This window comes from Psychrosphaera haliotis, from assembly GCF_009728465.1.
Lineage (GTDB): Bacteria > Pseudomonadota > Gammaproteobacteria > Enterobacterales > Alteromonadaceae > Psychrosphaera > Psychrosphaera haliotis.
The window spans coordinates 980,416-1,038,086 of the sequence record NZ_WOCD01000003.1; the positions used below are offsets into that span (position 1 = coordinate 980,416).

General features: G+C 39.6%; 50 protein-coding genes and 3 pseudogenes (2 of these 53 only partly in view). 22 read left to right on the top strand and 31 right to left on the bottom strand.

Annotated elements, in window-relative coordinates; translation table 11 throughout:
- The 3 genes and pseudogenes from dusB to purH all read left to right on the top strand — a co-directional run.
- Positions 1–334: pseudogene (gene dusB, locus GNP35_RS09305) on the top strand (tRNA dihydrouridine synthase DusB) (it extends 628 nt beyond the left edge of the window).
- Positions 335–403: 69 nt separating this feature from the next.
- Positions 404–694 (top strand): DNA-binding transcriptional regulator Fis, encoded by a 291-nt coding sequence (gene fis, locus GNP35_RS09310; RefSeq protein WP_155695828.1) that lies wholly within the window; start codon positions 404–406, stop codon positions 692–694.
- A gap of 126 nt (positions 695–820) precedes the next feature.
- A pseudogene (gene purH, locus GNP35_RS09315) lies at positions 821–2,433 on the top strand (bifunctional phosphoribosylaminoimidazolecarboxamide formyltransferase/IMP cyclohydrolase).
- A 179-nt stretch (positions 2,434–2,612) separates the two neighbouring features.
- Here the strand turns inward: purH and GNP35_RS09320 are convergent.
- From GNP35_RS09320 to GNP35_RS09330, 3 genes are read right to left on the bottom strand one after another with little or no spacing between them, the layout of a single operon-like run.
- On the bottom strand, positions 2,613–3,479 hold the full coding sequence (locus GNP35_RS09320) for a hypothetical protein (RefSeq protein WP_155695829.1): 867 nt from the start codon (positions 3,477–3,479) through the stop codon (positions 2,613–2,615).
- A gap of 14 nt (positions 3,480–3,493) precedes the next feature.
- Complete coding sequence (locus tag GNP35_RS09325; protein ID WP_155695830.1) at positions 3,494–3,724, bottom strand: hypothetical protein; 231 nt, start codon at positions 3,722–3,724, stop codon at positions 3,494–3,496.
- A gap of 10 nt (positions 3,725–3,734) precedes the next feature.
- Positions 3,735–4,574, bottom strand: a complete 840-nt coding sequence (locus GNP35_RS09330) for a lipase family protein (RefSeq protein ID WP_414153693.1) — start codon at positions 4,572–4,574, stop codon at positions 3,735–3,737.
- A 320-nt stretch (positions 4,575–4,894) separates the two neighbouring features.
- Here GNP35_RS09330 and rraA point away from each other — a divergent pair, with 320 nt between their 5' ends.
- Together rraA and GNP35_RS09340 are read left to right on the top strand one after the other, a co-directional pair.
- Entirely contained in the window at positions 4,895–5,380 is a 486-nt protein-coding gene (gene rraA, locus GNP35_RS09335) for a ribonuclease E activity regulator RraA (RefSeq protein ID WP_155695832.1), read from the top strand.
- A complete protein-coding gene (locus GNP35_RS09340; protein WP_155695833.1) occupies positions 5,380–6,429 on the top strand; it encodes a formimidoylglutamase in 1,050 nt (349 codons plus the stop codon). Before rraA ends, GNP35_RS09340 begins: the two co-directional genes overlap by 1 nt.
- 72 nt (positions 6,430–6,501) lie before the next feature.
- Here the strand turns inward: GNP35_RS09340 and GNP35_RS09345 are convergent, their stop codons facing one another.
- The 3 genes from GNP35_RS09345 to trmL form a co-directional block, all read right to left on the bottom strand.
- Positions 6,502–8,292: a GGDEF domain-containing phosphodiesterase gene (locus tag GNP35_RS09345; protein WP_155695834.1), complete on the bottom strand. Its 1,791-nt coding sequence runs from the start codon at positions 8,290–8,292 to the stop codon at positions 6,502–6,504.
- A gap of 5 nt (positions 8,293–8,297) precedes the next feature.
- Entirely contained in the window at positions 8,298–10,268 is a 1,971-nt protein-coding gene (locus tag GNP35_RS09350; RefSeq protein WP_155695835.1) for a putative bifunctional diguanylate cyclase/phosphodiesterase, read from the bottom strand.
- 110 nt (positions 10,269–10,378) lie between these two features.
- Complete coding sequence (gene trmL / locus GNP35_RS09355; RefSeq protein ID WP_155695836.1) at positions 10,379–10,843, bottom strand: tRNA (uridine(34)/cytosine(34)/5-carboxymethylaminomethyluridine(34)-2'-O)-methyltransferase TrmL; 465 nt, start codon at positions 10,841–10,843, stop codon at positions 10,379–10,381.
- A 120-nt stretch (positions 10,844–10,963) separates the two neighbouring features.
- On the opposite strand from trmL, the gene GNP35_RS09360 reads away from it, so the two are divergent.
- Positions 10,964–11,524 (top strand): 2OG-Fe(II) oxygenase, encoded by a 561-nt coding sequence (locus GNP35_RS09360; RefSeq protein ID WP_196492474.1) that lies wholly within the window; start codon positions 10,964–10,966, stop codon positions 11,522–11,524.
- A 189-nt stretch (positions 11,525–11,713) separates the two neighbouring features.
- Here GNP35_RS09360 and GNP35_RS09365 read toward each other — a convergent pair whose 3' ends face one another.
- Positions 11,714–12,805: an alpha/beta fold hydrolase gene (locus tag GNP35_RS09365; RefSeq protein ID WP_155695837.1), complete on the bottom strand. Its 1,092-nt coding sequence runs from the start codon at positions 12,803–12,805 to the stop codon at positions 11,714–11,716.
- 105 nt (positions 12,806–12,910) lie between these two features.
- Here GNP35_RS09365 and GNP35_RS09370 point away from each other — a divergent pair, with 105 nt between their 5' ends.
- On the top strand, positions 12,911–13,357 hold the full coding sequence (locus GNP35_RS09370; protein WP_155695838.1) for a YaiI/YqxD family protein: 447 nt from the start codon (positions 12,911–12,913) through the stop codon (positions 13,355–13,357).
- Here GNP35_RS09370 and GNP35_RS09375 read toward each other — a convergent pair.
- Both GNP35_RS09375 and GNP35_RS09380 read right to left on the bottom strand, forming a co-directional pair.
- Positions 13,344–14,189 (bottom strand): NAD(P)H-binding protein, encoded by an 846-nt coding sequence (locus tag GNP35_RS09375; RefSeq protein WP_155695839.1) that lies wholly within the window; start codon positions 14,187–14,189, stop codon positions 13,344–13,346. The genes GNP35_RS09370 and GNP35_RS09375 overlap by 14 nt on opposite strands.
- A gap of 1 nt (position 14,190) precedes the next feature.
- Positions 14,191–15,099 carry a bifunctional GNAT family N-acetyltransferase/hotdog fold thioesterase gene (locus tag GNP35_RS09380; RefSeq protein ID WP_155695840.1) on the bottom strand — a complete coding sequence of 303 codons (909 nt, stop codon included), beginning with the start codon at positions 15,097–15,099 and terminating at the stop codon, positions 14,191–14,193.
- Between the two features lie 100 nt (positions 15,100–15,199).
- On the opposite strand from GNP35_RS09380, the gene GNP35_RS09385 reads away from it, so the two are divergent.
- Positions 15,200–15,961 (top strand): spermidine synthase, encoded by a 762-nt coding sequence (locus GNP35_RS09385; RefSeq protein ID WP_155695841.1) that lies wholly within the window; start codon positions 15,200–15,202, stop codon positions 15,959–15,961.
- A 45-nt stretch (positions 15,962–16,006) separates the two neighbouring features.
- Here the strand turns inward: GNP35_RS09385 and GNP35_RS09390 are convergent, their stop codons facing one another.
- The 8 genes and pseudogenes from GNP35_RS09390 to GNP35_RS09420 form a co-directional block, all read right to left on the bottom strand.
- Positions 16,007–16,372 carry a hypothetical protein gene (locus tag GNP35_RS09390; protein ID WP_155695842.1) on the bottom strand — a complete coding sequence of 122 codons (366 nt, stop codon included), beginning with the start codon at positions 16,370–16,372 and terminating at the stop codon, positions 16,007–16,009.
- Positions 16,373–16,482: 110 nt separating this feature from the next.
- Positions 16,483–16,920 carry a D-aminoacyl-tRNA deacylase gene (gene dtd / locus GNP35_RS09395; RefSeq protein WP_155695843.1) on the bottom strand — a complete coding sequence of 146 codons (438 nt, stop codon included), beginning with the start codon at positions 16,918–16,920 and terminating at the stop codon, positions 16,483–16,485.
- Between the two features lie 8 nt (positions 16,921–16,928).
- Positions 16,929–17,771, bottom strand: a complete 843-nt coding sequence (locus GNP35_RS09400; RefSeq protein WP_330997756.1) for an alpha/beta fold hydrolase — start codon at positions 17,769–17,771, stop codon at positions 16,929–16,931.
- Positions 17,737–17,907 carry a hypothetical protein gene (locus tag GNP35_RS15690; RefSeq protein WP_230961354.1) on the bottom strand — a complete coding sequence of 57 codons (171 nt, stop codon included), beginning with the start codon at positions 17,905–17,907 and terminating at the stop codon, positions 17,737–17,739. Before GNP35_RS15690 ends, GNP35_RS09400 begins: the two co-directional genes overlap by 35 nt.
- 55 nt (positions 17,908–17,962) lie before the next feature.
- Positions 17,963–18,603 (bottom strand): annotated as a pseudogene (gene pyrE / locus GNP35_RS09405) (orotate phosphoribosyltransferase).
- A 138-nt stretch (positions 18,604–18,741) separates the two neighbouring features.
- Entirely contained in the window at positions 18,742–19,455 is a 714-nt protein-coding gene (gene rph / locus GNP35_RS09410; RefSeq protein ID WP_155695844.1) for a ribonuclease PH, read from the bottom strand.
- A gap of 142 nt (positions 19,456–19,597) precedes the next feature.
- On the bottom strand, positions 19,598–21,496 hold the full coding sequence (locus GNP35_RS09415; protein ID WP_155696093.1) for a DEAD/DEAH box helicase: 1,899 nt from the start codon (positions 21,494–21,496) through the stop codon (positions 19,598–19,600).
- A 196-nt stretch (positions 21,497–21,692) separates the two neighbouring features.
- Positions 21,693–22,433, bottom strand: a complete 741-nt coding sequence (locus GNP35_RS09420; RefSeq protein WP_155695845.1) for a hypothetical protein — start codon at positions 22,431–22,433, stop codon at positions 21,693–21,695.
- Between the two features lie 160 nt (positions 22,434–22,593).
- Here GNP35_RS09420 and GNP35_RS09425 point away from each other — a divergent pair, with 160 nt between their 5' ends.
- Complete coding sequence (locus GNP35_RS09425) at positions 22,594–23,457, top strand: YicC/YloC family endoribonuclease (RefSeq protein ID WP_330997758.1); 864 nt, start codon at positions 22,594–22,596, stop codon at positions 23,455–23,457.
- A 103-nt stretch (positions 23,458–23,560) separates the two neighbouring features.
- On the opposite strand, the gene GNP35_RS09430 is transcribed toward GNP35_RS09425, so the two are convergent.
- Positions 23,561–25,798, bottom strand: a complete 2,238-nt coding sequence (locus tag GNP35_RS09430) for a hypothetical protein (protein WP_155695846.1) — start codon at positions 25,796–25,798, stop codon at positions 23,561–23,563.
- 275 nt (positions 25,799–26,073) lie between these two features.
- Positions 26,074–28,053 carry a CocE/NonD family hydrolase gene (locus tag GNP35_RS09435; RefSeq protein ID WP_155695847.1) on the bottom strand — a complete coding sequence of 660 codons (1,980 nt, stop codon included), beginning with the start codon at positions 28,051–28,053 and terminating at the stop codon, positions 26,074–26,076.
- Positions 28,054–28,383: 330 nt separating this feature from the next.
- Between GNP35_RS09435 and GNP35_RS09440 the strand changes: the two genes are divergently transcribed.
- Complete coding sequence (locus GNP35_RS09440) at positions 28,384–29,325, top strand: 2OG-Fe(II) oxygenase family protein (protein ID WP_155695848.1); 942 nt, start codon at positions 28,384–28,386, stop codon at positions 29,323–29,325.
- Positions 29,326–29,671: 346 nt separating this feature from the next.
- On the top strand, positions 29,672–32,938 hold the full coding sequence (locus GNP35_RS09445; protein ID WP_155695849.1) for a TonB-dependent receptor domain-containing protein: 3,267 nt from the start codon (positions 29,672–29,674) through the stop codon (positions 32,936–32,938).
- A gap of 82 nt (positions 32,939–33,020) precedes the next feature.
- Here GNP35_RS09445 and htpX read toward each other — a convergent pair whose 3' ends face one another.
- Complete coding sequence (gene htpX / locus GNP35_RS09450; RefSeq protein WP_155695850.1) at positions 33,021–33,917, bottom strand: protease HtpX; 897 nt, start codon at positions 33,915–33,917, stop codon at positions 33,021–33,023.
- Positions 33,918–34,067: 150 nt separating this feature from the next.
- Between htpX and GNP35_RS09455 the strand changes: the two genes are divergently transcribed.
- Together GNP35_RS09455 and GNP35_RS09460 are read left to right on the top strand one after the other, a co-directional pair.
- Positions 34,068–34,463, top strand: coding sequence for a universal stress protein (locus GNP35_RS09455; RefSeq protein WP_155695851.1), 396 nt, complete (start codon positions 34,068–34,070; stop codon positions 34,461–34,463).
- A gap of 234 nt (positions 34,464–34,697) precedes the next feature.
- Positions 34,698–35,873, top strand: coding sequence for an iron-containing alcohol dehydrogenase (locus GNP35_RS09460; protein WP_155695852.1), 1,176 nt, complete (start codon positions 34,698–34,700; stop codon positions 35,871–35,873).
- A 141-nt stretch (positions 35,874–36,014) separates the two neighbouring features.
- Here the strand turns inward: GNP35_RS09460 and GNP35_RS09465 are convergent, their stop codons facing one another.
- The gene (locus GNP35_RS09465; RefSeq protein WP_196492475.1) at positions 36,015–36,683 is read right to left on the bottom strand and encodes a PEP-CTERM sorting domain-containing protein; all 669 of its coding nucleotides are present in this window, start codon (positions 36,681–36,683) and stop codon (positions 36,015–36,017) included.
- Positions 36,684–37,058: 375 nt separating this feature from the next.
- Here GNP35_RS09465 and GNP35_RS09470 point away from each other — a divergent pair, with 375 nt between their 5' ends.
- Genes GNP35_RS09470 through GNP35_RS09485 form a run of 4 tightly spaced genes read left to right on the top strand, consistent with a single transcriptional unit; the run spans position 37,059 to position 39,341 of the window.
- Complete coding sequence (locus GNP35_RS09470) at positions 37,059–38,012, top strand: CsgG/HfaB family protein (protein WP_155695854.1); 954 nt, start codon at positions 37,059–37,061, stop codon at positions 38,010–38,012.
- Complete coding sequence (locus GNP35_RS09475) at positions 38,009–38,317, top strand: hypothetical protein (RefSeq protein ID WP_155695855.1); 309 nt, start codon at positions 38,009–38,011, stop codon at positions 38,315–38,317. Before GNP35_RS09470 ends, GNP35_RS09475 begins: the two co-directional genes overlap by 4 nt.
- Positions 38,314–38,661, top strand: coding sequence for a DUF4810 domain-containing protein (locus GNP35_RS09480; RefSeq protein WP_155695856.1), 348 nt, complete (start codon positions 38,314–38,316; stop codon positions 38,659–38,661). Before GNP35_RS09475 ends, GNP35_RS09480 begins: the two co-directional genes overlap by 4 nt.
- Positions 38,658–39,341: a GNA1162 family protein gene (locus tag GNP35_RS09485; RefSeq protein ID WP_196492476.1), complete on the top strand. Its 684-nt coding sequence runs from the start codon at positions 38,658–38,660 to the stop codon at positions 39,339–39,341. Before GNP35_RS09480 ends, GNP35_RS09485 begins: the two co-directional genes overlap by 4 nt.
- Before the next feature lie 77 nt (positions 39,342–39,418).
- Here the strand turns inward: GNP35_RS09485 and GNP35_RS09490 are convergent, their stop codons facing one another.
- From GNP35_RS09490 to GNP35_RS09505, 4 genes are all read right to left on the bottom strand, one after another.
- Complete coding sequence (locus tag GNP35_RS09490; protein WP_155695857.1) at positions 39,419–40,987, bottom strand: FMN-binding glutamate synthase family protein; 1,569 nt, start codon at positions 40,985–40,987, stop codon at positions 39,419–39,421.
- A 5-nt stretch (positions 40,988–40,992) separates the two neighbouring features.
- Positions 40,993–41,535, bottom strand: coding sequence for a C40 family peptidase (locus GNP35_RS09495; RefSeq protein ID WP_155695858.1), 543 nt, complete (start codon positions 41,533–41,535; stop codon positions 40,993–40,995).
- Between the two features lie 156 nt (positions 41,536–41,691).
- Positions 41,692–42,225, bottom strand: coding sequence for a DUF7010 family protein (locus GNP35_RS09500; protein WP_155695859.1), 534 nt, complete (start codon positions 42,223–42,225; stop codon positions 41,692–41,694).
- 63 nt (positions 42,226–42,288) lie between these two features.
- Positions 42,289–43,653 (bottom strand): PQQ-binding-like beta-propeller repeat protein, encoded by a 1,365-nt coding sequence (locus tag GNP35_RS09505; protein ID WP_155695860.1) that lies wholly within the window; start codon positions 43,651–43,653, stop codon positions 42,289–42,291.
- A 168-nt stretch (positions 43,654–43,821) separates the two neighbouring features.
- On the opposite strand from GNP35_RS09505, the gene GNP35_RS09510 reads away from it, so the two are divergent.
- The 5 genes from GNP35_RS09510 to dndE all read left to right on the top strand — a co-directional run bounded on the left by GNP35_RS09510 (position 43,822) and on the right by dndE (position 49,931).
- The gene (locus GNP35_RS09510; protein ID WP_155695861.1) at positions 43,822–44,625 is read left to right on the top strand and encodes a hypothetical protein; all 804 of its coding nucleotides are present in this window, start codon (positions 43,822–43,824) and stop codon (positions 44,623–44,625) included.
- A 248-nt stretch (positions 44,626–44,873) separates the two neighbouring features.
- Positions 44,874–45,959 (top strand): DNA sulfur modification protein DndB, encoded by a 1,086-nt coding sequence (dndB, locus tag GNP35_RS09515; RefSeq protein ID WP_155695862.1) that lies wholly within the window; start codon positions 44,874–44,876, stop codon positions 45,957–45,959.
- Positions 45,956–47,581: a DNA phosphorothioation system sulfurtransferase DndC gene (gene dndC, locus GNP35_RS09520; protein WP_155695863.1), complete on the top strand. Its 1,626-nt coding sequence runs from the start codon at positions 45,956–45,958 to the stop codon at positions 47,579–47,581. The genes dndB and dndC overlap by 4 nt, the downstream gene beginning before the upstream one ends.
- Positions 47,581–49,581, top strand: a complete 2,001-nt coding sequence (dndD, locus tag GNP35_RS09525; RefSeq protein ID WP_155695864.1) for a DNA sulfur modification protein DndD — start codon at positions 47,581–47,583, stop codon at positions 49,579–49,581. The genes dndC and dndD overlap by 1 nt, the downstream gene beginning before the upstream one ends.
- Positions 49,581–49,931, top strand: a complete 351-nt coding sequence (dndE, locus tag GNP35_RS09530; RefSeq protein WP_330997759.1) for a DNA sulfur modification protein DndE — start codon at positions 49,581–49,583, stop codon at positions 49,929–49,931. The genes dndD and dndE overlap by 1 nt, the downstream gene beginning before the upstream one ends.
- Positions 49,932–50,005: 74 nt before the next feature.
- On the opposite strand, the gene GNP35_RS09535 is transcribed toward dndE, so the two are convergent.
- The 6 genes from GNP35_RS09535 to dptG all read right to left on the bottom strand — a co-directional run.
- Positions 50,006–50,971: a hypothetical protein gene (locus tag GNP35_RS09535; protein WP_155695865.1), complete on the bottom strand. Its 966-nt coding sequence runs from the start codon at positions 50,969–50,971 to the stop codon at positions 50,006–50,008.
- A 4-nt stretch (positions 50,972–50,975) separates the two neighbouring features.
- Positions 50,976–51,941, bottom strand: coding sequence for a DGQHR domain-containing protein (locus GNP35_RS09540; RefSeq protein WP_196492477.1), 966 nt, complete (start codon positions 51,939–51,941; stop codon positions 50,976–50,978).
- 24 nt (positions 51,942–51,965) lie between these two features.
- The gene (locus tag GNP35_RS09545) at positions 51,966–52,310 is read right to left on the bottom strand and encodes a hypothetical protein (RefSeq protein ID WP_155695866.1); all 345 of its coding nucleotides are present in this window, start codon (positions 52,308–52,310) and stop codon (positions 51,966–51,968) included.
- Positions 52,303–52,752: an ATP-binding protein gene (locus GNP35_RS15695; RefSeq protein WP_230961355.1), complete on the bottom strand. Its 450-nt coding sequence runs from the start codon at positions 52,750–52,752 to the stop codon at positions 52,303–52,305. Before GNP35_RS15695 ends, GNP35_RS09545 begins: the two co-directional genes overlap by 8 nt.
- Before the next feature lie 97 nt (positions 52,753–52,849).
- On the bottom strand, positions 52,850–57,406 hold the full coding sequence (gene dptH, locus GNP35_RS09550; protein WP_230961356.1) for a DNA phosphorothioation-dependent restriction protein DptH: 4,557 nt from the start codon (positions 57,404–57,406) through the stop codon (positions 52,850–52,852).
- Positions 57,387–57,671, bottom strand: partial view of a DNA phosphorothioation-dependent restriction protein DptG gene (dptG, locus tag GNP35_RS16050; RefSeq protein ID WP_269139938.1) — the 3' portion only. Its footprint extends 150 nt past the window's final position; 285 of the gene's 435 nt are visible here — the last part of the coding sequence; the start codon falls outside the window, past its right edge — the gene reads right to left on this strand; its stop codon occupies positions 57,387–57,389. Before dptG ends, dptH begins: the two co-directional genes overlap by 20 nt.

Sequence of the window (57,671 nt, forward strand, 5' to 3'; positions counted from 1 at the left end):
AGAAGTTTTAGAGTTTACAAACGCGGACGGTCTTATGATTGGACGTGGAGCGCAAGGTCGACCTTGGATATTTAGAGAGGTAGACCACTTTTTACGAACCGGTCATATTCTGGCGCCACCAGAGAAGGAAGAGGTTCGTAGCATATTGTTGGAGCATGTCGCGAATTTGCACCAACTATATGGCGATGTGATGGGGCCCCGAATTGCACGTAAGCATGTTGGGTGGTACCTAGAAGATCAAGACACGGATAGGTCATTTCGAAAACTGTTTAATGGAATTGAATCTGGTGAGGTTCAAATCGAAACATTAAATGGGTATTTCGACCAAATTTAAACAAAAGAAGATTACTGCCCACAACACAGTAATTTTAGTCTTAACAATTTTAGAGAGAAGAAGTAAACAATGTTTGATCAAAACGTACAGACTCCGTTCATTACAAATGCACACATCCAAACAGCTGACAAGCCTCAGCCGTTACGTAACGAAGTTAAAAAAGCAGTTCGTAACTACTTACAAACGTTAAATGGTCAAGATTCTACTGAAGTATACGACTTGGTTTTATCTGAGTTAGAAAAGCCACTTCTAGAAGAGATTATGACTTATACTCGCGGCAACCAAACAAGAGCTGCGAATATGCTAGGCATTAACCGTGGCACACTTCGCAAGAAGTTAAAAAAATACGGCATGAACTAATTCAGCCGCGGAAAGCCCGCAAAAAAGCACCCCACCGGGTGCTTTTTTGTTTCTGCACTAAAATAAATTAAGAATAGAAATACACACTCACTAAACATTAACTTAACAATTAAGGTTAACAACTCAATGGATACATTACGACCTGTTCGCCGCGCTTTAATCAGCGTGTCAGACAAGACTGGTATAGTAGAATTCGCGCGCACATTGGCTTCTCACGGTGTTGAGATTCTTTCAACTGGCGGCACATTCAAACTACTTACAGAAAACGGCGTAAACGCAATTGAAGTTTCAGATCATACTGGTCACCCAGAAATCATGGACGGTCGCGTTAAAACTCTTCACCCAAAAATTCATGGCGGTATTTTAGCTCGTCGTGGCCAAGATGAAGCGGTAATGACAGAAAACAACATATCGGCAATAGATATGGTTGTTGTTAATCTATACCCGTTTGCCAATACAGTAGCAAATCCAGATTGCACATTAGAAGATGCCGTTGAAAACATCGATATTGGTGGTCCAACAATGGTTCGTGCAGCTGCTAAAAATCATAAAGACGTGGTTATTGTTGTGAATGCCAATGATTATGGTCGAATCACTGATGAATTAAATGCGAATAGCGGTGCAACTGAACTAGCTACTCGTTTTGATCTTGCTATTGCAGCCTTTGAACACACTGCGCAATACGACGGCATGATCGCAAACTACTTTGGTACTATGGTTCCTGATTATTCAGAAAACAAAGACGAAGTAGAGAGCTCTAAGTTTTCACGTACTGTTAATATGCAATTCACTAAAAAGTTAGAAATGCGTTACGGTGAAAACAGCCACCAGCAAGCTGCTTTCTACACAGAAAATGGCACTCAAGGCAATGTTGAAGCCTCTATCTCTTCAGCAAAGCAACTACAAGGTAAGGCTTTGTCATACAACAACATTGCCGATACTGATGCCGCACTAGAATGTGTAAAAGAATTTGATCGCCCAGCCTGCGTTATTGTTAAACACGCAAACCCATGTGGTGTTGCAGTTGATGACTCTATCTTAGCCGCCTACGACCGCGCCTTTAAGACGGATCCAACATCAGCATTTGGAGGCATCATTGCTTTCAACCGCGAATTGGACGCTGACACAGCAGAAGCTATTGTTTCTCGTCAGTTTGTTGAAGTCATCATCGCACCAAAAATTAGCGCCGAAGCCGTGCAAATTGTTTCAGCTAAAAAGAACGTTCGTTTATTAGAATGTGGTGAGTGGGACTTAAGCGGCAAAGGCAAAACAACAGCTCCTGACATTAAACGTGTTAATGGTGGCTTGTTAGTTCAAGACCGTGACCAAGGCATGATCACGCTAGACGACTTAAAAATGTTTCTAAAGTGCAACCTACAGAAGCTCAGTTAAAAGACATGCTGTTCTGCTGGAAAGTGGCTAAGTTTGTTAAGTCGAACGCCATTGTTTATGCAAAAAATGAGATGACTGTTGGTGTTGGTGCAGGCCAAATGAGTCGCGTTTATTCAGCAAAAATTGCTGGTATAAAAGCCGCTGACGAAGGGCTAGAAGTTCCAGGGTCAGTAATGGCATCGGATGCATTCTTCCCATTCCGTGACGGTATTGATGCGGCTGCTGAAGCTGGCATCAAAGCAATTATCCAACCGGGTGGCTCAATGCGTGACGAGGAAGTAATTGCAGCTGCTGACGAACACGGCATTGCAATGGTATTTACTGGCATGCGTCACTTTAGACACTAAGTTTTAGCTCTGTTTCCAGACTAATTCTTAGACAAAACGTCTTAGTAAAAAAAAGGCTCACATCAAATCTTGATTGAGCCTTTTTTAATAGCTATTCCATTTAAAATACAATTGCCCAAGCTAGTCCAAAGTATTCCAGACAAGCCTTTTGGCTATGTGACTTCCTTGTTATCGCTTTGTTATAGCTTGGGATAGGTTTTGATCATCCTTGTTTGGTCGGTCACTTCCACATCCGTTAAAAACACTTTTTTAGCGCCCACTAAATTCACATTAAACGGCAGAGACAAGTCAGCATAACTATCAATATGCGCCGCTACTTCAATTGTCGCTAACTTTGTAACGGTATCACCATCTTTAGTAGCCAATGTTGCCTTAACGGCATAACGTCCCGGCATGTCCGCCTCAATAGGCATATCAACTAACACTCTGCCTGCAGCCTGCTTAAACCTTGGCTGACCTAACGATGCAGTTTCTTTCACATTAGTAAAAGGCACCTTAACCGAGCGCATCACCTTTTTACCGTTAATATCTGCCAATACCAGCGCGTCTAACTCATAAAAGCCATTGATAGCACCAAGTTGTTCAAGTGGCTGAGAAAACTCAACACCGCCATTAGAGAGACTTACATCCACTTGTTCTGACACCGGACTTATTAACGAAAGTGATACATCTTGGGATGCAATGGTTCCGCTCGGCATATCCAAATTAAACGACAAACGGTTATCATTGTTTAACTTTTTAAAACCACTCTTTATATTCAAAACATGCGGCGTATTTTTTTCTTTTACATGAATTAAATAAAGCTCATGGTCTGCTAGTGGCTGGCGAGTTTTTAAAATTGCATTCTGACCATTTGTTAAACCTTTTATAGCAACGCTGCCATCATCAAAACCAGCAAGTTTCATCTGGCTTTGCGTTGCGGTGGGCGACAAGTCGTATTTGATTTTTGAAGTAGAATCTAGCAACTCTAAGTCCTGAATTTCAACACCCGCCGCTTTATACACCTGACCATTGTCGTAAGTCGCCTTAGGCGCTACTCGTATCAAATTATCATTGGTTGTTAGATAAACCGATACACCTTTTTTAACTCCTTACCACTTACCGTTTGCCAATATTCGTCACTGGTTTTTTCAACAAATTGTTGAGCTTGTGAACTCGCTTGGACAGAACTCCATTGGTATACAGTTTGTTCTACCGGCTTTGTGCTTACTTCCTCTGATGAAGTTTGAAGATTGTTATCACCACAACCAACAAGCAGCGCAGGAACAAATATAAATAGATATTTTTTCATTATTTAGCTCCTATATTCGACTACTAATGATTGATGGAAGATTAAAGCAGTCACGGCGACTTTGCTGATGACTGAGAGGCTCGCGCCCTTTTGTTTTGCTTTTATCTGTAAACCAAACAGAGCCAGCCAAAGACTGCGAACTGCAATTTAAGAAACCGTCTGAACACGAGTCTAACCAGTTTTGCGTCACTTCAAGTCCCACTTGGTTTTGATATCCACCGCAATAGCTATCGCCATCCCAAATGGCCGACTCAACATCGCTTCCAACCACCGACTCAAACGGCGCACTTAACGATGGACGCCCCGGCGTACCGTTTAGCCAATTAGCATTATATGACGCCATCCACGACACCTGCTGTTGCTTAACCGCGTTGCTGCCATAACCCAACAACCATCCGAGACTTTGCTCAAAAGAGTTACCGGCAACTACTGCATCGGCCAACGGCGTACCACCACTTGAAGGAGCTAACGCTATTACCTTTACGGTTTTATTGATGATATTTGGATAACGAGAGTCCCACGTTGGGTTTGATAATATCCATCGCACTACATTGCCACCATTTGAATGGGTAATGAGCGTTAGCTGAGAGATATTTTTTGAGTTGATAAATGAAGTTAGCTGCGATGCTAAACAACCTGACGCTCTAGAGTCCCACATGTATTGGTCAAAGTCGCAGTTGATTACCGTGTAGTTATTCGAGTTTGGTAATCCACTCGCCACTTTATTCACAAATGATCCTGTCCAGTAATCATTGTATGCATCGGTTTGGCTTCCTGTTCCATGTATTAATGCGATTCCTTCATTCGCATATGCGTTGCAGCAAACTAAGCTTGCCACGAGCACACTCATTTTGAGTTTATTCATGTTTTTATCCTGTTGATATTTTTATTATATTTTTTATTAGAGGTAAGACCTCCACAACTAAGATAGATAAAAACCAAGTTATTGCAATATTTTTCTAACAATTGAAAAATAACACCACACCAAGCAACAAGAGAGCAAAAACTCTAGAAAAATATTCTAACAATTCCGGTTTAAGCAATCAAAACCACGACTTTCAGGTTTTTCACATGTTTTTTTATAAACAATTGGTAATGCTGAGGATGAATTATATACTTGGTGTACAAACTAGGAACAAACAGATTTCTAATTAAATCATCGGGGTAACTATGCAATACAATACATCTGAATTATGCGACACGTTTGCTGAGCAAGTTGATGTGCTAGACCCACTTTTTGAACATTACGGCGGGATCACTTCATTTGGTGGTCAGGTACAAACCGTAAAGTGTTTTGAAGACAATGCTCTAATAGTGACATTGTTAGGCCAAGAGGGTCGAGGTAAGGTCTTAGTTATAGATGGTGGCGGCTCTACTCGTCGTGGTTTAATTGATGCTGAGATTGCTGAACTAGCAGCTGAAAATAATTGGGAAGGTATTGTTTGTAACGGCAGTGTTCGTGAAGTTGATGCACTTGAAGATATCAACATAGGTATTTTGGCTTTAAACTCTATCCCGGTTGGTGCAGAAGATGTAGGCACAGGTGAAGAAGAAGTCGCAATTAATTTTGCTGGCGTTACATTTTTGCCTGATGACCATTTATATGCCGACAGTACCGGCACCATATTATCTGCTGATCCACTTGATATAGAATAATGTCTAATTACCTACGTTATACCAATCTTAACGACTTAGCCTCTTTTCAAAATAGAAGACTAAGTGAAACCCATGTGGCCGATGTCATAATGGTGCCAGATCAAGAAAAGTCTTATTTGGACAACTTAGAGTCTGCGCAGCAGCGTGGTGTTGAGTTTGTTATTCTAGGTATCCCTGAAGATATTGGCCCAAGGGCAAACTGTGGAAAAGGCGGTGCCAAAAATGCTTGGCATCAGTACTTACCGGTAATGCTAAGCCAACAAGCAAATCAGTTTTTTAACTGGGGCTCAGTATTATTACTTGGCGAACTAGACGTATCTGACCTGCAAAAGCAAAGTAATGTTGCAACTATTTCAGATCACAAGTTAAGTTCGTTAAGAGATTTATGTGCCCAATTAGACAGTCGAGTCGAAGAACTGCTTCTGCCAATTTTTAAATTAGGTTTAAAGCCGATTGTGATTGGTGGCGGTCACAACAACGCATTTCCTATCATTCAGGCTTTAAATAAAGCAACAGATTTAGCGGTTGGTTGCGTTAATTTAGATCCTCACGCGGACTTTAGAAAAGCAGAAGGAAGGCATTCTGGAAATCCGTTTAGATACGCTTATGAAGCTGGTTCGTTAAGTCATTATTGTGTTGTTGGTTTACATGAGCAGAAGAATAACGCGGAAACAATTCAAGGTTTATTAGACGCAGACTTTCCGTTTATTACCTATCAACAAATATTTATTGAACACAGTGTTGTGTTTAATGATGCCGTTGAAAACGCTAAGTCGTATGTAAATAATAACAAACATGCTGTAGGTATAGAGCTTGACCTAGACAGTATTAAACACATGCCGGCAAGTGCATATAGCTCTACAGGCTTTACCTCAGAACAAGCTATGTTTTACGTTAATCAATTGGCTCAATTATCTCAAAATAAATACCTGCATTTATGTGAAGGTGCGCCAGATGCTAATGAACCTCCAAGTCATAAAACGCTAGAAGTAGCTCAGGTGCTAACACAGCTTACATACAGCTATCTGATAGGGAATAACAAACCGTAGTGGTAGTGGCAGTTACGTCGCCGAAGTTGTTTGTTGTTTAAGTGTCTGTTTTTTAAATGTCTATGAGTTAAATTACATGTGGCGTTGATGTACTCTTCGCCATTGTTCAACCCAAACAGAAAATCCACTCAATTCAAAAGGCTTGCTATAGAAAAAGCCTTGCCCTGTTTCACAATTCAAATCTATTAATTGAAGCTCTGTTTCTTCTGTTTCTATCCCTTGTGCTACAACAGGAATATTTAAAGATTTCGCCATACCAATAATAGCATTGATATAAGTATTTAACTGATGGCCCTTTGTGGCTCTAGAAATATGCTTGCAATCCACTTTTACGTAATAGGGCGTAAAATGGCTAAATGTTTCTAACGCTGATAAGTCCTTGCCAAAGTCATCAATCGCAACTTTAATACCTGATTGCGCTAATAATCGAGTGACTTTAAGTGCTTTTGTTTTGTTTTCTGCAAATGCAGACTCTTTAATCTCCACAATAAGCTTACTTGGCTCCACCATATACTCGTCAAGAAAGTTTAAAATTGATTCCACTAAATGAGATTGTAATAACTCCCTGTTAGAAATATTCACCGACAGCGTTTGTGGTGAGTCATTAGATTTCAAAATCGCTAATGCTTGAATCGCCTTTTCTATGGTCCACATATTCAATTGGTAAATAATGCCCGATTGCTCTGCAAGCTCTATAAACTCTCTTGCGCTAACAATACCTTCGCCTTCACGGTTCCAACGAACCAACAATTCGCCGCCTAATACCTTTTTAGACTTAAGGTCTATTTGAGGGTGAACATAAACCACAAACCTATCTGTATTTAAATCGTTTTTGAGCTGACTAATAATTGATTTTTTTGCCAGCAACTTTGCGGTTTGACTGTTATCAAAGTAAATAGAGTGACTTTGTTTATCAGGCTGTTCCAATGCTAAAAACGCATTTTCAATCAAACTTTCAATGGCATGACCTTGCTCTGGATAGGAAGAAACACCAAAATCAACGCCAATATCCACGGCGGTAGCGTCCACTACAATTGGCTCGCTAATGCTGTTCGATAACAAATCAATAATATGCTCAGTGGCATAAACATTCGTGTCTTTTTTTATCGCCATTAAAAAGTCGACGCCACCAGCACTAGCAAAAACTGTACTAAGCGGTTCATTTGTTAACGTGACAATTTCCGCAACTTTTTCTAATTTTTTCTTCAAGCGACTAATAAGTTGTAGTTTTACAATATCGGCATGATTGTGACCTATCAATCGGTTTAACTCAGCAAACCGAGTGAACTTAAAAGCAATAATGTCTAATGATTCACTAGAATTTTGATATAACCATTTTTCTACTTGTTGAGAAAACCCCGTTTTATTAGGTAGGCCCGTAGACACATCAAAGCCATTTTTCACATTTGCGGAATCAAGTTTGCCTGCCATATCATCAAGCTTTGCCACTAATGCGCCATGTTGGTATATGCTTCTAAATAATATTAATGTTGAAACAAAAACCGGCATTAACAAATAGATTAAGAGTTGATTTAGTAGCAAGTGATTTAGTAATAACAAACTGACAATGACAATCAAAAAGCCCCATTGGTAGCTATGATCGACAATGTTAAACAACATGTCTTTCCAAATAAGTGGGACGCAAAACAACACAGCGGCAAGAGAAGAAGCTAAATAAATTGAAAGGTCAACGTTTTGATAAACACCAGTAATGGCGTTATAACAATAAAAAGCCGCAAGTAAATTTGATGCAAAACCAAGCCAATACTCGTGTTTTTTTAAGCAAAGGATAAGCGCTAAAACCATAAAGGCGACTACAACATTAATACCTAAAAAAATATTCAGTAATGCCACAACATCCATTTTATCTACCTTCCAATATTCATGCGCTGCGAAACATTCGGCAATGTTTTAGGTAATTCTTTTAGATACTCCATTAATTGCGGCTCAGGAAGCGGACGGCTAAATAAATAACCCTGCAAGTGATGGCACCCCATAACATGCAACAGATAAGCTTGCTGTTCGTTTTCAACCCCCTCACCTACCACGTCAATATTTAAGTGGCCGGCCAGTTGAATAATCACAGAAGTGATATTCCTATCTTGCTCATTAAACTCAATTTCATGGATAAAGGACCGGTCAATTTTAACTTTATCAATATCAAATTGTTTTAAGTGCCCTAACGAACTAAAACCAGTGCCAAAGTCGTCCAAAGCAATAGTAAAGCCCATGCTTTTTAATATAGATATGTTTTTTGCCACTGTTGGTGCGTCAATCATCATGGCCGTTTCTGTTAGCTCCAGCTCAATAAGCTTACAATTACCATTTATACTGGCAACCAACTCTTTAATTTGACACACAAATTCAGCCTGCTGAAAATTAACCGAAGAAATATTTACGGCAATACGGCCACGCATTAAGCCTTTATCGTACCAACGTTGAGCTGCCGAGAATGCCTCTTTTAAAACAAAAAAATCAACCTGTCGAATCAATCCATTTTGCTCTGCAATTTCAATAAAATGACCAGGAGGTACTAAGCCTCTCGTTTTACTATTCCATCTAACCAGTGCTTCAAAACCATATATGCGTTCCTCTTTAGAGTGAAATAAAGGTTGATAATGAATTGAAAGTTCATTGTTATTTAAAGCGCCCACTAGTTCACTTTCTATATTTAAATCGTCCGACGTAATATCATCCATAACGTGATCAAAAATCAACGCGTCATTTCGGCCGCTTATTTTCACTCTGTTTAGCGCAGTGTCAGCGCAGCGCATTAGTGCATCCGCTTTGGTGCCGTGTGTTGGGTAAATAGCAACACCGATGCTAGTAGTTAAGTTAACTTCTTGGTCTGCAATTCGAAAGGTTTGTTTAAAACATAGCTGAACATCGAGAATAACTTTTTCGATATAAACGATTGGATTACTGCCACACAACACGTTTGGCACCAATAAAGCAAATTCATCACCGCCTAAACGAGCGATTGAAATACTGCTATCCAGCTGCTTTTCTAATCGAACGGCCACCATAGAAATAATTTCATCGCCTTCAAGTAAGCCTATACTCGAATTTACTTTTTTAAAGTTGTCTATGTCTATAAAAGCTACCGCTATGTGCGGTAACGATGGCTGTATAGTTGATATAGAATGTTTAATGTATTCAATGAACAAGGTTCTATTGGGTAAGTCTGTCAGTTGGTCTCGTGTCGCTAACTGGTGCAGCGCTTGTTCGTTATGTTTACGGTCTGTAACATCGAACATCATGCCAACATATTTAACTTCCACTTGGCCCGTCACTTTTTGCGATGTGGCAACCCGAGTCACAGACATATCTATAGATATTCGTTGGTTATCTTTATTGTAGGTCCAAAGCTCACCATGCCAGAATCCAGTTTTAACAACTTCTTGCCAAATAATATTTTCGACTTCGTAGTTACGACCTTCATCGTTATAAACTTTAAAACATTTACCTACAATTTCATCCTCTTCTAATCCAAAGAGATCCGAGTAAGCCGTATTAATTTTTTCGATTTCACGGTCTTTGTCAGCAATCCAAATGGCTTCTCGAGTATTGGCTAGCAAGGAATCTATAAATGATTGTTTAGTGGTTGCTTGAAAGGCAAGTTTGACTTTTAACCAGCGTCCGTACATGACCATGATGAAAACTGCCGCACAAAACAGCGTAATGATCATCATAATAGTATCGTGGTTTATAAGGATATTTAGCGTTTCTTCAGGTTCGACAACAGGCCGTTCCTTTAAAACTGGAGCAACAAATTCAACACCTATCGCGATAAATGACCACGAAAAGAGTAGACAAGAAAGAGAAGTTATAAACTGCAAGGCACCTATCCTGTACGTTTGCCAAATACACCGTTAATTAAGCATAGATGGAGGTCAGTAAAGTGCCAACTTATGTTATGAGTAAATTGTAATAGTTTGTTAATTTTTAACTATTTAGAGCCTTCATACCCCAGCTGACGCCAAGATTCATATACAAAAACAGAAACCGCATTCGACAAATTCATACTGCGACTATCTGGTTGCATTGGAATTTTAACCCAATTATTTTTACCAATGATTTGCAAAACATCGTCTGGTAAACCTCGAGTCTCAGGCCCAAAAACTAAACTATCGCCAGCCTTATAGCTAACGTCGCTGTGGTATCCAGACCCTTTTGTGGTGCAGGCATATAAGTGACTATCTGGGTTAGCGTCTACATAAGCTTGGAAATTTGGGTAACGTTTTACTTTGGTGAATTCGTGGTAATCCAAACCGGCCCTACGAACTTTTTTCTCATCTAAATCAAACCCAAGTGGTTCAATTAAATGAAGTTGAAACCCGCTATTGGCACATAAGCGCACAATATTGCCAGTATTTGGGGGTATTTCTGGTTGGAACAAAACGATGTTAAGCATACAGCTCTCTTCACAAAATATGGTTATCTAAACGGCGTAAAGCCCTAATTTTTGACATTATATGTTAGAACATGCCACATTGCGTGCCTTAGTCACATAAAAACAATAAAAGGCAGTGGTATGAGTCAGTTCATTTTAGAATTTAAAAAAGCATTAAGCCCAGCGCAATGCACAAACATAATTCAACAATTCGAGTCTGACCAAAACAAACATCCGGGTCGAACGGGCAACGGCGTTGATACCACTAAAAAGAATAGTTTAGACTTAACCATCAATAATCACCCAACTTGGCAAAACACTCAAAATGAGTTGTCTCAAGTGTTGCTAAATGCGCTAGTGCAATATGCTCGAATGCACCCAATGCTGCTCACCGGGGCGTTATCAACTTCAATGCAAGACCCAGCCTCTGGAAAAATAACCACGTTAAGCCACGACAATATAAACAACATGTCCGACGAGCAAATTGGCCAAATTGCATCTCGAATTTATGAATTAGACATTCTTAATATACAGAAATATAAAAAACAAGAAGGTGGGTACCCTCATTGGCATTCAGAGCATTTCCCACATCCAACAGACACCACTCAGCGTTCGTTACGACGTAGCTTGTTAATCTTGTTTTATTTGAATGATATTGACGAAGGTGGAGAAACAGAATTTTTTACCAGCAAGCTAAAATAACCCCAAAAGCCGGTAGCTTAGTATTGGCGCCATGCGATTTTACGCACACTCACCGAGGGCTTACCCCAATCTCAGATGACAAGTATGTTATTGCATCTTGGGTCATGTTTCGTGAAGCAAAGCACTTGTACTAATATCTCAGGTGCTTTGCCTGTTTGAGTTTAGCTTTTAGCTTTTAGCTTTTAGCTTTTAGCTTTTTATAAAGGCTAACATCTGCTTGATGGCTTTGGCTCTGATGGCGTCTCGTTCTATAAAGATTTCGTGACGTGCGCCGTCAAATACAATTGGCTGACCCGTTTCACACTCGTTGCCCACATCTTTAAGTCGCTGACAAAACTTGTTCTGCGCTTCGTTATCAATAACGCCATCTTCACTAGCTTGAAACACCATAACAGGTATGCGAACGCGGTCTAATTGCGCATACGCTTTATCCAACGCATTAATCGAGGCTACCACCCAACTATAAGTAATGCCGCCAAGTTTCAGATCTGGGTTTTGCTCGTAGGTCTCTCTAAAGTACTGATATCGAGGTTCTGAGTGAGTAAGGGAATTTGTGGCGAATGGCACCGACTCATAATCCATACTTCCTACAAAATATGGCGTTTGCGGTTGAACTAACTCCACTAACCAAGCGGCAGACTTAACCACAGGTTTTAAAACCTGGGCAGGGATAGGTCCAGTCGGTAAACCCCACATAGGTGATGAAAACACCGTTTTATTTACTTTGTGTTGATGTGTTTGTAAATAACGTAATGCAATAGCAGAGCCCATTGAATGCGCGACAATAGACACGCTGCCCACCACTTTTGGCTCTACAATTTCAGTCATAAATTGATTAAAGTCGCTAGCGTAGTCATCAAAGTGCTTAACGTGACCTTTGTGGCGATTCACCAATAATCGTGATGACAAACCTTGCCCTTGATGGTCAATAATAAATACTCGATAACCCTGTTCTACTAAATCAAACGCCAGCTCTTTATATTTTAAATAACCCTCAACACGACCAGGCGAAATAACAATAGTGTGCTCGGCATGTTCATTGCCCACTTCAACAAAATGAATTGTTAATCCTTGGCGGTTAACAAAACGACCAGGTACAGCATAGCTTTCCCAAAAAGGGTTAATGGTAGACTTAATGAACTGAGTAAATGTTGCTTCACGCTTTAAATCGAGCATAGAATCCTTGATGTCTTTTGATGGATTGACCAACGCATGACAATTATATGAGCTAAGCAGGGCAAATAGCCATACCGATTGAAGAATGATTTTAGATAATTTCATGCCTAACTCCCGCCAATTGATTCCATCATTTATTAGCACGCTCTCTTTTGCAAGCTTTGAAGTTATAGAATACACTGCACACTCCACAAAAAATGAGACAAATATATGACAATTTGGGTAGATGCAGACGCCTGTCCAGTGCCAGTAAAAGAGATTTTATTTAAAGCCGCTGAACGAACCAAAACTGAACTTATATTGGTCGCTAATCAATACATTGCCACGCCGCCGTCGTTGGTTATTAAAAGCATGCAAGTCAGCTCTGGATTTGATGTTGCCGACAACTATATTGTTGAGCAAGCCAAAGAAGGTGACTTAGTGATTACCGCAGATATCCCTTTAGCGTCGGAAGTGATAGACAAAAAAGCCATCGCATTAAATCCACGAGGTGAGTTATATACTCCTGCTAACATAAAGCAGCGATTAAACATTCGTGACTTTATGGATACCATGCGAGCAAGTGGTGTGCAGTCAGGTGGCCAAGCTAAATATGGCGACAAAGACAAACAACAATTTGCGAATCAATTAGACAAATATCTCGCTAAACAACGTTAGTGGTAAATGACTCAAAAAAGTTATCGTGTTGATAACTAAAGTTTAGCTTTTGAGTTATCAAGTCACCTTTTACCAAACGTCCTTCTGTCGTGATTGGGTTCCCGATAATCTCAGTGGTTGTTAACGTGTCAGCTTGTTGTCTGGCATATCGATAAAAGCTTTGCTTGTTTGGATGATGCGGCGCAACAAGGTTATAAAGGGCTTGATGTTTTGCCTGAGACGACGTTTGGGAAAATGCATCATCTATTACCGCAATAATGGCTTCAGCCACATCTTCCTGCATAACCATATTCACCGGCTCATTGGCGTTTTCTTCCGTTATCACAACTCTAAAATTACCCGGCTGGCGACTACCGCCTATCAAACCACCTAATCTTAGCACCTGTTTATATTGTAACCTGCTATTTAATACCTCTTGTTCCGCGTCATATAAGACTTTCACCTTATTGACCGAAAAATCCAGTTCAGTATTTTCGTCATTAATGCCTGCTTTAGAATAAATTCCTATAGAACTTGTGAAAACAACCTGCTTTACCTTGCTATTTTGGGCCTTATTAATAATAGTTTTTATACGAGGTGTATAAGAATCACCCATATCTTTTTTAAAACCAGGGGGAATGCAAACTATTAGCGAATCAACCTGAAATAAAGCTTCTCCTCCAGTAACGGAGTCTCTGTTCACATCACAAAACTCATAATTAACATCCAAAATTGCTAATTCCGGCTTGTTTGAGCGATATGACAACGTAACATCATATTTATCTTTATTTAGGCTTTGCGCTAATGCGTTACCTATAAAACCACCACCAATGATGCCGACTCTTTGTTTCATATTACTTTTTCTTCTTTTTTGGGATCACAACATACTCACCGCTAAACTGAGCTACTTTTGCTTGGTCATCCATCACATCCACTTGCACACTAATTCTGGCTTTTTTACTGCTTTTTAATGGTTCAAAATCGCCTTCCAAATGCTCAAAATGCGCAATACAGCGAGGTAACTCAGTAACCGGCTTGTGGTAATGCACATTCGCATCGGCCAATACGATGTCGCCCTCTATATCGCTCTCTTTCATTCGTAAATGAACCAATCCCCAGCCTGTTAGCGTTGCTAGTGAATAAATGCTACCAGCGAACATAGTACCGTGTAAGTTCATATTTGGATTTAACGCAGCTCGAGTTTCAAAGGTTTCGCCAGTATATTGATATACACGAATACCCATTAGCTGAGTTATTGGAATTTGTTGATGCCAAATATTCTGTAAATCAACACACCACTGAGGATGACGAATAATCACTTCAACTTTATCAAGCGGTTTACACATTTGAACATGTGGAATAGCACCAAAAATCTCAGGGGCATCACCCGTGACTTGATAACCTAGGTTTTCATAAAAATTAGTTGCGGAGGTTCTCGCATTTAAAATAACGCGATCAACGCCTTCTTGCCGCGCAATGGCCTCTAACGACTCAAGCATCATAGTCGCTAAGCCTTTTCGACGATGATCTTCAATAACCGCCATGTAACGAATTTGGCTTTCTTCATTGTTTACCAAATGTAACCTAGCAACGCCAACCACTTTACCAGTGTCGTCTTTTACCATGCGATGCCAAGCATGTTGCTCGTATTCATCTTTTTCTGAACCACGGGGCTGCTGCAGAGGCGCACGCAAGATCTGCCAACGAATTTCGTAATATTGTTCCCAGTCTGCTTCGGTTTGTGGTGCAACAACTTGATACATAATTATCTCCCCTAAAATATTTCACTATTGCGCCACGACTAGTTATTGTTATGCTGTCGTTCTACACCTAACTTGCTTAATATTAGAGAATAAAAACATTATGGATGTTGCGCAATTTCAGTTTAGCTCAGAAGCCAACCAACAGGTTTATTTTTATCAGTCTACTGAATTAAGAATAGAAGTCTTGCAAAATCAACACCATATTTGGATGGAAATAAATGGCGTAATACAAAGTGCCTGCCAAAATAAAGCGCCCTACCGTCCAGTTCTACCTCATATTTTAGCCATGTTCTTACCCTACAATCACCATAAAATACCATCAAGTGTTTTAGAACTAGGTGGCGGTGGTCAATCGGTTCAGCGTTATATTGCACAAACCCAAGCGTCCGTAGAGTTCACCAGTATTGAATACGACCAAGACGTAATTGATACCGTTAAAAACTACATGCCAGGCGGCGATAATCTTAATATTATCAAGGCCGACGCATTTGAGTTTATAGCTCAAGCTGTGAATGACAAACTGCAGTATGACTGGGTTGTGGTTGATTTATTTCATGGCGCTGAGTCACCAACTAAAGTTTTTAGCGCTGAATTCTTTTTAGACTGCTATAAAATAACTAAACAGGATGGTTGGCTAGTTTTCAACTGTTTGCGTTCAGAGCCTGAAATACTTACATCATTGGTTGAAACGGTTAATGAGTGCTTTGATACTAAATCAAAACTCTTTGCCGTGCCTGGTATGAAAAATCACATTTTGTTGGCTTATAAAAGCCCTGAACTGCAAGGTGCTTTAATGGAACATATAGAAACGTTTAACTTTCCTGACGAGATTGAAATACACAACCTCGCCAAGTCAATTTGATACTGAGCGGCCCAGTGTTAGTTATTAGCTGTTAGTTATTAGCCATTAGTTGTCGAGTAAGTCTTCTGCCTTTTCTAATAGCTCTTCGGCTTTGTTTTCTAAGTTTTCCATAAACTCAGACTGCTCAACAATAGTGCCGTTAAAGTTAAGTCCTAAGAACATACCTTCACTGCCCACGGCTACAATTAACAAACCAACGATTAAAAGCGGTGGCAACAACTTCATAAACAAACTGATCACCAACCAAACGATGACAACTGCAGCCACTAAGTGATACATCCAAATTTGATCCGCAGGAATTTCCACAACTTCGTTAAAAAAGCTAGTTTGATCAATCACCTGATATAAATAACCACTCATGGCTAGCGCCAATCCACCAATTAGAATTGTTAACCCTTTTAATAACCACATTGCACTGCTTCCTTTTGTTTTAATTATTATTTTTGTATTTGTAATTCTGTAATTCTGTAATTCTGTAATTCTGTAATTCTGTAATTCTGGCAAGCTAAACTCAAATTCGCTTAAACACTCAAAGAAAAAGTTACTGGGCCATCATTCACTAATGACACTTGCATGTCGGCACCAAACTGACCCGTTTCAACGGTTAAGCCTAACGACTTACAACACTCAACAAAATACTCGTATAGTGCTTTGCCCTGCTCTGGCGAGGCACCGCGAGAGAAACCAGGTCGATTACCAGACTTAGTATCAGCTACAAGCGTAAATTGTGAAACAACAAGCAAAGAACCTTCCGCTTGCTGCACGTTTAAATTCATCTTGCCGTTTTCATCATTAAAAATACGGTACTTGCTAATTCGCTCTGCTAGCTTTTTAGCTTTTTGTTCATTGTCTTCTTGCTCAACGCCTAATAAAACCAACAAGCCTGTATCAATAGCACCTACCGTACTTCCGTCAATATCAACACTTGCCTGCTTTACTCTTTGGATCAGACCTATCATGTACTACCTTACTTCTTTTTTTCGTTAATAAAATCAGCAACTTTTTTGCTAGCTCTCACCAAGCCATCAATAATACCCGGCTCCGACGAGGCATGACCCGCAGCTGGCACCATTTCTAAAATACTCGCTGGCCAAGCCGTACTTAATGTATAGGCACCTTCTGGTTTGCAAACCACATCGTTCCTACCATGTATGATGTAACCAGGAATAGCTTTTATTGCAGATATCTCACTTAATATTTCCGACTCATAAATAAAGCTGTGATTGGTAAAGTAGTGGCTGTACAAAATCGCCATCGTCAGCAACTCACGATGACTGCCTTTGTAATGATCAAGATGGTAATTAAGCTGGACCATTTTGGCTTCCCACGCCCCAAACTTTTTCGCTGCCGCTAACTGTTCAAAATCATTGTCACCCATTAGCTTTTCTTGATAATGCTCAAGAATTTCAGCGGTTGATTCGGTAGGCACGCCTTGGACAAACTTAGCGTAATACTCTGGGAAGATTTGGCTTGCGCCAGTATTAGGATTAAACAACCAGTCAATGTCTTGCTGTCGCGCTAAAAATACACCGCGTAAAATAATGGCTTCTACCACAGCGGCATTTCTTATGGCGTACAACAATGCCACCGTTGTGCCCCAAGAACCACCCGTGACAACCCAACGTTTAACGCCTAGCTTCTCACGAATCGTTTCCATGTCTTTAAGTAAGTGCGAAGTAGTATTGTTCCAGGTTGCCGTAATGTCATCAGCGCAGTTAGGTTTTGACTGTCCGCAGCCTCGTTGATCAAATAAAATGATCCTATATTTTTCAGGATCATAGTATCGTCGTTGAGCAGGCGAAACTGCCACCACCTGGGCCGCCATGACAGTGTATAACAGGAATTCCATCTGGGTTGCCAGACTCTTCAACGTAAATTTGATGCCCGTCACCCACATCTAACATGTAAGTTTGGTTCGTTTTAATTTCCGGATATAACGTTCTCATTACGCCCCCTGCGAATTAATTGTTCAACACCTTTTACAAGACAGTTAAAACGTCATTAAATTCCATATTTTGCGCGATATGCTTGTACGCTTGGTAAATATTCAGCAAACGTTTCGCTGTCTTGTAGAAAACTCACTACGTCAGACAATGTCACAATTGAAATCACTTTGGTACCAAGTCACGTTCTACTTCTTGAATTGCTGATAACTCAGCTTTGCCTTTTTCTTGACGGTCAAGTGCAATTAAAACACCTGATAACGCAGCGCCAGCTTGTTCAATAATAGTCATCGACTCTCTAATCGCAGTACCAGCAGTGATAACGTCATCCACTAACATGATATTACCTTTTAGCTCAGCGCCTACTAAGCTGCCGCCTTCACCGTGCTTTTTCGCTTCTTTGCGATTAAAGCAATATGGCGTGTCGTGATCGTGATGATCAGCAAGCGCAACCGCTGTAGTGGTCGCAATTGGAATGCCTTTGTATGCTGGGCCAAATAAAACATCGTAGGAAATGCCAGAGTCAACCAACGCAGCGGCATAAAAACGCCCTAAGCGAGCTAAGTCACGGCCAGTATTAAACAAACCTGCATTAAAAAAGTAAGGACTAGTACGACCCGACTTTAGGGTGAATTCACCAAACTTTAAAACCTGCTTCTCTAATGCAAATTCAATAAACTCTTTTTGATAATCTTTCACTTCATTCTCCTACTTAATGCTCATGAAAATAGTCATAAGCGCTACTCTGTAAATTCTAATTCAGATACAGAAAAGTCGCACATTTTATTCAAACGGCGACTTTATCAAACGTACAACATGAGATGTTGCTACAGTAACTTACGCCAATGCTTTTTTCTGTTCGTCCACTAACTCGCCAATGGCATTTTTCGCCAGGCTCATCATTTCATTCATCTCGTCAAAGGTGAATGGCGCTTCTTCAGCCGTACCTTGAACTTCAATTAAACGACCATCTTCAGTCATAATAACGTTCATGTCTGTTTCAGCTTCAGAGTCTTCTAAATACTCTAAATCAGCAATTGGTGTACCTTTGTAAACACCAACCGAAATAGCGGCAATCATGTGCTTAAGCGGGTTTGTTTTAATGATGTTTTCTTTACGCATGTAGTTAATGGCGTCAACTAACGCAACACAAGCACCGGTAATAGACGCAGTACGAGTACCACCATCTGCTTGAATAACATCACAATCAACAGTAATTGTATTTTCACCTAGTGCAGACAGGTCAAGTGCCGCTCTTAAAGAACGAGCAATCAAACGAGAGATTTCTAATGTTCTACCTGATTGCTTACCTTTTGCTGCTTCACGTTGGTTACGAGTATGCGTTGAGCGCGGTAACATGCCGTATTCTGCCGTTACCCAGCCTTTACCTTGACCTTTCATGAAACGAGGAACGCCAGTTTCCACTGTCGCATTACATAAAACTTTAGTATCACCAACTTCAATTAACACAGACCCTTCAGCATACGCTGTAAAGTTACGAGTAATTGTAACAGGACGAATTTGGGCTGTTGTTCTTCCACTTGGACGCATAGATAAAACCTTAATAAGAATCTGATTAGCTTGGATTTATTGAGTGTATTCTATTTGAAAAAACTAAAATAGAAACATCTAAAAGTAATTACTACAAAGCAGCCCGAAAGCTGCTTTGATAGTTAATGTTTAAACGCTGTGATTAGTCGCGAGGTTTGTTCTCTGTACGACGACCACGATGACCTTCGCCACCACGACCACGGCCTTCAGCACCACGTCCGCGACCTTCGCCACCGCGTCCACGGCCTTCACCGCCACGTCCACCACGATCATCACGACCGCGTCCACCACGCTCTCCACGACCACGACCTTCGTCACGACCGCCAACACCTTCACCGCCACGTGGGTCAACTTTGATGTCTAAAACTTGGTTACGGATTTTAGTTTGCTTTAACTTCTGTTGAGTTTCAGCAGGCATATCAGCAGGTAGTTCAACTACTGAGAAACCAGGCATAAGCTTAATGTTACCAATGAACTTAGAGCTCAAGTTAGCTTCATTTGCAATTGCACCAACGATATCACGTGGAGATGCACCATGCTCACGACCAACTTCGATGCGGTACGCTTGCATTTTAACACCAGGATCACGATCACCACGACCACCACGTTCACGACCTTCACCGCGTCCGCCACGTTCTCTATCACGACCACGGCCTTCGCCACGATCTCTGTCACGTCCGCCACGGCTATCGTCGAACTTGTTATTACCCGGCATACCACGGCCAGTTACAATTAATGGCGCTTCAGATTGAGCCATCATTGCTAACGCAGCTGCAACAGCAGTTAGTTCTTGATTAGATTCTTCAGCAAATTCAACAACTAGCTTGTTAAAGAAGTCTAAGTCTTGACCTGCAATTATGTCAGCCATTTTCTCTTTGAATGCAGCAACGCGTAATGCAGTTACTTCTTCATTTGAAGGTGGCTCATAAGGTAAAATTGTTTGTTTAGTTTCACGTTCAATCGTTTTAAGTAAACGGCGCTCGCGTGGCGTTGCAAACAAGATTGCATTACCTTTACGACCCGCACGACCTGTACGACCAACACGGTGAACATAAGACTCAACGTCATATGGTAAGTCATAGTTGATTACGTGGCTTACGCGCTCAACGTCAATACCACGTGCCGCAACGTCTGTTGCAATAATGATATCTAAACGACCAGACTTAAGTGATTCAATACACTGTTCACGGTGTGATTGGTTCATGTCACCGTTAAGCGCTGCCGCAGCATGACCGCGTGCAGATAATTTGTCCGCTAGCTCAGACGTGCTTTGACGTGTCTTAGTAAAGATGATCATGCCATCAAACTCAGTTAACTCTAATAAACGAGTTAATACGTCTAGCTTCTGGTTGTTATTAACAATCCAGTACTGCTGAGTAATGTTTGAGTGGCTCGCAGATTTAGGCTTAATGCGAACTTCTTTAGGATCTTTAAGATACTTTTGCGTCACTTTTAAGATTGGCGCTGGCATTGTTGCTGAGAATAACGCAATTTGCGCTGCATCTGGAACGTGTTCCATGATCCACTCAACATCATCGATGAAGCCCATGCGTAACATTTCGTCAGCTTCATCTAAAACAATCGTTTTTAAGTTAGACAGGTCTAAAGTTTCACGACGCATATGGTCCATAACACGGCCTGGTGTACCAACAATAACGTGAACACCACGTTTAAGAGCACGAAGCTGAGTACGGAAGTCTTGACCACCATAAATAGGTAATACGTGGAAACCATCTAGCTTTTCAGCATAAGTGGTAAACGCTTCTGCAACCTGGATTGCTAATTCACGAGTTGGCGCTAAAACCAAAATTTGCGGTGAATTGATTTTTGGGTCCAAGTGGCATAATGTTGGTAATGCAAACGCGGCTGTTTTACCAGTACCTGTTTGTGCGATACCTAAGATATCGTGACCATTTAAAATATGCGGAATACATTCGGCTTGGATTGGTGAAGGGGTTTCATAACCTACGTGTTGAACGGCTTCTAAAACTGCTGGGGATAAACCTAAGTCAACAAACTTTGGGGTTACATTTTCTGTCATTTTTTTACTCACATCTCTACCCCAACTTCACGCGTAGTCCATCATCACTCAATTACCATTTACGCCTGCAACCTAGTTGCAACGTGTTCAATTGAGCTTAGCCTGTCTGTGGGGGAATTCAAAAGGGCGCGAATCATACGCTTTTTTTCAAACAATTGCGACCTTTTTTGTCTAAAAAAGCGACAAATTTAAGTATTTACTTTAATTTGCTTAATTCTTCACGCAGCGCGACTTCTATTTTAGGCAACAGACAAGATATTTGCCTGCTTATTACGTGAAAACTTTTTAAGTCGTAGAGAATAGAGTAATTTAAGTTTTGAGGGAGTTCTAACAAACCTCCATTGTGCCTGTCGGAAATAGGATAAATGCCGTAATCCACCCTATTTTCTTCCAGCATTCTTAAAACACCAATTACTTCTCGAGTTGACACCATTTGTTTTGGACTCAACTGTGGAAATCTAGTTAAGATTGTTTTACTCATCGCATTTGAAGCGGCTATTGAATTTTGAGGCTGTGCGTCAAAGATGCCTTCATCACAAGCTAAGTCCTTGTGGCACAACAGCACATAAGACATATTCCGCAATGGCGGCTCCACCGCTAAAATGCCTGGCATAGTACTGATTATATCGTCTGCAAAAGCCGCACTGCCCATTAATTGGTTATTGGCTACCAGCATTAAGTCTCGATAAGACGTTGTCACAACAAACTCCAGCTCAATGCCTAACTTTGCATAAACGCGTTCAAGGAGTGGCTGTATTTCAGATTGAATTTGAGGGTGTCGAAGAGAAGAAAACGTTAGCTTTTTAGGAACAGGACAAGCCGACGTTGATGCTTCCGTTAACGAGTTGGCCGAGGACTCATTCTGTAAATGTGAATCACTAAGTAAATACGACTCACTTTGGATATCAGGCGTGTTGCTAAACAGCCCTACCGCCAAACATAGTCCTTTTAATAGAAATGTGACTACATGTTTATTAATGACAATACCTCCAGCGTTCACTTTACAATTCAACTAATTTAAAAAATTGTGTGAGAACCCTTAACTACTGTTTATACTAATGACACATTGATATCAAATTAAAATTTAGGACGGTTCTGTGATTCAAAGTATGACGGCGTACGCCAGACAAGAGATTAAAGGGGATTGGGGCACCGCAGTTTGGGAGGTCCGATCTGTTAACCAACGTTATTTAGAAACCTATATTCGTCTTCCTGAGCAATTTCGTTCGTTAGAAGCTGTATTACGTGAACGCCTTCGCAAAAAGTTGCAACGCGGTAAAGTTGAAGTCTTTCTAAAATACACAGCTAATGCTTCATCAGTTGGCCAACTAACGGTAAATGAAACCTTAGCCAAGCAGCTTATTGAAAGCGCAAACTGGGTACTCGCTGAATCATCAAATGGTCAATTAAACCCTCTAGATATTCTTAAGTGGCCAGGCGTGATGGAAGCTGAAGAAACCGACATGAACGAAGTTCAAAAACAAATACTTGCCGGTTTTGACGGTCTAGTAAAAGACTTCATCGAAGCTCGAGGCAGCGAAGGTGCTAACCTTAAAGTCATGATTGATACCCGCTTAGAAAACATTCTTGAGCAAGCCGCTATTGTTGAACAACACATGCCCGCCATTATGGAATGGCAAAAAGAACGTCTTCAAAACAAACTAGCCGATGCAAAAGTAGATATTGATGAAGCTCGCCTAGAACAAGAACTTATTTTCCTTGCCCAAAAAACCGACGTAGCGGAAGAACTAGACCGCTTAAAGTCGCACGTTAGCGAAACTCAAAAAATCATGAAAAAAGGCGGCGCCTGTGGCCGACGTTTAGACTTTATGATGCAAGAATTTAATCGCGAAGCAAACACCCTCGCCTCAAAATCCATCAATGCGGATGTCACTAATGCAGCCGTAGAATTGAAGGTACTAATTGAGCAGATGAGGGAACAGATCCAAAACATCGAATAACAAAAAGGTCCCACTAAGCTTTAATCTTAATGGGACCTTTCATTTTTTTGGGACCAGCGGCTATCAAGCCTATTACTATCTAATACACGTCCACTAAACTAGCCTACGACTTCTTAGGTTTCCCTTTTTTCTCAACTGGCTGTTCATCGGACATAGATACGTTGTTGTATAGTGAAATAACGTTGGTTTTTCCTATACGGTGGCGATAGATTTTACGTAGGTAGTATATCGCCTGTTTGACACTAGAAATGCTCAATCGAATATCGTTTATTGATGTAAATTTGCTTTCGTCGTGAATTAGCTCGCGATACTTTTTCTCGTACATAGGTTTGATAGCAAACCAGTTGGTATCTAGAATTTTAGCTGGGTTTTCAAACTCTTCTAACATGCTTTCTAGTTTAGCCTCATCAAACTCAGGCGCTTTAATAAACTCTACAATCGCTTTGTCTAAAGTATCATCAAATCCGTAGCTTTCTTTGGCAAAACAACGTTTTATATACGACACAATTAACGTTAAAAAGTCATCGCTTAAACATGGGCTTTTGGCCACTAAGGTAGTAAGCGACAAATTAGCCGACGCGCCTATAACCAGCGCAAATCGCTTAAGTGTGGTGTTAGGGAATAAACTATTGAGGTGATGCTTAAGCTTATTGAGATCCATGTACGACAGTTTGTAATCCTTTGGAAGCGATACAATTGAAACCACCGACGAGCAATTTTTAAAGAAGTGTAAATCTCTTAGGTGGCTTGCGTCATAACCACTTTCTTTATATTTTTTAAGCGCTGCACGGTAACGCTTCGACTCAACTGGTAAAAGGCTAATGCCTTCAATGGCTGTAGTGTCTTTATTAAAATGCGGTAAATCAATAGAACGGAAAAACAAGTCATCGATGTCTAATTCTTCTTTATTCCTATCAAGAATACCAAGTCTTGAGTCACTAGCATCGCGCACCTTCACAACGGACTCTGCGTAGGCCACAGCAATAGGTCCTGCAAGGCTCATAAATAGATCGTTGGCATCTAAACGAATAGTTTCACCAATGTCTATTCCCGCGCGTCTAAAGTAGTTTTCATCGTAGTCAGTAGTTACTGCTTGAGCTGTTAGGATATTAAAAATCTGCTGACTAATATACTGATTAGCGTGCTTTTCCATTGCGTTTACATCGATAAACTGACCGCTGTAATTGTCGTTAATACTCGCTTCATCGGTTTCTTCTGCGTAGCGCATAATATCATTTGAAATCAGCATCATGGCATTCCAAGGGCGAATGCGTTTTTTGATGCTCTCCGAATTGCTGTCATCATTATCCATACTGTAAGAGAAATTCCACTCTTCCGACAAATACTTGCAAAGTAGTCGGCCAGCATTAATATGAAGAGCTTCAGACATTTCAGCGGTACGATGGGTAATATTGGGTAAAATACAAATACCACTGGTGAATATAGGCTCAAACACAAACGACTGGTTATGCGCTTGCATCTCTTGCTCAGTGCGAATGTCGAAGGTTTTACTCATGTAAGAATACTGTTGCGCTAGACCAAACTCCGAAGCCATTCCTGAGCCAGTGCCTCCACCAGCACTAAAGATATAGAAATACAGACGCGATTGATTTGCTTTAATACCACACGAATCAATAAGGTATGAGTGAATGAACTTCCAGTCTTCGTTACTGAATTTATCGGTTTCTTTGTTTAATATTACTTTAGCCAGATATTGGCCAAGAATTGGCGCGTTACCCGCCCCTCCTGCATGCACTTCCGACAAGTCCATGATCTTTAATTTACTGTATTCGTTTAGAAAATTAATCCCGCCATTTTTAGCAGAAAACTGAATTCGGCCTCGGATATCCTTATCTAAATCACCTAACATAACCAAAGGTTCAATAAGAAAAACCGGTTGCAAATCTTCGTCTGGCTGAATCTTTAAACTACGTTGGATCCAATTAAGGGCTTTACGATTTTTTTCTTTGTGTTTTTCTTCAACATCATGAAAATCATTAAGATAAAACACTCGAGCATTGTGAACTAAGGTGGCAACATCTAAGGCGATATTCGAACCGCAGCGGCCAAGTCCTATTAAACAGACCGATGGAAAGTTAGGTTCAACCGGCTCTGCATTTTCAGCCGTGATAGGCTTGGGCAATACATGTCCGCGCAAAACATCTAAATTTTGCAGAATTTTATTTAAATCATCTTCGGTAAAATAGTTGTAATCACTTATCGTTTTCTCAACCAACGCCTTGCTTTTAGCCGGTGACTCTTCTGACAATGTAGTGTCTGAAATGGTGGGCTCTATGGTGTGTTTTGTCGTTTTATTACCAGACTTAGCTTTATTTGCCATGACTTCATTCCCTAATGATTTTTCACACGATTGTGTACAAAAATAAACCGATTAATAAAACCTAGTTTATAAATTGAAGAAATACTAATTTCGTGTGAGGTTTTTTTGTACAGGGCAAATAAAATAAATGACTAATAAATATATTGTTTTTGTTATTGCTGCTTATGACAAAAGTTACTGCATTTCGCATAAAAAAGCCGACACCCATAAATAATCAGATGTCGGCGTTTTTTAAGACCAGAGGTTTAATTCAAAACCTTGTCATCGGCAGGTTTTTAATCCAATGTTTTAAACTTAATCGCACTTGGGTATTTTTTAGTGTGATAAATTTTATGGAATGCGCGAGTAAAGTCGCTTTCCTTGGCGTCAAAAATGTTGTCTACGTATTTTTGAGGATTGATGTCGATAAACGGGAACATGCTGCTTTGTATTTGAATTTGCAGTTTGTGGCCGCGTTTAAAGGTGTGTAGCACGTCGTATAGTTCAAACTTAACCTGAGTTGGTGTATTTGGTTTAAACGGCTTTGGATCGCTCATGCTGTCTCTAAAACGACCACGAATAACGCCCCATCTAACCAATTCATGACGGTTGCCCGTTGCACGATCAACTCTATTACTCGTCTCGTCTTTACCCGGTTTCACATCCACCAGCTTAACCACAATATCAGCGGCTGATTGCGTTGTTGAGAACCACAAATCTAGGTCGATAGCACCGCTTAACGTTAGGTCATCATCAAGCACTTCTGTTTCAAATACTAAAACGTCTGGGCGACGCGCCGCAAAACGCTGATCTTCAACCATGTAAGGGCGGTCCCAACCACGGCTTATTTTTGCAGAATGAGGAACTGGCTTATTAGGATCGCTAATGTACTCGCTGGCACCCGTGTCATTTTTTGTGGCACTAAGAGATTCATTACCGCTTAAAAATAGTGTTTGTGCTTTAGCTTCTTTTGGTGGCCAAACATCAAACTTTCTCCAGCGGTTGCTGCCCGTTTCAAAAATCGTCGCAGTCGCAATATTAGATGCCTTAGCGTTTTTGCCCTTGTTAGAGTTCTTATCGTTATCTTTTAAGTGCTCTTTAAAAAATGGCAGCTGGATTTCCTCTTGAAACCATTTACTTGTATCAAAACCAAAGTTGGCTTCGCCTAGCTTAGAACCGCCAGAACGACTGTTCCACTGACCGTGATACCAAGGCCCCATAACTAGCTTAATATGATCTTTATTGTTGTTATCAGACATCGTTTGATAGGTATAAAGCGGACCATATAAATCTTCTGTATCGTACCAACCGCCCACCACTAACGTCGCTGGTTTAGTATTGCCTAAGTGCTGTAATACATCGCGCGCTTTCCAGTAGTCGTCGTAATTAGGGTGCTCAGTTAACTCATTCCAAAACGGACGCGTTTCGTTAAAGTACTTTTTATTAACGTTGCTAAGTGGCCCTAACTCTTTAAAAAATTGATAACCGTCTGGCGTTACTGAATCCATGCGTTTCGCACCATGCGCTTGTGGGCTTTCTCGCTTTTGGTCAAAGCTATCAAAAAAGATAAACGCCATTGGCGTTACAAAGGCGCCATTTCGGTGAAAGTCATCAAAAAACCAGTCGGCAATTGGCGCTTGTGGCGATATCGCCTTTAACGCTGGATGACTGTTAATAGAAGCTACCGACGTATAGTAACCAGGGTACGACGTTCCCCACATTCCCACTTTTCCGTTATTGTTCGGGATGTTTTTCACCAACCAATCAATACTGTCAAACGTGTCCGTGGCGTCATCAGTGGCACCTTTGCCTCGTTTATAGGCATCTTGCGGACGCATATTTACAAATTCGCCTTCCGACATGTACTTACCGCGAACATCTTGGAATACAAAAATAAATTTGTCTTTTTCAAAGGACTCACTTGGGCCTAACGCCCTTTTATACTTATCAGAGCCATAAGGCGCTACGCGATAAGGCGTGCGTTGAAACATCATTGGATAAGACTGAGAGTCGTCGTTTGGAATATAAACCGAGGTAAATAATTTAATGCCATCACGCATTGGGATTTGATATTCATACTTGGTGTAGTTAGCACGAATAAAGTCCGCTCGTGGATTTGCTTTTTCTGTGGCTAGCGCCGCCGTTGCTGAAGTACTTGCCAACGCACTTGTTGCCAGGGAGTTCGAGGTTACTAAACTGTTCGCCGCTGCATTATTCGCTATCACACTAACAAATAGTAAACTGCAGGCAACTAATCGAGTTGCTAAGTCTCGCATGTTAATTCCTTATTATTCTTAGACTGCATTCACAGACTGTTTTTATAGATTGTTTTTATAGATGTACGGCATTTGTATTATTTTTAAACAAACAACTCAATGTATATGAGACCATTGCCAAAATTATGCGGCTGAAAATTAAGCGTCCAAAGCTGTGGTTATACAAAAGTGGTTGTTTACAGCTGCTAAAAGTGAATATTAAAACCATGCACCATTATCAATATAAAGTTGATTCTGTTTTGCTATAACACTCATTTATAAATATAACGAGGTGTAATAAATTGTCGTCACATTATTTGAATGATCAATTACACAGGAGTTAAGCTCGTTATGTCTAAATCTCAATTACAGCGTGCACAAGAGCTTGCCAGACCAAGCCGTGAAGAAATGTTAGTTCGAGCTCCGTCGGTTCAGTATTTTTGGGACAACAACCGTGCTCTTTTTGAAGGCGCATGGGCCGAGTGGGAACAAACTAATCAGGAACAACTATCAAAATTAGGCGAAGCCATTATTGCGCCCAAACTGAGAGAAGCGGTGGCGGCTGCTTGGCAAGACCCTTCTAAAGAGTCAGCGGTTTACGATCTTTGGGAAGAAGTATCGCCAGGTGTTTACCAATGTCAGTTTTTTGATCCAGAAGGTCTAGTTGCATTACGTGAATACTTGGAAAAAGTGGCTGACGCACAAATTCCATTACGACCGCCATACGGTATTGTTTTAAACCGTCACGGTGCCATGTTGGATCCGCGCTCGGAAGGTTATCTTGCTGCGCCTGGATTCCAAAGGTTTTACCGTGAAATCATGGATCAGTACATGCGCCCTATTGCACGTTTATTATTTCCGGAGGTAACTGGATTTGATACTCAAACATTTGGTTTTTCAATTCAATATCAAGCTGGCGTAGATACGTCATTGCGCCTTCATACTGATGCTTCAGCGGCGACCTTGAATATTAATATGAATAAGCCTGGTGAAGAATTTACAGGTTCGGAAGTGGACTTTTACGATCCAATGACTGGCAACGTAAACCGACTAACCTTTGAGCCTGGTATGGCAATGTTACACAAAGGCAATATTGCTCACGCAGCCCAACCTATAACAAGTGGTGAGCGTTCTAATATGGTGCTTTGGTTGTATGGTGATCGCGGAAGAATACCGCAGCATTCTCAACTACATTCGGCTTTTGAAACAAGTTCTGAATCAGGCTTGGGGGCTGCAGCTAAACAAAGATGGACTCTGCCTGAAAGTAACTATGATGGTCACGCACCATTTTAAGACATTAATAATCATTGGCTTGGTGTTACCAATTAAGGTACAACAGGCCTTTGGCAGCATCCTTTACAACGGTTTACTAAAAAAAATCGTAGAAAAATTTCGTCTTTATTTAGCCAGTTACAAAAAATTAATTCACCTCACTTTTTAAGTTCCTTATTTTACGGGGCCCTCAGAGGACAAATGTAAAGACAATCTTTACATTTGTGACAAAACCATCAAGAGGCTCTTTTTTAACCGAATTTTATTTGTTACAGTCAGATTACAGTTACTAGTATACATCTGTATATTAAGTCGCTGTTAACAACAAAATCATAATAAATAACAATAATAATTTGGAACAACAATAATGAGAAAGAAAAAGATTCATTTATTAGTCTCTTCTATCTTATCAGGTGCAGCTGTTTTCTCTCTTCCTCTGTTAGCTGCAGACGAAGCTCCTGAAAAAGCAGACCAGCAACTTGAAAGCATAGAAAAAATTACAGTTACCGGTTCTCGTATCAGACGAGCTGAGTTAGACCAAAACACGCCAGTGTTTACGTTTGGCGCTGAAGATATGACAGTTCGCGGTTTTACCAACGCTGCTGATCTACTTAACCAATCACCATTATTTGGTGGCTCTCAATCTCCTCTTGGTGCTCAGAACGGTTTTAACGCTGGTCAGAACCAAGTAAACCTATTTGACTTGGGTACCCAACGTACATTAACACTAGTTAATGGTCGTCGTTTAGTTACGTCTCAATCAGCAGTTGCTGGTGGTTCTCAGGTTGATTTAAACGTTATTCCTGCGGCACTAATCGAGCGAATTGAAACAGTTCCTCTTACAGGTGCTGCAACATATGGTGCAGATGCAATTGCCGGAACCGTGAACGTCATTCTAAAAGATGACTACGAAGGTTTAGAAGTTACTGGTCAATACGGTGACAACGAAGATGGTAACGCAGCAAGCCGTCAATTCAGCATATTAGGCGGCGGCAACTTTGATGACAACCGTGGTAACATCACATTTGGTATGGAATATACTAAAGATGACGGTTTATTAGAGTGTGACCAAGACTTTTTATGTAACAACAACCCTGATTTTGACAACGCGCAAAGCGAATACGTTGACCTTAATGGTGACGGACAAGCAGATGACCTTAACGGTGATGGTGTAGTTGATGCTGACGACAAACAGTCTGTAAGCTTAGTTCGCGATGAAATTCGTTTAGCACTATTTACTGAAAATGGCGCAGTTACGCCAGGCGGTGGTTTCCTTCCTGGTTTCGGCCTTGGTGCATTCCCTAATGGCAAGTTCTATGGCTTTACGCCAGACGGTAGCTTAGAAGAGTGTGCTCCTGGTGCCCCTAATACTCGTACTATCATGACTTCAGGTAGCGACGTTTGTGGTACTGACTTCTTTGATGCTGTTTCCCAAATTCGCTCTCCAGTTAGCCGTTTTAACACGTATGCGTCTTTGAACTATGACCTTACCGATGATATCTCTCTTAAGACTGACTTCATCTATGCAAACACAAAGGGTGAAGAGCTTGTAAACCAAGGTGGTTTCCAAACTTCTTTCTTTGGTGGTACTTCAGCGGCAATCTCATTGCGTACTGATAACCCATTCTTGTCTACTCAAGCACGCCAAACTCTTCGTAGCGCAGGCTTAGAAGGTAAAACATTTGGTGTTCACCGTTTCAACAATGACTTATTGCGTAACGGTGCAAACTCTAACGAAACTCAAGTATGGCGTGTTTCAAACGTACTAGAAGGAGCTTTCGACGCATTAGATCGTGAGTTCTACTGGGACGTTTCTGTAGTGCATGGCCGTTCTGACATTCAAGTTGAAACATCAGGTATCGTAGATGGTCGTTTCTTGAATGCTGTTGACGCTCGTCGTGTTGATGATGCATTACTTGAACAAGTTCGTTTACAAAACCCAGATGATGCAACTGATGATTTACCAGATCTAGATGCAGCGCTTGCAGCTCTACAAGGTTCTAACGGTGGTTTCACTGCAAACTTTGACCGTGGCGATACTATTTGTGGTGCTTACGCAGATTTAGCAGCAGGTACACTAACAGGCTTCAATGACCGAGCTCGTGGTTCTGGTCTTGTAGATGAAGACTTACCGTTCCTAGATGGTTGTGTTCCTTTAAGCCTATTTGGTAAAACTGCATCTGATGAAGCGTTAGATTTCATCACTGGTGGTACTCAAATCGCTGCATCTGACAATAGTCAAACAGTATTTAGCGCCAACATTGGTAGCTACATTGCAGAATTACCAGCTGGTTACTTAGACTTCGTTGTTGGTATGGAACGTCGTGTAGAGAAAGGTAACTACGACCCATCTGTTGGTCTTCGTGTTCCTATTACACGTAGCAGCATCAGCCGTCCTGTAAAAGGTGGTTTTGATACTGAAGAGTATTACTTTGAAATGGTTGCACCAATAATCTCTGAAGATATGGACATTCCTTTTGTTCAGTCATTTGAAGTAAGTGGTGCGTATCGTTACCAAGAGTTTAATACTCAAGCGCCTAGCGGTTTTGAAGACAAAACAACTGACGCTGACGTTTACCAAGCAAGTATGAAATGGCAAGTTTATAACGACTTAGCGTTCCGTGGTACATATGCGACTGCGTTCCGTAACCCGTCTATCAACGAGTTATTCTTACCTGCATCACAAACGTTCATCTCTGGTGCCGATCCATGTGATAGCCGTTCAGTTGGCCTAGGTCCAAATCCATCTGTTCGTAAAGCAAACTGTGAAGCTATTGGTATTGATACAGATACGTTCGTATCAAGTATCCAAGACGGTACAATTTCTGGTGGTATTGCATCAGGTAACCCTGAGCTTGAACCTGAAACTAACAAATCGCACTCATTTGGTTTAATGTACACACCTGAATTCCTTGAAGGCTTCAGATTAGCGGTTGATTACTACAACCTTGAAATCGAAGATTCAATCAGCGACGTAGATTTCCCAACTCAAGCAGCGACTTGTTTTGATTCAAATGACTTCCCTAACGAAGCAGCTTGTAGCTCTTTTGTTCGTGATGCAGACAATCAAGTTGTTTCAGCTAAAGAGCAGCCAGCAAACGTTGCATTGTCAACTTTTGAGTCTGTGACAATTCGTGCTTTCTATGACTTTGATTTAGCAGAGTTTGGTAACTTATCAGTTGACGCATTCACTCAACACAACATTTCTAATGAATTCCAGGCAACTGCGGCTTCAGAAGTAACAGAAGATGTTGGTGATTTTGCTGACCCAGATTGGTTAGGTACTCTTGACTTAACATGGACTAAAGAAGCTTGGTTAGTTAGCCACCGTGTACGCTGGCAGTCTTCAGTGAAAATTGATTCACTGGAACAAAGACTATACGCGTCTGACTACACTCAAAATGATGACGGAATTTACACTGGTAACTTCACAAATGAATCTGATGCTCGTTTCATTAATGACTTAAGTGTTCGTTATTCTTTTGACGACTCTGCATCTGTGCAAGTTAACATCTCTAACCTACTTGACCGTAGACCTGATGAGAACGGAAGAATAGCATTTGCTGCCGGTCACTTCGGTGTTGATGAAAGATTAGGTCGTAGATTTAGCGTTCGTTTTAACAAGAAATTCTAAATTCTACTCTTGAATTAAAAACAGCGGCTTAAGCCGCTGTTTTTTTTTATCTAAAATAAATTAAAACCACGTAAAATCATGACTAATCAACCCTTCTAGCGCCATTTTCTTTTAGCGCTTGAATACGCTTTTCAAGTGGTGGATGACTCGAAAAAAGAGCGTGTATTCGACCTGCATTAATCGCAAATGCGGCAATTTCATCAGGTACTTTAGCTTCTGCAACTTTATTTCCCATTTGTAGCTTTTCTAGCGCGGCAATCATTTTGTGTTTGCCCACAATGGAGGCTGCGCCAGCGTCGGCCCTGAACTCTCGGTATCGAGAAAACCACATCGTAATGATCATCGCCAACACACCTAAAATAAGCTCAGCTACAATCGATACAATCCAAAATGCTGGGCCATGTCCGCGTTCAACTTTAAACACAACGCGGTCAACAAAATGACCTATCACTCGTGACAAAAACACCACAAAAGTATTCATTACGCCTTGCAATAGTGTCATTGTCACCATATCGCCATTAGCTACATGGCTAACTTCATGGGCAAGCACCGCTTCAACCTCATCTTGTGTCATATGCTCTAGCAAGCCTTGGCTAACTGCGACTAACGCATTATTACGATTCCAACCTGTGGCAAAAGCATTTGGGCTTCTACTAGGAAAAATTCCCACTTCTGGCATACCAATATTCATTTGTTTTGCTTGGCGCTCAACGGTACTAATTAACCAACGCTCTTGTTGCGACTGAGGGGTTTTAATCAATTCTACTCGCATAGAGCGTTTTGCCATCGGCTTTGAAATTAACAAAGAGATAATTGAGCCAGAAAAGCCCAATACGGCAGCGTAAACTAATAGCGCCTGTAAATTTAAATCAACGCCATTTTCAGCTAAAAGCCCTTCTAAACCAAGTAGCCTAAACGTGATACCTAACAACGCTAAAATAGCGATATTTGATATGATGAACAGTCCGATACGAAACATGATTAATTCCTACAATATGTAATTTTAAAGTAATGACGATTTGTTTGATCTGGAACATATTACTTGTACACATAATATTCAATACAATCTTTACATCACTCTGTCTTTTCACTATCGATTAGTCAGATTAATAACTCTTCAGAGAGTCTTATGTATCAAAAGATTGTATGCGCCATTGAAGCGAGTGACGAAGGTAAATTAGTGTTAGAGAAAGCGTGTGGGTTAGCCAAAGCATACAACGCAAAACTCTATGTTGCTCATGTTATTCCATATTCAATACTTCCTAAAGATTATCAAAAAACACTTGAAGAGGAAGCTGCACCATTGATCGACAAGATTACGGAATCATTTGGTATCTCTCAGAAAAAAGTGTCTATTAAAGTGGGTAAACCTTACGAGCAAATTTGTTTAGTTGCGGATAAAAAAGAAGCCGACCTAATTGTCATTGGCACTCACTCTAAAAAAGGAATTCAAGCCCTAATAGGCTCAACAGCAAACGGTGTTGTTAACTATGCAAAATGCGACGTCTTTTTAGTTAAGATATAGTGTAGCTAAGCTAAATTGAGGCGCCACGTCAATTGTGCCGTCAGGTAAATTGTGCCGTCAGGTAAATTGTGGCGCCATGTCAACTCTGGTGCCATTAATTTCTTAGCCTCTCTTTATAAATAAACAAGCTGCATTTATTTTTTGTACCTTTACGTATAAAAAGGTTTAAATTAAAAACTTCATCCCCATCTATCGGTAACCAATTTCTTTCTCCTTCAATTAAAAGGAAACATGATGCTTAATTTTACATTTAAGAACCAAACTGAAATTTTATTCGGCAAAGGTCAAATATCTGAAGTACCTGCTAGATTACCGGCTAACGCAAAGGTACTATTTTTATATGGCGGCGGTTCTATTAAAAAGAACGGCATTTATGACCAAGTAGTTAACGCTCTTAAAGATGCAGAAGTTTTTGAATTTAGTGGTGTTGAGCCAAATCCATCTTATGAAACCTTAATTAAGGCAGTAGATGTTGCTCGCACTAACGAGGTTAACTTTATTTTAGCCGTAGGCGGCGGAAGTGTTATCGATGGCGCAAAATTTGTAGCGGCAGCGCATAACTTTGATGGTGAGCCTTGGGATATTTTAGCGAAAGGTGCAACATTCGAAAACCCACTACCAATAGGTGCAGTGCTTACTCTTCCAGCAACAGGCTCTGAAAGCAACGGCAACTCTGTTGTTACTAAAAAAGAGACTTCTCAAAAGTTAGCGTTCGCATCAGAAACTGTTCAACCACAGTTTGCTCTATTAGACCCTGAGTTCACGTTCTCATTACCACCTAGACAAATCAGCAATGGTGCAGTTGACGCCTTTGTTCATGTTATTGAGCAGTATTTAACGTACCCAGTAAATGCACCTCTGCAAGACCGTTTTGCTGAAGGCATTTTACAAACTCTTATTGTGGAAGGTCCTAAAGCCCTTGAAAACCCTGAAGACTATGACGTTCGAGCAAATGTAATGTGGTCGGCAACAATGGCACTAAATGGTCTAATTGGTAAAGGTGTGCCTCAAGATTGGGCAACTCACATGATTGGTCATGAACTAACGGCTATTTATGGTCTTGATCATGCTCAAACACTGGCAATTGTTTTACCTTCACTAATGAAGGTTCAAGCAGAATCTAAAAAAGAGAAAATTGCACAACTTGGTCAACGAGTATTTGGTTTAGCTGGCGCCGGTGGTGTTGGCAGCGAACATATTATTGATGACACAATTCAAGCGGTTGTTAACTTCTTTGAAGATATGGGTGTTGAAACCAAAATGTCTGACTATGACTTAAATGGAGACTCTACTGAGGTAGCAATAGACAAGCTAATTGCAAACTTAGAGAAAAACGGCATGACCGCTATTGGCGAACACGGTGACATTGACCCAGCCAAAGCTAGAAAAATACTAGAGCTTAGTGTTTAAGCTGAATATTTAAGAAAACTGTGTAGCTCTCTTCTATACAGTTAGTCAGAATTGCTATTAGCAATTTTCCATCAAAAAAGGCGCCTAGTGCGCCTTTTTTATTATTTAACAGCGAGTCATAATTACTCTTAGTTCTGAATATTAAAAAGTTTTACGTCTTCGCTTTATTCTTAGCAATCCTATTAAGGCAACTGACAGAAGCATTAAGTTTGAAGGTTCAGAAACGCTAGCTGTAGAACCTGACGGTGGGTTTGTCACCAATACGTTTTGAAAATCAGGATTGTCTCTAACTAATAGTGACGCATGAGAACCAACGCCAGAGTCTTTATCACGCTTAAAAGCGATGTTAGAAGACGGTCTAAAGTAACCACCTAAGTGACCATACCCAAACTGTCGAGGTTGACCAAGATCAAAACCAGTACTGTCTACAAAAGCTACTGCGTAGTAAGACGTTTCAGTCGCTCCGTTCACTGATTCAACTTTAGAATAAGTTGAACCTAACAAGCCTATAAGAGAAGCAAAGCCATCATACTGACGTCCTGAAAAGTAATTATCAGGCTCAAAACCCAAATGGTTTTCTACCAATACATCAAACTCAAGGCTAGTTGCAAAACGCCAACCTGTTAGAGAACCATTTAATAATGAAGCTTCAACATCGTTGTAACTTAATCTTTTTGTGAAGCTCAAATCCAACCAATCTAAACCCGATATATCATCAGTTGTGAAGTCGTCATTGTCTATTAGACCTGCTTTTGCAAACGCCGGAGACAACAGTAAAACAAGAGCAAGTAGAGACGATATTATTTTCATTATAGCTACCTTTAAATTTGCAACTTTATCCATAAATTTGTTTAACGTTTAATCCAGAACTTTAGTCAAATAAGTTAAAGCTACAGATTTAAAAGCTAGATTACCTACTAAATTAAAAATTGTAAATTTTTATTACAAAAAAAGTATAAAATTCAAACAGTAGTAAAGCTATATATAATTGTGCAAGGCAGATTTACTGCTTTTTTACCTTACTTTCAACTTGTTTTTATTTACCCTTTGTCTTATTTTATTGTCAGTGTGTCGTATTAAAAAAATAAATTTAAACGTACTCTATTCAAAAGTAGTCAATGAGCACCTTCTGTTTATTGACATGGAATTTGGCATAGCAAAAGCTCGCCGAAAATAAGGAACAATATGAAAACTAAAGCCCTTTCTATATCTATGGTTGCTACCGCACTTTTTTTAGCGGGTTGCCAGTCAACACCAGCACCAACCGTTGAATCACCAAGTGTTCAAACTACGAGCCCTATACTCGTAAATAATGAAAAAACACTGAAACGTGTTGTTGCCGTTTCTCGATTCACCAATGAAACAAAACAAGGTAAAAACTTCTTTTTTACTGACAAAGACGGCGACGTTATTGGTAAACAAGCTTCTGATATTTTATCGAGCCGCCTAGCCTCTACTGGAAAGTTCATTCTTCTTGAACGTCAAGAGTATAACAAGCTTATCGATGAGTCAGGTTTCTCACCAGAAGCCATGGACAAAGTAAAAGCTGATTATTTGATCGTTGGTTCGGTATCTGAATTTGGGCGCAAAAACGAAAGTGATGTTGGCGTATTCAGCCGTACTAATAAACAGATTGCAACAGCCACCGTTAACGTTCGTTTAATTGATACTAGCAATGGCCAAATTGTGTATTCTGAAGAAGGTACAGGCGAAGCAGAAGTTGAGACTAGCACTACTCTAGGTGTTGGTGGCCGCGCAGGTTACGACTCAAGCATTAACGACAAAGCTATTTCTGCTGCCATTTCTAAAATGATCAGTGACGTTGTTGAAAACCTGATGGATAAGCCATGGAGAGCTTATATTCTTGATAAACAAGATGACATGCTTGTTATCTCAGGCGGTAAATCTCAAGGTATAGAAGCGGGTAATAACTTTGAAATATTTAAACGTGGTAAAAAAGTTAAAAACCCACAGAACGGTCTAATGATTGAATTACCAGGTACCAAAGTAGGTCAATTAACTGTTGTTCAAACAGTAGGTAAAGGTGATAACGAAATATCGTTAGCAACATTTACAAGTAATAACTTGAATACAAAAGACCTTAAAAATTACTACATCATGGAAGAGGGTAAATCATGAAATTCTTAAAACCTATACTATTAACTTTATCACTCGGTTTAGTGACCGCTTGTGGTACCGTTATCAATACAACCTCACAAGCTGAGGAAGCGGCTTACTTAGTGGTAAAAGGTAACTTAGTTAACAAAACTTACAGCATCAATAAAAACGCTCCGGTTGCTTTTCCTGAGTCTGAAATGAACGTAGTAAGAGTGCAAGTACCGTTAGGGAATGTACTTTTTAAAGTTTATGAAGCAGATAAAGTAATACTAAACAGAACTCTATTTTTATCAAATAAAGACAACCGAGAAATATCACTACCATGAAAAAGTTATTAATCGCAGGTATGGCTTTGGTTCTTGCTGGCTGTGTTGCAAAACCAACCATGTATTACTGGGGTGACTATTCTGACACTTTATATTTGTATAAATCTGAGCCTAGTGGTCAAACACTTGCTAAACATTATGCAAGTATTCAAGACGTGTTTAATAAGTCTCAAGAGTATGGATTAAGAGTGCCTCCTGGCGTGAATGCAGAGTACGCGACCTTGCTTCTTAAAGAAGGTAAAAAGGCCGATGCGCTGATTTATTTTCAGAAAGAAAAAAGTATTTACCCTGAGTCAGCAGTGCTAATGGATAGAATGATTCAAATGGTAGGGGCACAACAATGAGCATGATAAAAACGGCGTCAATGATTGTTCTAGCATTCATTCTGGTAGGTTGTGAATCTACTTACATTAGTAAGGAAGAGGCATTTCCTAAAATGTATAACGAACAACCAGCATCTATTTTAGTTGTTCCAGCAATCAACAATACCACAGCTCCAGAGTCTGCAGACTACCTAACAACCACTCTTGCTGAGCCACTGTCCTATCACGGTTATTATGTTGCTCCACTAGAGTTGGTACAGAGCATTTTCCAACAAGAAGGTATTCTTGATGGCGCTCAATTGGAAAACGTAGATCCAAGCGTATTTGGCGAGCAGTTTGGCGTAGATTCAGTTTTGTTTGTATCTATTAACAAATGGCAAACTAATTATTATGTGGTTTCTGGTAATGTTGAAGTTGCATTAAAGTACGAGCTTTATAGTACAAAAACAGGTGAAAAACTTTGGTTTTACGAAGATAGCCTCATTGTTGATACGTCTAGTAACGACAATAGTAGCGGTGGCGTAGCAGGTTTATTAGTAAATGTTATTGCCACTGCAGTTAGCACAGCAACTACTGACTATGTTCCTATTGCCAAAAGAGTTAATTACATGGCTTTAAGTTCAGCACCTCTAGGTCAATATCACAAGTTACATAATACTGATCAAACACAAACCAGCGTTAATCGATTTAAAGCTAAATAATTTAGCAAGTTGATCGTTAGTATCAAATTTTAAGGCGCTCTTGTAGCGCCTTTTTGTTTCCAATTTAAATTCTTCGTTTACCACGCGTTAGCATTGGCTCGGTGCCAATCCGTTTGCAGCTCTACAGGACAAGACCCTTCTTCAACCAAACAATCTTTAGCATATTCAGGATATATTTTGTCGTAAGTAGTCACTGTATTTGCGCTGATGCGTCGGTTAATATGGCTTCGGTTTAACTCGGTCATCTCTTTTAAACCGCAAGCGCCTAATAGCTCCAATAAATTATGAATGGTGGCTTTGTGAAAATTAAAGACCCGATCGCCTTTTAAATCGCTATCAAGCCATTTGTATCGTGCAGGGTTTTGTGTGGCGATACCCGTTGGGCATTGATCGTTGTTGCAACTTCTTGCCTGAATACAGCCAAGTGCCAGCATCATTCCTCGAGCTGAATTCACAGTATCTGCACCTAAAGCCATAATTTTGGCAATATGAAAGGCTGAAAAGATCTTCGCAGAGGCAATGATCCTGACTTTATCTCTAACACCAACACCTACCAATGCATTATTCACAAAAACTACAGCTTCGGTCAGTGGCATACCTACCGAATTAGTGAACTCAACAGGCGCCGCCCCGGTGCCACCCTCTGAGCCATCAACAGTAATAAAGTCCGGTGTAATCCCAGTTTCTAACATCGCCTTACAAATAGATAAAAACTCATGAGGCATGCCAATACATAACTTAAAACCAACTGGTTTACCGCCAGATAACTCACGTAATTGTTCTACAAAATTTAACAACCCAACTGGCGAATCAAAGGCCGAATGAGCCGCTGGAGAAACAACATCAGCCCCCATAGGCACACTTCTAATTTCAGCAATTTCAGCCGTAAGCTTTTGCGCAGGTAAAATGCCACCATGTCCCGGTTTAGCCCCTTGCGATAGCTTAATCTCTATCATTTTAACCACTTCTAAACGTGATTTTTTTCCAAACTCATCGGCATCAAAACCGCCTTCTGACGTTCGGCAACCAAAGTAGCCAGTACCTATTTGCCAAATAACATCAGCACCATGTTTCAAATGATACGGACTTAAACCACCTTCACCAGTATTGTGCGCAAACCCGCCGGCTTTTGCGCCTTTGTTCAAAGCAATAATGGCATTTTTACTCAAGGCACCATAACTCATCGCGGAAATATTAAGGGGAGAAGCTAGGTAAGGCTGCGCGCAGTCAGGTCCTCCAAACTTAATTCTAGGGTGTTTGTTCTCCATGTGAACCGGATTTAATGAGTGACTAATCCATTCGTATCCCGTTTTATAAACATCAAACTGAGTGCCAAAAGGACGAGTATCTGATTCTTGTTTTGCACGTTGATAAACAAGCTCTCGGTATTCACGGTTAATGGGTCTGCCGCTAATATTTGTTTCAACAAAGTATTGCTGAATTTCAGGGCGAATTGATTCCATAAAATAGCGCATGTGACCCAACAACGGATAATTCCGTAATAGCGTATGTTTGCGCTGAGTTATATCGACAATAGCAATGACAAAAAGCAAACCTAGCATGGCGCACAACCACCACAACTCTAGGTATACCGCGCCACCAATAAGGATGCCTAAAAACAATAAAACCGTTATCCGTGTACTCATTAAAACTACCCTTCTCTATTGTGTTGCAAAGCTTTTGAAGCCACAACGCCACTGGCAACACCTGCTACTGTTACACTTAAAATCTCTAACCAAGAAGCGTCTTTTTTTAACAGCGCCGTGCCTACGCCACCAATAAGGCCAGACGTTATTCCGGCATAAACCTGACTAGACCTTAAGCCTAACCCCGTGACTAAGTTGATAAAATGCTGACAGTTTCGTTCGGTGACCGAATAATCCCATTTACCAATATGGCTGCGCGCTAAGGCAATACTTTTAGGAATAGGCCACAGAGACTTGTGCAAGGCTTTGTAGGTATTTGCGCATTGAATAACTTCATGGGCGGGCTCTTCACATACAGTACCGGTGCGCTCTGTAGCGGAAATCAGCATGTAAATGCCCTGCTCACAACGCCTATCGGATACTAGTGACCAATGCTGATAATCGATAGGTCCAAAACTAAAGTCACTTACTAAAATATCGCCTGGTACCAATGCGCTGTAGTCAAATACGGCGCACTTTTCGGCTTCTGTTAACGTTAATAATCCCATGCATAGTTGTCCTTAAATAAGTCCGGTTAAATCCTTTTCATTTACAATGACTACCAATAGCATAAATTTTAAACAGGTGGCAATTAATTGGTTATATGCGAGCGCCTACTGGAATCAAAAGCGCTAGGGTAGATTCAGGCAAAGCATCGACTTTGATTAGTCTTTTGCTTTTGCCTGTTTTAAAAGTAATACCGCAAACACAACTTCTGTTATTCCGCCTATAAATGCACCATAAACAAACTGTGCTCGCAGCAATATACACAACATACCGGCGAACATCAGTAAGCCGCCTAGTGCCCAATACAGTTTGTTTCCATATAGGGTTTGGAATGCTAAATACCTTACACCAATGGCCAATAGCATAATTGGAAAGAACCAAATTAAGCTGAGCTTCGCCACATAAAAAGCCAAAAACAAACCCACAAAAAGAATTATTGTACTCTCTAATGCCAACTTACCTAGCGGGTTGTCTGTGTCATGGGCACCTGAGCGGTTCAGCTTTTTTGCGATTAACACCGACATAGGGTGTATTATCATACCGCCAAAAAAAAGCGCTAACATACTGAACTGCGCAGAATGGAAAACACCGACAAGTCCAGCGGTAATCCAAACTAAGCCTGAAATTAATACGCCTGGAGCACCGCCAAAATAAGCGTTATCCATATTTTTTTGTGCGTCAGAAAACTGCATTTAACTTCCTTTTATTTATATTCACGACCTACTTAAGATCATGATTTGTTTAGGCTATAAAGTTTACTTAGCCACACCGGTATTTTGATTATCACGATGGATTTTAGCCCACGTGTTTGTCATTAAGCCGGTGCTATCGGTTTGAATAGCAAACACTTTACCCGTGGCACTCGATGACGATAAATCAGCTTCCGACAAACCACCAATATACAAAATACCAGAGCTGTCGATAACCGGTGACGACCAAGTGACATTCACTTTTAGGTCATATTGCCACGCTAGTGTTCCGGTTGGAGTGTAGGCATAAAGCAAGTCAGTTTCTGATGCAAAGTAGATATTGCCGTTGTCGCCAATAGTTGGTGAAACATATACATCACCAGGGATAGACACTTTCCATTTTACACTTTGGTCGTTCATGTCTAGCGCATAAAACTCACTGTTTTCGTTGCTCTTTGTACCAAAGTATAGTGTTTCTCTTGATTCATCAATTGCTACCGACGAGCGAATATGTGGCGGTTCAATGACGTTTGGCGATGTTAACCTAAAGTCCCATAACAACTCTAAGTTGTCATTAAACGCATATAAAATACCAGCTTCAGAGCCTAAATAAACATTATTGTTGGAATCAACGGCAGGTGAAGACAATACTAAATCGCCCTGAAAAGTATCAATATCATCAAACTCTCCAGAGACTTCATAAGTGGTTAAGTTTAACTTAAGTAATCTACCTTCGTCGTAATAAACCAGCTCACCATTGTTATTTAACGCACCGTTAACAAAACGGTCTTGACGGCCACTACAGTTACATAAACGTTCGAATAGTTTATCGCCCGAATCCGCGTTAAAAACTAAAACGTCCAAACCTGTATAAATAATTTGATCGCCCGTGGCCACCACTTTAGTTAAACCTGAACCAGTTTGGCTTCCGTATTCCGATACGCGTTTTCGCCAAATTTCATTTCCTGTGCTGCTTAGCGCCACTAAGTCACGATAGCTTTTATTGAATTCGGCAGTGCGCTTATCAACGGTAAAATAAATATTGCCTTTGTGCACCACTGGGCTGGAGCGAACTTCTTCAGCATTAGGCAAGGTGTACTGCCACTTAACATTGCCATTTCGGTCGTATGCGGCCATAACGTCGTTACCCGCTGATGCATTTCTAACATTTTTTGCAGTGCCTACATAAATCGTCTGCTCGTCTGCACTTAACGCAGGAGACGAGTAATAGGCAAAACTAGTAGTGGGTAGCGCTGCATCCCAAACTAATCGAGAACTTGAACCGCCAGAGCTTCCACCTGAATTACCACCCGAGCCACCTGTGCTGCCTCCCGACTCACTGCCAGAACTTGATGAATCACCCCCGCCGCCACAGGCCGCAACCACAGTACTAAACAACAGAACTTGCGCTAATTTGAGATAATTATTCATTGGGGTGTATCCTTACGTTAGTATTCTTAGGTTTATGTTCTTAGGTTTGTATTTATTTGCAGATACTTGTATTTATCAAGCACCACTTTAGTTTATTATTTACACAAAGCATTGTATTCATTTAAATTTAAATCGCTACAAAAACTTAGTTTTATAAAAAGGAATTCCATGAAGTATTTGTTTGTTAGTTTGATGTGTTTTGCGCTTATCTCGCCCGTGACCTTTGCAACAACAAAACCAATAAAGCTAGAGGCTGGCATATGGGAAGGGATTAGCGACCAAGTTGGAATGAATTATAATATTTTAGATGTGAATGAAGACGGCCAGCACGCGTTTTATATTGCGAATATGGCAAGTGCGATGCGCTATATAAAACGAATACCTTTTACTGACAACAATATTACTTGTACATCAGCAGAGTGCACCTTAAGCCTTAACGACCCTCGTGTAACTAATGAAAAATACAAAATCATAATATCCCCTCACATTACTAGTTCATTTAAAGTACTGAGCATTATTAGCGTAGATGAAAAGCCGACACTGACACAAACATATCAATTAGATAAGATAGAAGGTAACTCCACCACGCGTGAATTTATGAAGCGATACGGGGCAACTATTCAAGCATTAGACAAATATACTCAAAAGAGTTTGTACGGCTTTTGGGTTGGCACTTACAACGACGGAACTCAAAAGAAAATGGTGGTATTAAACGCCCAACCTGGCCAACGTTCAGAGTTTGTGGTTATGCTAAACGGCTATTCTGGTGCCACCAACGAAACGTATTTTAAAGACAGTGACATTACTACTTCGGATACCATCACTCGCATTTCAACAAGCCACAAAACCTTTGCAAACCAAATTATAATGCACCAACAAAACAACAATATGATAACCGGCCACATGTATTCTTATTACAAGGGACAAGTACTGCAAACAGCCTCGTTTCAGTTGTATAGGGTTAAGCGTTAGCTTGTAGAAGTGCTAGTAATCAGAGTATTAATAAAGGGCAACAATGTTTGAGAATCTTTCATCTACAGAAACAAAGAAGTTATTACGTACAAAATAAAAAAACCAAAACAAAGCTACCGCTCAATCAATTTATTAAAAATAAATACCCAACAAATACAAACAGTTAAAAAATACCTATTAACGTAACTTTAAAAACAAAAAGTACGTGATATTATTACGTACAAAATAAATTAATTTGGAATATATAGATGGCTAATTTTGATAGTAACTACTGTTACTCATTCCCTGCAATTAGAGCAATCCAAGCTGGTAAGCCTTTTTATATCGCAACCTGCCCACTCCGTATTATACCTAAAATTTTTATTTACGATGAAGAGGAAGTCCCCGTTGAATTGAGAGCCCAACGTACGTTGAATAAAAGTAGAATTCCTGAAATGGCCAAATATTTAACTGACTCTCCAAAAGACTACGTATTCTCAGCGTTAACAGCCTCCGTAGGCTCAGACGTAGACTTTGAAGAAGCTGAGGGAACTCATAACCTTGGTACATTACGAGTTTCCATGGACGCACAAATATTGATAAACGATGGCCAACATCGAAGAGCTGCTATTGAAGAGGCAATTAAAGAAAACCCAGAACTAGGCCAGGACAATATTGCCGTGTTATTTTTTGTTGATGAAGGGTTAAAGCGGAGTCAGCAAATGTTCGCTGATTTAAACAAATACGCTGTTCGCCCTAGTTCCTCATTAGGAACTTTATACGATCACAGGGACCAAGCTTCAGAGCTAGCTCGTTATTTATCACTAAACGCGAGGCCGTTTGTAGGATTTACAGAGTTTGAACGTTCTACAATCTCAGCAAGAAGCAGTAAACTATTTACATTATCAGGTATAAAACAAGCAACTAGAGCTTTGTTTGGAAAGGGCCCGAAAGATGGTTTTTCCGATGTAGAGCAAAAAATAGCAGAAGAGTTCTGGAATCGTTTAAATAAGCATATGGTTGAATGGCAGCAAGTACAGGCTAAAACCCTGTCTTCCGCAGAGTTTAGACAGGAATTTATAACTGCGCACGGCATAGGGTTACAAGCATTGGCAATTGTTGGGAAAGAAATATGCGCATTAAACGAACAAGACCAAATTGTTAAATTTAACGCTTTAAAACAAATTAATTGGTTAAAATCAAATCCAGATTGGAGCAATCGAGCTATGCAACATGGCCGGCTATCAAAAGCAGTGTCTAATATCTTTTTAACCTCCGTAGAAATTAAAAGAAAAATTAACCTACCTATTTCCGAACAAGACTTAACTAAAGAAAAAGAATTACTTAACGCATGAATCTATTAAATAAACATGATCTAGATGAAGAATATGTCGACTTCATCGAAAACGAAGTATTTTCGGGACGATTCCTAAGTGAGTATATTGCTGACACTCAACGAATTTACTTATCTGACAAACGACCTTGGGTTATTGGTTATAGCGGCGGTAAAGACTCTTCTGCCGTAATGGCACTCATTTACATGTCATTATTAGGCTTAAAGCCAGAGCAACGCCACAAGCCAGTTTTTGTGGTTGCTTCTGATACTTTGGTAGAGACTCCTATCGTAGTTAATCATGTAAACAATTCTCTTGAAGCAATCGAGAAAGGCGCCAGAAGAGACAACTTACCTATTACTTCTCACAAAGTCGTACCAAAAACGACTGAAACGTTCTGGGTTAATCTTTTAGGTAAGGGCTACCCTGCGCCAACAAGAAGTTTTAGATGGTGTACTGAGAGAATGAAAATTGACCCTGTTAGTACATTTATTACTGACAAGGTAAGTCAATATGATGAAGTCATTGTCGTATTAGGTTCTCGCTCGCAAGAAAGCGCATCTCGTGCACAAGTCATTGCCAAACATAAAATAGACGGCTCTTCACTCGCAAAACATACTACTTTATCAAATGCATTTATCTACACGCCTATAGATACATGGCATGTTGACGATGTTTGGAAAATTCTTCGTTTATGTCACTTAGTCAGTGAAGAAACTCCAAACGGTACTAAAAACAAATGGTTTGATAAGTATGATTTAGAGTGGGAAAACCCTTGGGGCGGTAAAAACTTAATCCTTTGGAACTTGTATAAAGACTCATCCGGACAAGGCGAATGTCCTATGGTCATTGATGAAACTACACCTTCATGTGGAAATTCACGTTTTGGTTGTTGGACTTGTACTGTCGTCACCAAAGACAGAGCTATGGAAAGCTTAGTTCAAAATGGCGAAGAATGGATGAAGCCGTTGCTAGAGCTGCGTAACAAGTTGGCGGAAACCACAGTAATAGAAGACAAAGGAAAATATCGTAGTCACATCCGTCGAGATGGCCGAATGGCGTTTAAGACCCTTACCGTAGACGGTAAAAAAGAAATGACTGAAGGCTACACTTACGGTCCCTACTTACTGTCTTTTAGGCAACAGTTTTTAAAAGAACTCTTGGAAACACAGAAGCAATTAAATAAGGTGAGTAAAGATCTAGAGCTAATCACTGTACCAGAGCTTCATGCTGTTCGTCACCAATGGTTAAATGACCCGAACGAGCCTGATTGGGAAGATACTTTACCTAAAATATTCAATGACGTTTTCGGTTTTGATCTTGATTGGACTGTTGACGATACCAACCAATTTAGTCACGCAGAAGCTAAATTGATAAACGAGCTATCCCCTAAATATGATGTTGCTCCTCAAATGATAAAAAAGCTTATTGATCTTGAAACTTCGATGAGTGGCTTATCTCGCCGTACTGGAATTTTCACTAAAATTGGTAAGATTGTTCAACAAGATTGGGAATCTGCTGAAGAGATTATCGAGAAGAATCTCGAAAGTAGAAAAAACCAAATGCGCCAATCGAAAGAAGTTATATCTATTTCAGAAGAACTAGAGCAGCTTAATAAGTTAATAGAAAAGGAAGGCTTGTAATGATCTTTAAAACGCTTTCATTAGAAAACTTTCGTGTTTTTAACGGCCAGCATAATATCGAGCTCGCGCCAAGACGTGCCGGACTGCAATCAAAGCCCATCGTATTGTTTGGTGGCTTAAATGGAGCTGGCAAAACGTCAATCTTAACTGCGATTCGACTAGCATTACTGGGTAGAAAGGCCATTGGTAACGCAGTTTCGAAAAAAGAATTTAATGAATACCTAGCTGAGCAAGTTAACAAAAAAGCGGCTAAGGATAGTTCTGAAACCGTTGCAAAAGTAAGTTTAGAGTTTACTCATACTCACCAAGGCGAACACAGTACTTACCGCGTTGAGCGTGAATGGTCATTAAATAATGATGAAAAGCTGGTCCTATATATAAACGATACTTGTGAAGAGTCCCTAACAACTGAGCAAGTGCAGAGCTTTCTTCATGAATTAGTGCCGCCGGGTATCGGTGATCTCTTCTTTTTTGATGGTGAAAAAATTGCCGAACTTGCGGAAGACGATACAGGTTCTTACTTAAAAGAAGCCGTACAAAAATTGTTAGGCATTGATGTAATAAATCGATTGTCCGATGACTTAGACATTTACATAAAACAAATAAGCCAAAAAGCTGCTGATGCTAAGACAGTTAAAGTTATCAACGAGCTTGAGTTAGAAAAAAATCAGCTACTTTTACAAGCAAATAAAGAGCGCGAAAGTGAAGATCAAGTTAAAAGACAATTAGCTGATTTAGAATTACAAGTTCGTGATGCCGAACAAAAAATACAAGACCGCGGCGGAGCTTGGGCTAAAACCAAAACTGATGAAAAAAATAAAGCTGATGAATTAGTAAAACATAAAGCCATACTTGAAACAAAAATATTGGGTCACTTAGATGATTCTTTTCCTTTGGCACTAGCACCCAAAGCAATGGCTGAATTGGTCACAACGTTATCTGAAGAACAAGAGATAAAAGAATCCCAAGCGTTTGCTAATAAGCTAAATGAAAACCTTTCAGACTTAGAGACGATACTTCAGTCAAAATTTAGCCACGAATCAGAAGAGTTATTTGCGACCATTAGCGATTACTTTAAATCGGTTAGTGGGTCTTCAAATCGTAGCGTAGAGCTTGATATTTCTAATACTGACTTCAACATATTGCAAGCTCAAATAAGTGATGCTTCGAAAGCCAAAATCCAGTGTGTCGAATTAACTCAAGAGTTATTGGAAACAGAACAATCACTAGAGTCCGTTTCTATAAATATTCAACGAGCACCTGATGAAGAAGAGCTGACAACTCTTTATGACAACCTACGAACGCTAGACGCTGAAAAACATAAGCTTAAGACACAATATGGCCACCATCTTATAAAAGCTAAAGCTTATATTTCAAAAGCCTTAGAGTTAGCCAAAAGGTTAGAGAAGCTTTATACCGGTCAAAAGACTGAAGCTTCAATTTCAAAAGCTGTTAGCCGTGTTGATGCAAGTACTAAAGTTTTACAGGAATTTTCATCGCAACTTACAGCAATGCGAGTCGGACAACTGGAAGAGCTTTTCGCACAATCGTACCGGAAATTGGCACGAAAAGAAGATCTTAAACTTTCTGCGAAGATTGACCCTAGCACGTTTGATGTAACACTCGTTGATGCAGACGACATTGCTATAAACCGAAAATCTATGTCTGCGGGTGAGAAACAAATCTTTGCGTTTGCCATACTGGAAGCACTTGGAAAACTATCAGGAAAAGTGTTGCCTGTTGTGGTTGATACTCCATTAGGAAGATTAGATTCAAAACACAGAGATAAACTGGTTAAACACTATTTTCCAGAAGCGGGAGAACAAGTCATTTTGTTATCAACGGATACAGAGGTTGATGAAGACTTTTTTAGCGCGATGGCCCACGAAGTTTCACATGCTTTCGAAATTGAATTTGACGAGCAAACTAAGTGCTCAACTTTAAATGAAGGCTATTTCTGGAAAAACAGTTCTGAAACAGTTCAAAAGGAGGCTGTATAGTGTTACCTAATAATATGAAAATAAATATAACAGTTGAAGAGCAACTGCGAAGGCTTAAAACACAGACAGGCATAAGGCCCAACATATCTGCAAGAATTGCATTCTTCCGTTCAATAGAGTCAGGTTATACATTCGACCCAAAGTTAAAATATGAATTAAACAGCAAACTGGAGTTAGATAAGGTTACTTGGCTTGGTAAAACTCAATTAGTTACCGAGCTATTGCTAAAGAAAAAATATCCAACGCTTGATGGAAAAGAGTTACAAGTTGCTTGGGCAAGCCATGTGGAGCATGGGATAGGAGCATTAAGAAGTCACAAATATCTCACTGAAATATTAACCGAACTTTAGGTCAATTAGGTTCTCAGAAGAGTATTTAAATCTCGACTCTTTTGAGAACGTAATAACATTTTTCATTGAGACCTTCACACTCGAATATTTGCTTTGTTTAAAAAGTTAAATACTCCTAACTTTAGAAACCCATCATGGTTTTGGTTATGTAGGTCTTTAGTCAAACTAAAACACAACGAAACTATTGATACACATGATTCGACAAAAAGTTTTAGATCATTCTCTGATTTAGCATGTGTCAAATTATCAATGATACATTCACTATTCCAATTTGATAAAGCTCTGTATAGATCAGTGTGTTTTGCGACACTCCCACTATATGGAAACCAAGTGCCCATTGTATGTTGGTAGTTGACTTCGTTTCGAATCTTTGAGAGCCAATTCCCTTTTCTATATCTCCCTCTACAACTTAGTCCAAACCTAAGGTTAAAAATATACTCGACACACTTATTTTTTTCAGACTGTAGGTAACTATTATCTTCAGAAATTAAATCACTAAGCTTATCTAAATGATCATAAAAACATTGCCAAACATCCGCATGAGAATTATCTAGTTTTTTACATCTCATTTGATTAGCTGTATTCGTTAAAACACATTTGAAGTACCCTGTTGATGCCGAACTATTATCAGGCGCATGTCCCCAAACATTTGCTACTTCCGTGATTATTCCACTCTCTTTTTGGTTAAACTGAGTACAACTAATACCAAAAATACGTAAAATAGCGTGACACGCATAATATGCTGAATAGTATAGTCTCACTACCAACCAACCTATTGATTTAGGGAACTTTTCATCCGGTGCTATACCATTAATGGACTCAAACGAAGATGTTGCCATACGATTAATATCAAACGCATAAGGAATATAAATTTCATCTTTATCGTATATATCCAAAACAAAATCGTTTGCTTTAATATCATTACTAACTTTAAATTTTTTATTCGCAAGCCACCCTTTGAATGATAGCTCCCGGCTATTGCAAACATTTGAAAGCTCAGGGAGTGAATGCGCTCCTATGATTTCGGTAATAACGCTCATAAACCTACAACGTGAAATTGGTTTTCATTGATTCAGAAAAGTGCTTAGACAAAGCTAAATATGATTTCCCAGGTTTCTTTATTTTGTTAATATCTATGGCCTCAAACATATCCAACATAACCGAAAGAAAGTTATCAGCACTGTATTCTGATCCGTACCTGTCCTTAACCTTTGAAGCTATTTCTGGAAAGACGTTAAGTACAGCTTTGAATACGATTGAAGATACCACTCCTTCTTCATAGTTATTTTTCTTAAGATAGTTGCCTACAAACACTCTTAAATAGCTATTCAAAATTTCGAATAGTTCATCTGAATCCCTATCCCCAAAAATTTTAGCTACCGGCGTGACAGCAGAGTTAAAAGTTACACGACTAATTTTACTTTTGGACTTAACAGCAGGACTTAGTTTTCCATATAAACTACTGCGTGGATCTTTATTAAAGTGGTCAAAAATATCTCTCAATAATTGTTCTGTCGAGCTTTCGTATTCAGCTAATCTTTTGATATCTAATAACAATTCAGTCGGCACACCTTTTTGTTTAGAATTAATATCTATAAACAACCTGGACTCATCTCTTCTACTCAACCCACTATAGATAATTACGGGTACCCTTAACCTTGACTTAGCTTTTGAAAAACCAAATACACGATGTTGTCCATCTAGAATTAAAAATGCTTTTGGATCCAAAATAAACTCAACGGCTTTCCCTTTACTCACGACCTCGAATTTTGCAGCTTCTTGCGCTGATAAAATAATTGCTGTCGGTATAGAGCCATTTTCATTATCAATATAATCAGCAATCTGTTGCGCTCTGGATTCATCAAGGGCTCTCTGGAAACCAAATTCCGGGTCCTCATCTCTTGTTGAAACAAAGCTACACTTTGCTAAGTCATCAGAAAACATTGTGAATGAATAAAATTTAATATCATTTTGAATGACATTGCTAACACTGTGCCTTACTTTTTCCACTTAAATTCCTTATTTATCTAAAGATTAACTCTTTTTAGTAACACAAGCTAAAGCTGCTAATGGGGCAACAATATCAAGAAGACCTCTTTGGTATGTTGCTTCCACTAGTGTACGAACATCATCCCCAAACCTTTCAGTTACCCTCGCGACGCCTCGGTTATGTAATTCTTTACCAAGGCGACCTAATTGTTTATATTTTTCCATATAATCAATAACCTCTTGCTGATGCTTAGGAGTGGTATCAAACCATTCACGCAATGTTAACACTTCAGCATCACGTTTAGCTTTTTCCACCTGTTGAATGTAGGCTACAACTTCTGTGGATTTACGACTTAGTACTTTCTTCTTAGTGGCTACTTGGTCAATCATTTTGAAGTAGCTCCCAAAACGCTTTATCTTTAATTTTTGTAATTCTCTTGTCGCCATTTACGTAAAGGCTATGGTGCTTTTCAAGCTCTCTAATCGACGCCATTAGGTAATCTTGACTTGTTTTATCATCTTTATTGAAAATAGATTTAATATCTTGATTTTTAATTTGCGAAACACGGTGAACAATCCAACTTAATATGTAGGCTGAGTAGTCATTCTCGCTAGTTTTAAAGTGGGTAATGTCTTGTGTAGAGAGAATAACGCCAACACCGTATTCGCGGCCTTCTTTTAGGATACGTCGTAAGCTTGGGAAGTTTTGAGACATAAAGTTATCAGCTTCATCCACCAGCAGTAATTTAGAGACTTGTCTAAAGTCACCTTTTACTTCTGGCTTACCTTGCTTCTGCATTTGCGAATAAAAGAGGTCTAAGGTTAACGCCACAACTAGATTTTGAATCTCCCCCGGATAGCCAGCAAGCTCGATGATTGTAATACAATCTACTAGCTCGTAAAGCGATGTACATTTAGTAACATCAGTCTCAAAGATCTCTAGTTTCGTATAAACTTTCTAACGCCGCATACAAAGAATCTTCAGTTGGCTCGCTTTCTTCAAAAAGTGCCCATACATCAGCAATTGTCGGAGCAGGTTTGTGCCAGGTACTTGGATCTGCTTTTTTGATACCAGCTAAGTCATATGCTTCACTGACTAATTTGCGAAGTTTTAATTGCTGTTTTTGACCTAAACCAAATGCTTTGCCCATTGTTTCTGAAAAACCACGGGCGGTGTGTACTGGTAACATAGGTGTGTCGCCAAACAAACTAAGTGGATTAAATGGTAATTTATGTAAGTTATATTTTTTACCTTTGGTCGCTGATATAAACTTGTCATCAACATAATCAGACTTATAGTCAAAAATCAGTACACCTATCGGCTTCCCATCTACATTGTTATGTTGGTTACGATATAGCTGCGTTATGACTGATTTAGTACATTGGGTTTTACCTGTACCCATAGTACCTATGATACCGGAATTGGTGTTCATGAACTTTGTGGTGTTTGTAGGTTCCCAAAAAACGGCCTCTTCATCTTGTAAAGAGTGTCCAAGTAAAACCTTGAGAGGCTCATTTGATTCCAAGTAGTTTTTTTCAGGCTCTGCAACTTCCTCTAGTTCAAGCTTATCTTCTATAGGACCTGCTTGTTGCTCTGGCGTCTTTTCCTTAGAAGAAATATCTACTACCGTCGTATCATTATTTGAACCAATTAACGTTTCACCTTGCAAAATGTACTTCTTATCTACGTGGCATAACTTTTCTGGTTGAGTTTCACTAAAGAGTTCCGACAACGGTGTTTTAATAAACTTATTTAAGTAACTAATTGGCAACTGAATTTTAAGAATATTATCGACTAGCTCATATGTCGGCTCAAAGAATGAATCGTTCTCGACATGAGAAATCACGAATCCATCTGGATAATCAATGATGTCTTGGACGTTGTAGTTTCCTTGAAGCCAAAATTCTCGTTTACTCAACAGCTCTTTAAAATAATTATCATCGTACAAGTGATAAAGCTTATATTTATCAACCTGCATTAAGATTTGTCTAATAAACAAACCTCGATATAGGTGACTTGCAAATGAGTTAGCGCCAAGAATATCTTCTGTCAGATATCGTTTTAGTTCTTTCGCTTGCTCTACTGCTTTCGAGTGCTTTTGTTTCTTCCCTGTTTTAACTTCAACAGGCAATAATATAATGCTGTCTTCTTTGAATCCGACAAACAAAACATCATCCGAAATCCAGCCTTTCTTGTAACCGTGAACATTTCTTGAAAAGTCACTGTCAGACATTTTCAGACCAATATTGCCAGCAACTCTGATCATTTCTGCAACAGATAGTGGTACCCAAGTAATATCCGATTCTTTGATTAAACAATTAACGAATTTATATGCGCCAATAATGCCTTTTTTTTCTTTGCGGTCATTGTCATTGGACGTGATCATCTTAAGAAGCCATTCACCATTAAAGGCGTTGAACTCCTCAATAATCCCACCTTGATCTTGTTCTAAAACCTTTTTATAAAGTTCAGATTCTTCTGTAACGGTTATCGCATCATAGTTGGCTGAGTTTGTGTAATTATCTGAATAATGGATTAGTACAACATTTTGTTCATTGTCAAAAAAGTCTAAGGTTACTTTAGGATCAATTATCGTTGTCCAAATTGAGCTTTTGTAGGAGCAAGACAACAGTTGTTTAAATTTATCACTAACAGCTAACGCCATTGATTTTGAACGACTATATTGCTCATTGCTTTTTCTAGCAGGTTTTATTAATCCGTTTAGGTGTTGGGCAATTTGAAGATGTGCTTTACCCTCAGTATCAATCCCTTTTAATCCAAAAGCTGTAAAATAACTTTCTTCTTTACTCGTAGAAGCCTCTCCTGCTAATAATCCGTCAGAAACGACTCCGCTCAGTTCTTCATTAACATTTACGTCTGTAGATTGAACTTTGTTGTTGTTTTTAAAGAAAGATAAATGAGCATACTCTTGCGCTTTATATGAGCCGTCATCTAATATTGTATTTTTAAATTTGCTGTACGTTAATCTAGTTCTTATTAAATCAACTATCGTGTCAGCTATATCTTTAGTAGAGCCTTTATCGAGCCCGTATCGTTCTTTTAGATCATCATAACTGTGAGTATCTGAGAATTTATCAAATTCACAAAAGCTAATTTCATCATCATATAAATTAACGTGAATTTGACAGACTTTTTCTTTCTGAAGTTTTATGAAATCAATTAAGCCCAAAAACAGCTCTTTATTTTCACCATTATTTATTGAATTAATGATTATTTTTGATCTTGAGCCATTTTCAAATAGGCTGTTAAAGGCATCGTGAAACTCCGCTACTTTGTCTTTAACAAGCTTTCGAATAAAGTCATAACTGGTATTTTGCTGTGGGACTAACTTCAGCCACATCGGGTTTTCAGCTTCTGCATGAGAATAAGAAAAATCACTTAAAGAGTTATAAACAAACGGTAATAACCCTTGAGCAGTTAACCTGCTAAGTGTAACTCTTGGTAACGATTTAAAGCTGCTTGATTCATCCGAAATTAGCTCTTGAACCAGATTTAAATGATAAGCAAGCACAAGTGGGTGATAAGGGCTTAGATATTCGTCGCCATTATAATTAACAAAGCCAACATTAACTAAAGACTTCTGTGCCTTTGTAAGCAAGGCATCGTAGCCAATTTCTTTTAAAGCACTATTATATTCATCAATGACATATTTAACTAATGAACAAAATTTAGGGCCCCACCCAGAGAGACTTGGTAAGGTGCCCGTATTCTTAAACTCATCAAAGAGATTTATATATGCTTTACCTAAATTGGGGTAGTGCTCTATTAAGTCTTGAATATAGATGTTGTTGTCAGTTATCTCATTTAAATATAAACAATCGTCTAAAAGAAGCTCTCGTTCCCACTGTAATAATGTTAACCGCTTGCCTTTAGGCGCAACCTCCTGATTTTCTAACTGCACCTTTGTTTTTGCTCGATTAAGCACTGCGTTGTATTCGTTTTCGTATAACTTTGAATACTTTTCTTGGTCTAACATTAATGGCAAGTATAAAGAGTCTGATGCGACAGCACCTTCTATATTAAACTTAAGTTCTGTGGAGTGGCCCTTAATAGTGAACTCAACAAATTCCGATTCGGCTGCTAGATCCTCAAATACAACTTTTCCAACCTCGCGATTGTCTATTACAGCACCGTTTTCGTTTAAAACAAGATCAGTAGTCATATCTGAAATTATGAGTTCACTCTCTTCGAGTTGAAGAGTTAATCTTTGCTTTTTGGGATCAACCAAATAACAATACTTAAACCCTTCTTCAAAAAACTCATCTTTTCTCAAGATTGCGACTTTAAAGTTATGAGTTTCAGAAGTTTTATCTCGCTTCACCTTAAAGTTAAAATAACCCACTTGTCCTAGATATTGACCAGAAACACTAACTCGGCTCCGTTTTCCACCTGTATTATCAGGCGAAGATATTTCTAAGCCCTGTAAATTTTCATTTGAAATAGAGCACTGTTTTTTCTCAATTTTCCCACCAAGAAAGCTAAACTCAATCTCAAATGAAGAATCCATGTTTTCAATTAAGTAAATTAGATGTTTTTCACGTTTGCCTGCTTTGGTATCTGCTTTAGGGCGAGAATATAATATTCCTTTGGAGACAATCTCTTTTTCAAGCTCTAATTGGTTATCTTTATTCTTATCTTGTTCGCTTCTAATTGCTCCAAATTCTAGGTGCTCCTTCCATGATTCTATGTCCCCTCCTTTAAAATACTTCTGAACAAAGTTAGGGCCTAAATCAATTTCACCAAGCTTTTCTTCTAGATTTGTTGGAAAGTTATGAGTTATATAATCAATTTTTTCAAATAATTGCTTATTCTTTTCAAGTCGGGAATTGATTTGACCTTCTGTCCAACCGAATTCTAATATTTGAGGATCATTGAGTAGCCCAATTTCATCAAACCTTAAGTCTCCGTCATCAACCATTGCTTTGAATAGCTCTTCAAAACCAAACATGGTTGCACCGTCTTCAATAATTTGAACAAACCTATGTTTTAAAAGACACCTTGATACCTTTTCACTTCTATCTGTAGGCTCGATAAGCGACTTTAGTGACTCCATAATTTCATTTGGATGCCACACCCAACCTGATTGCGCTATGTTCTCGGCAGAGTTTATTAATGTATCCAGTAGTGAATTGTGAATAACTAAAAGAGAGCAGCCTTTAATTTCATTTTGTTGTGCAGCAACGACATCTCTTATATGGGAAATAAAGTTTTCACTGAAACCTTTGCCGTCGTTTTCATCATGTAAAGTGATTAATAGCTTACATTCACCAGAGACCACATAAGGTATGCGTATATTTTGAATAGAAACATAGCCAGGACTTAGTGACTTTAGGGCACTGAAAAGCTTGCTGCTATTGTCTGAATCAGGGGATTGAAACTGATACCTATAACCTTGTTGAAGGTTGTCCTTTCCCCATTCAATTAGCTTTTCAGCTAGAAAACTCTCAAACTGTTTTTCTGACATATACTGCATCTCCACTGTCACTCATTCTGTCCACGTTCCCTATACGTTCATAGAATTCGACTAACACTTTTTGGCTTTGCTTATCGAAATAGACGCCTCTTTTTTCAAATTCGAGTACTAATTCATGAAAACGTAACTGCTCTCTATCACCGCCAATTGCCAAGTTTGTAAGCAATAAAATATAGTCTTGATTAAATACTAGTACCCTACCGGCACGCCCTCTATTTTGAACAAAGTGTCCACTCAATTCGTTTTCTATTGCTTT

What these genes read in the sequence shown, in the direction of transcription:
- fis (WP_155695828.1), top strand. Translation starts at nt 404, where the DNA reads ATGTTTGATCAAAACGTACAGACTCCGTTCATTACAAATGCACACATC.
- GNP35_RS09325 (WP_155695830.1), bottom strand. Translation starts at nt 3,724, where the DNA reads ATGAAAAAATATCTATTTATATTTGTTCCTGCGCTGCTTGTTGGTTGT.
- GNP35_RS09330 (WP_414153693.1), bottom strand. Translation starts at nt 4,574, where the DNA reads ATGAGTGTGCTCGTGGCAAGCTTAGTTTGCTGCAACGCATATGCGAAT.
- rraA (WP_155695832.1), top strand. Translation starts at nt 4,895, where the DNA reads ATGCAATACAATACATCTGAATTATGCGACACGTTTGCTGAGCAAGTT.
- GNP35_RS09340 (WP_155695833.1), top strand. Translation starts at nt 5,380, where the DNA reads ATGTCTAATTACCTACGTTATACCAATCTTAACGACTTAGCCTCTTTT.
- GNP35_RS09345 (WP_155695834.1), bottom strand. Translation starts at nt 8,292, where the DNA reads ATGGATGTTGTGGCATTACTGAATATTTTTTTAGGTATTAATGTTGTA.
- trmL (WP_155695836.1), bottom strand. Translation starts at nt 10,843, where the DNA reads ATGCTTAACATCGTTTTGTTCCAACCAGAAATACCCCCAAATACTGGC.
- GNP35_RS09360 (WP_196492474.1), top strand. Translation starts at nt 10,964, where the DNA reads ATGAGTCAGTTCATTTTAGAATTTAAAAAAGCATTAAGCCCAGCGCAA.
- GNP35_RS09365 (WP_155695837.1), bottom strand. Translation starts at nt 12,805, where the DNA reads ATGAAATTATCTAAAATCATTCTTCAATCGGTATGGCTATTTGCCCTG.
- GNP35_RS09370 (WP_155695838.1), top strand. Translation starts at nt 12,911, where the DNA reads ATGACAATTTGGGTAGATGCAGACGCCTGTCCAGTGCCAGTAAAAGAG.
- GNP35_RS09375 (WP_155695839.1), bottom strand. Translation starts at nt 14,189, where the DNA reads ATGAAACAAAGAGTCGGCATCATTGGTGGTGGTTTTATAGGTAACGCA.
- GNP35_RS09380 (WP_155695840.1), bottom strand. Translation starts at nt 15,099, where the DNA reads ATGTATCAAGTTGTTGCACCACAAACCGAAGCAGACTGGGAACAATAT.
- GNP35_RS09385 (WP_155695841.1), top strand. Translation starts at nt 15,200, where the DNA reads ATGGATGTTGCGCAATTTCAGTTTAGCTCAGAAGCCAACCAACAGGTT.
- GNP35_RS09390 (WP_155695842.1), bottom strand. Translation starts at nt 16,372, where the DNA reads ATGTGGTTATTAAAAGGGTTAACAATTCTAATTGGTGGATTGGCGCTA.
- dtd (WP_155695843.1), bottom strand. Translation starts at nt 16,920, where the DNA reads ATGATAGGTCTGATCCAAAGAGTAAAGCAGGCAAGTGTTGATATTGAC.
- GNP35_RS15690 (WP_230961354.1), bottom strand. Translation starts at nt 17,907, where the DNA reads ATGAGAACGTTATATCCGGAAATTAAAACGAACCAAACTTACATGTTA.
- rph (WP_155695844.1), bottom strand. Translation starts at nt 19,455, where the DNA reads ATGCGTCCAAGTGGAAGAACAACAGCCCAAATTCGTCCTGTTACAATT.
- GNP35_RS09415 (WP_155696093.1), bottom strand. Translation starts at nt 21,496, where the DNA reads ATGACAGAAAATGTAACCCCAAAGTTTGTTGACTTAGGTTTATCCCCA.
- GNP35_RS09430 (WP_155695846.1), bottom strand. Translation starts at nt 25,798, where the DNA reads ATGGCAAATAAAGCTAAGTCTGGTAATAAAACGACAAAACACACCATA.
- GNP35_RS09435 (WP_155695847.1), bottom strand. Translation starts at nt 28,053, where the DNA reads ATGCGAGACTTAGCAACTCGATTAGTTGCCTGCAGTTTACTATTTGTT.
- GNP35_RS09440 (WP_155695848.1), top strand. Translation starts at nt 28,384, where the DNA reads ATGTCTAAATCTCAATTACAGCGTGCACAAGAGCTTGCCAGACCAAGC.
- GNP35_RS09445 (WP_155695849.1), top strand. Translation starts at nt 29,672, where the DNA reads ATGAGAAAGAAAAAGATTCATTTATTAGTCTCTTCTATCTTATCAGGT.
- htpX (WP_155695850.1), bottom strand. Translation starts at nt 33,917, where the DNA reads ATGTTTCGTATCGGACTGTTCATCATATCAAATATCGCTATTTTAGCG.
- GNP35_RS09455 (WP_155695851.1), top strand. Translation starts at nt 34,068, where the DNA reads ATGTATCAAAAGATTGTATGCGCCATTGAAGCGAGTGACGAAGGTAAA.
- GNP35_RS09460 (WP_155695852.1), top strand. Translation starts at nt 34,698, where the DNA reads ATGCTTAATTTTACATTTAAGAACCAAACTGAAATTTTATTCGGCAAA.
- GNP35_RS09465 (WP_196492475.1), bottom strand. Translation starts at nt 36,683, where the DNA reads ATGAAAATAATATCGTCTCTACTTGCTCTTGTTTTACTGTTGTCTCCG.
- GNP35_RS09470 (WP_155695854.1), top strand. Translation starts at nt 37,059, where the DNA reads ATGAAAACTAAAGCCCTTTCTATATCTATGGTTGCTACCGCACTTTTT.
- GNP35_RS09475 (WP_155695855.1), top strand. Translation starts at nt 38,009, where the DNA reads ATGAAATTCTTAAAACCTATACTATTAACTTTATCACTCGGTTTAGTG.
- GNP35_RS09480 (WP_155695856.1), top strand. Translation starts at nt 38,314, where the DNA reads ATGAAAAAGTTATTAATCGCAGGTATGGCTTTGGTTCTTGCTGGCTGT.
- GNP35_RS09485 (WP_196492476.1), top strand. Translation starts at nt 38,658, where the DNA reads ATGAGCATGATAAAAACGGCGTCAATGATTGTTCTAGCATTCATTCTG.
- GNP35_RS09490 (WP_155695857.1), bottom strand. Translation starts at nt 40,987, where the DNA reads ATGAGTACACGGATAACGGTTTTATTGTTTTTAGGCATCCTTATTGGT.
- GNP35_RS09495 (WP_155695858.1), bottom strand. Translation starts at nt 41,535, where the DNA reads ATGGGATTATTAACGTTAACAGAAGCCGAAAAGTGCGCCGTATTTGAC.
- GNP35_RS09500 (WP_155695859.1), bottom strand. Translation starts at nt 42,225, where the DNA reads ATGCAGTTTTCTGACGCACAAAAAAATATGGATAACGCTTATTTTGGC.
- GNP35_RS09505 (WP_155695860.1), bottom strand. Translation starts at nt 43,653, where the DNA reads ATGAATAATTATCTCAAATTAGCGCAAGTTCTGTTGTTTAGTACTGTG.
- GNP35_RS09510 (WP_155695861.1), top strand. Translation starts at nt 43,822, where the DNA reads ATGAAGTATTTGTTTGTTAGTTTGATGTGTTTTGCGCTTATCTCGCCC.
- dndB (WP_155695862.1), top strand. Translation starts at nt 44,874, where the DNA reads ATGGCTAATTTTGATAGTAACTACTGTTACTCATTCCCTGCAATTAGA.
- dndC (WP_155695863.1), top strand. Translation starts at nt 45,956, where the DNA reads ATGAATCTATTAAATAAACATGATCTAGATGAAGAATATGTCGACTTC.
- dndD (WP_155695864.1), top strand. Translation starts at nt 47,581, where the DNA reads ATGATCTTTAAAACGCTTTCATTAGAAAACTTTCGTGTTTTTAACGGC.
- GNP35_RS09535 (WP_155695865.1), bottom strand. Translation starts at nt 50,971, where the DNA reads ATGAGCGTTATTACCGAAATCATAGGAGCGCATTCACTCCCTGAGCTT.
- GNP35_RS09545 (WP_155695866.1), bottom strand. Translation starts at nt 52,310, where the DNA reads ATGATTGACCAAGTAGCCACTAAGAAGAAAGTACTAAGTCGTAAATCC.
- dptH (WP_230961356.1), bottom strand. Translation starts at nt 57,406, where the DNA reads ATGTCAGAAAAACAGTTTGAGAGTTTTCTAGCTGAAAAGCTAATTGAA.